Genomic DNA, 56966 nt, shown 5'->3' with positions numbered 1-56966 from the left:
TTGCCGTAAAGTAATCGCCGTTGACGCGGCCAGACTGTCCGGCCGCTCCGTGAGGAGTTTTTACCGTGAGTGAGCGTTCCAGCCATTGGCAATTGCAGACCATCGTCAGCCAACTGCGCACGGCCCGTGATCAGTGGCGTGCACAAAACGGCCGCGTCAGCGGCGAGCAGGGCGGGCGCGAGCTGCCGTCCCGGGCGGCCATGGCGGAGATTCTCGAGGCCCTGTGCGGTGCGCTGTTCCCGATGCGTCTGGGGCCAGTGGATTTGCGCGAAGAGAGTGAAGACTTCTACGTCGGCCACACCCTCGATGTCGCGCTGAATGCGTTGCTGGCGCAGGCACGGCTCGAACTGCGGTATGCGGCGCGCCACAGCGCCCAGGCCGAGGCTGAAGTCGAAGGCAAAACCATTCAGATCATTCAGGATTTCGCCCTGGCACTGCCCGGGCTGCGCAGCCTGCTGGACACCGAAGTGTTGGCGGCCTATCACGGTGATCCGGCGGCGCGCAGTGTCGATGAAGTGCTGCTGTGCTACCCGGGGATTCTGGCGGTGATTCACCATCGTCTGGCCCATCATTTATATCGCGCCGGCCTGCCGTTACTGGCGCGGATCAGCGCAGAAATCGCTCATTCGGCAACCGGTATCGACATTCACCCGGGCGCGCAGATCGGCCGCAGTTTCTTCATCGACCACGGGACCGGCGTGGTGATCGGCGAGACCGCGATCATCGGCGAGCGCGTGCGGATTTATCAGGCTGTGACGCTGGGTGCCAAGCGTTTTCCCGCGGATGAAGACGGTCAATTGCAGAAGGGCCAGGCGCGGCATCCGATCGTCGAGGATGACGTGGTGATTTACGCCGGGGCGACAATCCTCGGGCGGATCACCATCGGCAAGGGCTCGACCATTGGCGGCAACGTCTGGCTGACCCGCAGCGTGCCGGCGGGTAGCAATCTGACTCAAGCGAATTTGCAGTTGGATGATGGAGCGCAAAAGTAAGCGCCACAATGATCGTTCCCACGCTCCGCGTGGGAACGCCTCCAGGGACGCTCCGCGTTCCGGTTCACGCCTCCATCTCAAGCCTGGCACCGCAGTGACGCGGAGCGTCACGGGCTGCATTCCCACGCAGAGCGTAGGAACGATCAAAAACGATCGCCTCCTACCCCCCATTGATCGTTCCCACGCTCCGCGTGGGAATGCCTCCAGGGACGCTCCGCGTTCCGATTCGCGCCTCGATCTCAAGCCTGGCACCGCAATGACGCAGAGCGTCACGGGCTGCATTCCCACGCAGAGCGTAGGAACGATCGCCTTCTACCCCTCATTGAGCTAGCGTAATTACGCGACCGCCCAGCCCTGCGATTAGTCCTTAGCAGCCTATTCATGTTTAACTTGAACGTTCATTCAAGTTAAACCGGTGGTTCGCTGCCCGCTCACAACAGGAGGCTTGCCTTTGCTGAGTCCGATTTCTACAGCCACGATTTCCCCCTTCGAGGTGCACCGTTCATGAGTGCATCGTCCGTTCCTTCAAGCGGCCTGGTCCGCATGAATCCGCCGGTGTTTTACTTTGCGGCGAGCTTCATTCTGTTGTTCGGCGTCGTGGTCATTGCCATGCCCGAACAGGCCGGTGCCTGGTTGCTGGCTGCGCAAAACTGGGCGGCCAATACGGTCGGCTGGTACTACATGTTGGCGATGACCCTGTATCTGGTCTTCGTGGTCGTCACCGCGTTATCGGGCTACGGCAAGATCAAACTCGGTGCCGACCACGACGAGCCCGAATTCAGTTACCTGTCCTGGGCCGGCATGCTGTTCGCCGCCGGGATCAGCATCACGCTGTTCTTCTTCTGCGTGTCCGAACCGTTGACCCATATGCTCCAGCCGCCCCAAGGCGAGGCGGGCACCGCGGACGCGGCGCGCCAGGCCATGCAGATTCTGTTTCTGCATTGGGGCCTGCACGGTTGGGGTGTGTTTGCCTTTGTCGGCATGGCGCTCGCCTATTTCGCCTATCGGCATAACCTGCCCCTGGCGCTGCGTTCGGCGTTGTATCCGCTGATCGGCAAACGCATCAACGGCCCTATCGGTTATGCAGTGGATGGCTTTGGCATCATCGCCACGGTCTTCGGTCTCGGTGCTGATATGGGCTTCGGCGTGCTGCACCTCAATTCCGGCCTGGACTATCTGTTCGGCATCGCCCATACCCAGTGGATTCAGGTCGGGCTGATCACGCTGATGATGGGCGCAGCGATCATCGTCGCCGTGTCTGGCGTCGATAAAGGCGTGCGGGTGATGTCCGACATCAACATGTTGCTGGCCTGCGCGCTGCTGCTGTTCGTATTGTTCGCAGGGCCCACGCAGCATCTGCTCAATACGCTGATCCAGAACGTCGGTGATTATCTCGGCGCCTTGCCGATGAAGAGTTTTGACCTTTACGCCTATGACAAACCCAGCGACTGGCTGGGCGGCTGGACCGTGTTCTATTGGGCCTGGTGGATCGCATGGTCGCCGTTCGTAGGCCTGTTCATCGCGCGGATTTCCCGTGGCCGGACCATCCGCGAGTTCGTCTTCGGCGTGCTGTTGATTCCGCTGGGTTTCACCCTGGCGTGGATGTCGATCTTCGGCAACAGCGCCATCGACCAGGTGCTCAACCACGGCATGAGCGCGCTGGGCATGTCGGCCATCGACAACCCCTCGATGACCCTCTACCTGCTGCTGGAAACCTACCCGTGGAGCAAAACCGTGATCGCGGTCACGGTGTTCATCAGCTTCGTGTTCTTCGTCACTTCCGCCGACTCGGGCACCGTGGTGTTGTCGACCCTGTCCGCCAAGGGTGGCAACCCGGATGAGGATGGGCCGAAATGGCTGCGGGTGTTCTGGGGAGCAATGACGGCGCTGGTGACCAGTGCGCTGCTGTTCTCCGGCAGCATCGACGCATTGAAGTCAGCGGTGGTCCTGACCTCGCTGCCGTTCTCGCTGATTTTGCTGCTGATGATGTGGGGTCTGCACAAGGCGTTTTATCTGGAATCGCAGAAACAGATCGCGCAACTGCATTCCCTGGCACCGGTGTCCGGCTCGCGGCGCGGTGGCTGGCGTCAGCGCTTGAGTCAGGCGGTGCATTTTCCGTCGCGGGACGAGGTGTATCGCTTCCTCGACACGACGGTACGTCCGGCGATTGAAGAGGTCTCGGCGGTATTCGTCGAGAAGGGCCTCAAGGTGATCACCCATCCAGAGCCGGTCAACGACAGCGTCAGCCTGGAAATCGGTCACGGCGATGAACACCCGTTTATCTACCAGGTGCAAATGCGTGGCTACTTCACGCCGTCGTTTGCCCGGGGTGGCATGGGCTCCAAGGAGCTCAATAATCGTCGCTACTATCGGGCCGAAGTGCACTTGAGCGAGGGCAGTCAGAACTACGATCTGGTGGGCTACACCAAGGAGCAGATCATCAATGACATCCTCGATCAGTACGAACGGCACATGCAGTTCCTGCACCTGGTGCGTTGATCGGTCTCTCAGGTCTCGGTGGTCAGCACCATGAACAACACGAGCGCCGCCACCGGGATACCGAACACGGCGCTTCCCACCACCAGCTCGGTGCTTAACGGCTGGCCGGCATGCACGATGCCGACCGCGCCGTTGATCAACGTCAGCGCCAGCCACAGCACGATAAAGCTGTAGGCCAGAATCTGGCGGCTGAAGCCGATTTTCTCGCCGATGTAGAGCATCAGCGCCAGGAGAATCAGGCCAAAGGTGATGATGATCGTCGTGTGCATGGTGGGTTTCGCCATTTAAATGTGTGTTGCCGTAAAGGCCGTCATCGCGGGCAAGCCTTTACTGATTCAACCCCATACAGCGAGCATAGTTAAACCATCCCGCCTGCGTCAGATCACCTGCGCCAGTCCTGCTTACCTGCCAATTTCAGTGCTGTACCCGCACAACCGACACATGTCGCCACGGGTCCGGGTGTTTGTGGATTGGATGGGGGAGGTGTTTGCGAAAGCGCAGTAGCCGCCGGTCCGAGAGGAAAAGTCGACTTCGTCCAGATCGGCTATTATTTTTCCAAGTGTGTATGGTGTGTATTGTTTCCACTTCGACCTGCTTAAAGTACGCAGCGATTGCTGTGGAAAAAGGCGAAGGAAATGCGAAGTCGGGAAATGATCAGGATGATCGAGGACGATGGTTGGTATCTGGTTGCCGTAAGGGGAAGCCATCATCAGTACAAGCATCCCTGCAAGCCCGGGAGGGTGACGGTCAAACACCCGGATTCGGATCTTCCGAAAGGAACGATCAGCAGCATATTGAAACAGGCGGGACTCAAATGATGCCCGCCACCGGATACGAAAGTCCCTGCAGGGACACATCACATGAAGGGCTCATCGAAATGAATTTCCCGGTTGTTCTGCACAAGGATGCCGACTCGGACTACGGAGTGATCGTCCCTGATGTGCCAGGTTGTTTCTCGGCCGGCAGCACCGTGGCGCAGGCACTTGAAAGCGTGAAAGAGGCGCTGTCCCTGCACTACGAAGGGTTGGTAGCCGATGGCGAGCCATTGCCACAGGTACGCGAGATTGATGCCCACCTTGAAAATCCCGATTACGCAGGTGGTGTGTGGGCGGTAGTTGAGTTTGATATCACGCCTTATTTCGGCAAGTCAGTGCGCTTCAATGCGACGTTGCCGGAACAGTTGCTTGAGCGTATCGATCAGACTGTCAGACGGGATCAACGCTACAGTTCGCGCTCCGGTTTTCTGGCGGCGGCAGCTCTGCGCGAATTGTCGGCATAAGGTTAGGCGAAAGAAATATGAAACGTTTCAGCAATTAGTCGAGTCCGGGGTTTTCTGGTGTTTGTCTGAGGGTATGCTGGGCGACTGGCGAAGCAGTCGAGACCAGATTCAAGACAGACAAGAGAGGATTCGATGACTTACACCGCTGCCGAAAACCGCTACGACTCCATTCCTTACCGCCGCGTTGGTCGCAGCGGTCTGGTGCTGCCGGCGCTGTCGCTGGGCCTGTGGCACAACTTCGGCGACAGCACGCCGATCGACACCCAGCGGGCGCTGCTGCGTACGGCGTTCGACCTGGGCATCAACCATTTCGACCTGGCCAATAACTACGGTCCGCCATACGGCAGCGCCGAGATCAATTTCGGTCGATTGCTGCGGGAAGACTTCAAGCAGTACCGGGATGAGTTGATCATCTCCAGCAAGGCCGGTTGGGACATGTGGCCCGGTCCTTACGGTCAGGGCGGCGGTTCGCGCAAGTACGTGCTGGCCAGCCTCGACCAGAGCCTGCAGCGTCTGGGCCTGGACTACGTCGACATTTTCTATTCGCACCGCTTCGACCCGGATACGCCGCTGGAAGAAACCGCCAGCGCATTGGCCACGGCAGTGCAGCAGGGCAAGGCGTTGTACATCGGCATCTCGTCGTACTCAGGGGTGAAAACCCGTGAGATGGCGGCATTGCTCAAGGAGTGGAAGGTGCCGTTGTTGATCCATCAGCCGGCCTACAACCTGCTCAATCGCTGGGTGGAAAAAGACCTGCTCGACACCACTGACGAACTGGGCACCGGCGTGATTGCGTTTACACCGCTGGCTCAGGGTTTGCTGACCGACAAATACCTCAACGGTGTCCCGAGCGACGCGCGGGTCAACCGTCCGGGCGGCGGTTCGTTGCAGGCTTCGCACCTGTCCGAGGCCAACATTGCCCACGTGCGTGCACTCAATGAAATCGCCAAGCGCCGCGGTCAGAGCCTGGCGCAACTGGCACTGGCCTGGACCCTGCGCGACCCGCGGGTGACGTCGGCACTGATCGGTGCGAGCCGGCCAGAGCAGATCATCGAGAACGTCGGGGCGTTGCGGAACTTGAGCTTCAGTGCAGAGGAGCTGGCGGAGATCGATCGTTTTGCCCAAGAGGGCGGGATCAATCTGTGGGAGAAGCCTTCGACGGCTGAGTGACAGCATGATCGTTCCCACGCTCCGCGTGGGAATGCATCAACGGACGCTCCGCGTTCGGCTTTCGGATGGGACGCGGAGCGTCCCGGGCGGCATTCCCACGCAGAGCGTGGGAACGATCAAATCAGCGAAAAAACGGCACATCCCCCAACACTGTCGCCCGCTGCATCACCCGCCGCGCCGGCCGGTAGTCATCCACCGCGTAATGCTGAGTCACGCGGTTGTCCCAGAAGGCGATGTCGTCTTTCTGCCAGCGCCAGCGAATGGTGAATTCCGGCCGTGTTGCGTGGGCGAACAGGAACTTCAGAATCGCCTCGCTCTCGGTTTCCGACAGTTCGTTGATCTTCGAAGTGAAGCCTTCGTTGACGAACAGCGAGCGGCGCCCGCTCACCGGATGGGTGCGGATTACCGGGTGCGACAGCGGCGGATTCTTGCGCCGCGCTTCTTCCCATTGGGCCAGCGCTTCAGGCGTGTTGCCATAGCGCTCCAACGGAAACGAACGGGTGAAATCGTGGGTGGCGGTCAGCCCTTCGAGCAAGGTTTTGAACGGTGCCGACAACGCTTCATACGCTGCGATTCCACTGGCCCACAAGGTATCGCCACCAAACTCCGGCAACAGCTTGGCGCTGAGCACCGCGCCCATGGCCGGGGTCGGCAGGAAGGTCACGTCGGTGTGCCAGATCGCGTTGTCGCGCACGTCGGTGACGGCGGTATCGAGGATCAGCACTTGCGGTTGCTCCGGCACATTCGGGTAGATCGGGTGAATGTGCAGGTCGCCGAAATTCGCCGCGAAGCGCGCCTGCTGCTGTGGGGTGATTGGCTGGTCGCGGAAGAACAGCACTTGATGCTTGAGCAGCGCTTGTTCGATGGCATCACGCTGTTCCAGATTCAGCGGCTGGCTGATGTCGACGCCACTGATCTGTGCGCCGAGGGCAGAGCTGAGGGGGACGATGGTCAGGTGGCTCATGGTGGTTCTCTTCAATCCGGGGCTGTCAGCGTAGTCAGTGCGATCAAAACGTATCAGTGAGCCTGGCCGTGCCACGGCACCAGTTTGCGTTGCAGCTTGCGCAAGCCCATTTCCATGGCGAAGGCGATCAGCGCGATCACTAAAATCCCCAGCACCACCACATCGGTGACCAGGAACTGCGCGGCCGACTGCACCATGAAACCCAGGCCGCTGGTGGCGGCAATCAGCTCGGCGGCGACCAGTGTCGACCAACCCACGCCCAAACCGATGCGCACGCCAGTCAGGATGTCCGGTAATGCACTGGGCAAAATCACATGTCGAATCAACTGTGCGCGAGTGGCGCCCAAAGACTGCGCAGCACGCAGCTTGGCCGGGTCGACCGTGCGCACACCGGTGGCGGTGGCAATGGCGATCGGAGCGAAAATCGCCAGGTAGATCAACAGCACTTTCGACAACTCGCCAATGCCGCACCAGATCACGATCAGCGGCAGATAGGCCAGCGGTGGAATCGGGCGATAGAACTCGATCAGCGGATCGAGAATGCCGCGAGCGATGCGATTGTGGCCGATGGCAATGCCGACCGGGACAGCCGTCAACACCGCGAAGCCCAGGCCCAGACCGATGCGGCTGAGACTCGCGCCCAAGTGCTGCCACAGGGTTGAATCCATGTAGCCGCTGGTCGCCAGCAGCCAGCCTTTTTGCAGCACGGCCGATGGTGACGGCAGGAATAGCGGCTCGATCAAACCGGTCGCCGTCACGGCCCACCAGATGACAATCAGCGCGACCAGCGTCAGCACACTGATCCAGCGCGTACTCAAACTGCGGCGCACAACGATTGCGGTGGTGTTTGTCTTGACCGCCGCCGCGGGAATTTCATAGCTGCTCATGCGTGCTCCTGCCGTGGAACGGCGCTGCGTTGGGAGAACACTTTGGCGAGCACGTGTTCGCGGGTTTCGATAAAGCGCGGGTCGGACTTGATCGAGCGCGCCGACTCACCGGCGGCGTAACGCTGGCCGAAATCGAGGCTCAGGCGTTCGACGATTTGCCCGGGATTGGGCGCCAGCAGAATCAGATCCGTGGCGAGGAACACCGATTCTTCAATGTCATGGGTGATCAGGAATACCGGTTTGGCAGTGCGCCGCCAGACTTGCAGCAGCAGCTCCTGCATCTGCTCGCGGGTGAACGCGTCGAGCGCGCCGAAAGGTTCGTCCATCAGCAAGACGCGAGGGTCGGCAGCGAGGGCGCGGGCCAGGCCGACGCGCTGTTTCTGACCGCCGGAGAGTTGCCAGATCCGGCGGTTTTCGAAGCCTGAAAGATCCACCAGCGCGAGCATTTCCCGGGCACGGATTTCGCGTTTGTCCCGAGGGACGCCCGCCAGCTCAAGGCCAAAGCCGACATTGGCCAGCACGTCTTGCCAAGGCAGCAAGGCGTCGTCCTGGAACACCACGCCACGTTCGGCGCTCGGGCCTTTTACCGGCACGCCATCGAGGGTGATGCGCCCGGCGCTGGGTGCGACGAATCCGGCAATCAGGTTCAACAGCGAAGTCTTGCCACTGCCGGACGGGCCGAGGGCGACCAGCAATTGCTGCGGCCCCAGGCTCAAGGAAATATCCGCCAGCACAGGTGCAGGGCTGCCAGGGTACTGTGCACTGATGCGCTCCAGCTGTAGCAAAGCCATCGCGTCGACTCCCGATCAGTTGGTGATGAATTTGGCGCTGACGTATGGCGCGTAATCCGGCAGCACGGCTTCGACCTTGCCTTGTTCCTTGAGGAACACGGCGGTGTCGGTGATGGCCTTGGTGGTCGGTGCTCCGAGGCTGGTCACCTGATCGGCCGCCAATGGGTAGACGTTGCCTTGCAGCAGCAGTGGAATGTCGCTGGCCTTGGCGCCGGAGAGCTTCACCAGTTTGTCGACGTTGCTCTGATTGGCGAGCCAGGCTTGCGGGTCTTTGCGGTAATCGGCGTAGGCGTCCAGGGTCACCTTGGCGAACGCGGTGACGATTTGCGGGTGCTTCTCGGCGAAGTCCTTGCGCACGATCCAGGCATCGAAAGTCGGCGCACCGAACTTGGCCAGTTCGCCGGAAGTGATCAGCACTTTGCCGTTTTCCTTGGCGACACCCAGGGCCGGGTCCCAAACGTAAGTAGCGTCGATGTCACCGCGTTTCCACGCGGCAATGATGGCCGGCGGGGCGAGGTTGAGGACGGTGACTTTCGACGGGTCGATGTTCCAGTGCTTGAGCGCCGCCAACAGGCTGTAGTGGCCGGTGGAAACGAACGGCACGGCGATTTTCTTGCCGATCAGGTCTTGCGGGGTCTTGATCCCGGAGCCGTCGCGGGCCACCAGGGCTTCGGCAGCGCCGATCTGGGTAGCGATGAGGAATGTTTCCACCGGGACTTTACGGGTGATGGCCGCGGTCAACGGGCTGGAACCGAGATAGCCGATTTGCACGTCGCCGGAGGCGATTGCAGCAATGATGTCGGCACCGTTATCGAATTTGCGCCAGCTGATGTCGGCCTTGGTGGCTTTCTCGTAAGCGCCGTCAGCCTGGGCGACTTTCGCCGGGTCAACGGTGGTCTGGTAAGCAACAGTGACGTCGGCCGCCTGGGCAAACAAACTGACTGCTGCCAATGACGCGGCCGCCAGCAGGCGAAGAGGGAAGTGCAGTTTCATCAGGATGCTCCTTGTCAGGCGGACGAAAGTCGGCGTGAAAGGAGACTAAATGATCTAAGAATCCGAAAATAAATAACTTTTTCGAATGAGCTTATGAGCGGAAAAATCTAAGCAGCTACCCTGATCGTTCCCACACTCTGCGTGGGAACGATCATAGTTCTAAGGCGGATGATCGAGAGAGCCTTTGTGGCGAGGGAGCTTGCTCCCGCTCGAGGACGAAGGACTCCCAATTTCATCCAACGCGTTGTGTCAGGTCAACGCGTTGTCTGGACTGCTGCGCAGCCGAGCGGGAGCAAGCTTCCTCGCCACAGGGATTGCTGTCAGTTACTGATCGCCAGAATGCTCGCCTGATACGACCCGACAAACACATCGAAATCGCCGACTTCGTTCTGCTCCAGCTCAACCTGCTGTGCCAGCGACGCACGAGCCAGTTCTTCGAACTTCGCCTGTTGCTCGGCCGGCAACGGCTCACTGCGGAAAAACTGCGCATGGGCCTGGCTCTGACGCAGGGAGAACTGAGCGAAGCTTTCCTTGTGTTCAGCCATTGCCGCCAGCACCTGGGCGGACGGCGTCAAGGCTGGGTCCTGGACCTTGGCCAGCTGCGCATCCAGCGCCTTGCTGTGAGCATCGCCGCCGTGGCTCTGGTCCAGCAGCGCCGCCAGTGGCGCGATGCTTTCCAGCAATTGGCCTGCCCACTCTTTGAGGTCGACCGGTTGCCCGTCGCGTTGCAATTGCAGGCCCGGACGGCGCCCTTCCTTGACCACGCTGAGGAAGTTCGAAGTCGCGTTGCTGCAACTGGTATTGGTCAGCAACGGGCTGTCGTTCAGCGCGCAGTACAGCAGGAAGGCGTCGAGGAAACGCGATTCAGTGATATCGATACCCATCGGCAGGAACGGGTTGATGTCCAGGCAACGCACCTCGACGTACTGGATACCACGGGCCATCAGCGCCTGGATCGGCCGCTCGCCGGAGTAGGTCACGCGTTTGGGGCGAATGTTGGAGTAGTACTCGTTTTCGATCTGCAGGATGTTGGTGTTGAGCTGAACCCACTCACCGTCCTTGTGCGTGCCGACTTCGACGTAAGGCGCGTAAGGCGTGGCCACCGCTTTGCGCAGGCTGTCTGTGTAACTGACCAGGTCGTTGTAACACGGCGTCAGGCCGGCCTGGGCGTTGCTCTGGTAGCCCAGGTCACTCATGCGCAGGCTGGTGGCGTACGGCAGGTACAGGGTATCCGGATCGAGCTGTTCCAATTGGTGCGAACGACCGCGCAGGAAACCTGCATCCAGCGCCGGCGAGGCACCGAACAGGTACATCAGCAGCCAGCTGTAGCGGCGGAAGTTGCGGATCAGTGCGATGTACGCCGACGACTGATAATCGCGGTCGGTGCCGACAAAGCCTTCAGCCTGTTTGAGCAGCGGCCACAGCTTTTCGGGCAGGGAAAAGTTGTAGTGAATCCCGGCGATGCACTGCATGGTCTTGCCGTAACGCAGGGCCAGGCCCTTGCGGTACACGTACTTGAGCTGCCCGATGTTGGAGGTGCCGTAATAGGCGATTGGGATATCTTCCTCGGCCGGCAGCGGGCACGGCATCGAAGGGCTCCACAGATACTCGTTGCCGAGCTTGCTGTAGGCAAAACGGTGAATGCTGTCCAGGCTCGCCAGCGTATCGGCAGGATCGGGCAGGGCCGGGGTGATGAACTCCAGCAGCGACTCGGAATAGTCGGTGGTGATTTGTTCGTTGGTCAGCGCGGAACCCAATTCTTCCGGGTGCGGCGTTTGCGCCAGGCGACCTTCGCCGGTCACGCGCAGGCATTCACGTTCGATGCCGTGAAGGCACTGTTCGAGCAGAGAGAGGTTAGCGCGCTCGCCGAGCAGGGCCAGGCGGCGGTTGAGAAGTTCGCTCAAGTTGGATTCCTTCACGCGTCAGTCGCCCCAATATGGGGGTGGGCAAGACGGTCTACAAGGGTGAAGTTGAAACTGGCGTTTTCGCCTGGTTTTGGAGCCGCTCAGGCCATATGCCGGTCAGTCAATCACTGCGCAATCCCTGTGGGAGCGAGCCTGCTCGCGATGAGGGCGGATCAGTCAACATTTATGTCGTCTGTCCCACCGTCATCGCGAGCAGGCTCGCTCCCACAGGTTTCTAATCGCGAAATTAACTCAAATCGATGACATCTAGCTACAGGACAGCGAACGTGCCTTGCGCTTTTGCGACCAATTTGTCGCCTTGCATCACATCGGCCTCGACCACCAGCGTGCGGCGGCCCGGGTGTATCACCCGCGCCGTGCACATCACCTCGCCGCCTTCGACGGCGCGGATGTAGTTGATCTTGCACTCGATGGTCGCGCTCTGCTGGTCAAAGCCATGGCTGCTGGAACAGGCCAGCCCCATGGCAATGTCCACCAGACTGAACAAAGCCCCACCGTGCAGCTTGCCGGCGCGATTGCGCAGTTCTGGCGCAAGCCCCAGGGCGACTTGCGCCACCCCGGTTTCCAGGCTGTGCAAGCGACAGCCCAGCAACTTGAAAAAAGCGCTTTCGGTATACCTCGCAGGGATCTCCATCAACGCTTCTTCAACTGCTTGGCGTTGGCGAACAGCGACGCCATGGCGTTATTGGCCGGAGCCGCTGCAGTGGTTTCCTTGCGCGGCGCGCTGTTCTGCGATTGACGCGGGGCCGAGCCCGGACGGGCGCCACGAGCACCGTCGATTTTCTCGCCCGGGGTGTCGCTCATGCGCATCGACAGCCCTACGCGTTTACGCGGGATGTCGACTTCCATGACCTTGACCTTCACCACGTCACCGGCTTTCACCGCTTCGCGTGGATCCTTGATGAACTTCTCGGAAAGAGCCGAGATATGCACCAAACCGTCCTGATGCACACCGATGTCGACGAACGCGCCGAAGTTGGTCACGTTGGTTACCACGCCCTCGAGGATCATCCCCAGTTGCAAGTCCTTGAGGTCTTCGACGCCTTCCTGGAACTCGGCGGTCTTGAACTCTGGGCGTGGGTCGCGGCCAGGTTTTTCAAGCTCTTGCAGGATGTCGGTCACGGTTGGCAAACCGAAGGTTTCGTCGGTGTACTTCTTCGGATCGAGGCGCTTGAGGAACGCAGCGTCGCCGATCAGCGAGCGGATGTCGCGGTCGGTTTCAGCGGCAATGCGCTGTACCAGCGGATAGGCTTCCGGGTGCACTGCCGACGAGTCCAGCGGGTTTTCACCGTTCATGACACGCAGGAAACCGGCGGCCTGTTCAAAGGTTTTCTCGCCCAGGCGTGCGACTTTCTTCAAGGCTGCGCGGGTTTTGAACGCGCCGTGCTCGTCACGATGGCTGACGATGTTCTGCGCCAGGGTCGCGTTGAGGCCGGAGATGCGCGCCAGCAGCGCCACGGAAGCAGTGTTCACGTCCACGCCTACGGCGTTCACGCAATCCTCGACCACGGCGTCCAGGCCACGCGCCAGTTTCAGTTGCGACACGTCGTGCTGGTACTGGCCGACACCGATGGATTTCGGATCGATCTTGACCAGCTCCGCCAACGGGTCTTGCAAGCGACGGGCAATCGACACCGCGCCACGGATCGATACATCCAGATCCGGGAATTCCTTGGACGCCAGTTCCGAAGCCGAGTAAACCGATGCACCGGCCTCCGAGACCATGACTTTGGTCATCTTCATCGCCGGGTATTTTTTGATCAGTTCGGCGGCGAGCTTGTCGGTCTCACGGCTGGCAGTGCCGTTGCCGATGGCGATCAGATCCACCGAATGCTTGGCGCACAGGGCGGCGAGAATCGCGATGGTCTGGTCCCACTTGTTATGCGGCACGTGCGGGTAAACCGTGGCGTGATCGAGCAGCTTGCCGGTGGAATCGACGACGGCCACCTTGCAACCGGTACGCAGGCCCGGGTCGAGGCCCAGGGTCGCGCGCGGGCCGGCCGGCGCCGACAGCAGCAGGTCGTGCAGGTTGTGTGCGAACACATTGATCGCTTCGGTTTCCGCGCCGTCGCGCAGCTCACCCAGCAAGTCGGTTTCCAGATGGGTGTAGAGCTTGACCTTCCAGGTCCAGCGCACCACTTCGCCCAGCCATTTGTCGGCGGCACGGTTCTGGTTCTGGATGCCGAATTGCTGGCCGATCATGCCTTCGCACGGGTGCATGGTGCCCGGCAGTTCGTCGCCGACTTTCAGTGCGGAGCTGAGGATGCCTTCGTTGCGGCCTCGGAAAATCGCCAGGGCGCGGTGCGACGGCATGCTTTTCAGCGGTTCGTCGTGTTCGAAGTAATCACGGAACTTGGCGCCTTCCTCTTCCTTGCCGGCGATCACGCGGGCACTGAGGGTCGCTTCCTGCTTGAGGTAGTTGCGCAGCTTGTCGAGCAGGCCGGCGTCTTCGGCGAAGCGCTCCATCAGGATGTATTTGGCGCCTTCGAGGGCCGCCTTCACATCGGCCACGCCTTTTTCCGCGTCGATGAAGCGTGCGGCTTCGGTTTCCGGGCTCAGGGTCGGGTCGTTGAACAAGCCATCGGCCAATTCGCCGAGGCCGGCTTCCAGGGCGATCTGGCCCTTGGTGCGGCGCTTCTGCTTGTACGGCAGGTACAAGTCTTCGAGGCGGGTCTTGGTGTCGGCGAGTTTGATGTCGCGTTCCAGTTGCGGCGTCAGCTTGCCTTGCTCCTGGATGCTGGCGAGGATGCTGATGCGCCGTTCGTCGAGTTCTCGCAGGTAGCGCAGACGCTCTTCCAGATGACGCAACTGGGTGTCATCGAGGCTGCCGGTCACTTCTTTCCGGTAACGGGCGATGAAGGGAACGGTAGAGCCTTCATCGAGTAGCGCGACGGCCGCTTCGACCTGTTGTGGGCGTACACCGAGTTCCTCGGCGATGCGGCTGTTGATGCTGTCCATAAAACCACCTGACAAATTGTGAAAGCAGGCTCGCAGGCACGCAGTTAGGGCCTCGGCGAGTCTGGTTGAGCGGCCTGGCCTGCGCCGCTACCTGGATCAAAAGGTATCCCGTTGACCCGTGAAATCGAACAATTACTGCCGACGCCCTGAAAAAAACGACGCCTGACTGTAGTACCTGTCTGATGTTGCCTGACACAAAAGGCCGCGCATTATAACCAGCGTTCCGGCATTCGGGGGCATTGCGGGCCGAGGCTTCAATGGCCGGTTTTCTGGCGGTAAAGGAAAAATCTGCTAACAATGCACACGGTGCGTATAACGGCAGCTACGCCATAATGCGCGCCGAGCTAAAAGGAGCATCCAATGAGCAGCACTGCAAACATTGCTGAAGGCGAAAAAATTCTTATTGTTGACGACGACCCGGGCCTCAGCAGCCTGCTGGAGCGTTTTTTCGTCAGCAAGGGCTATCGCGCCCGCGCCGTACCGAACACCGAGCAAATGGACCGCCTGCTGGCACGCGAAGTGTTCAACCTGGTCGTCCTCGACCTGATGCTGCCCGGTGAAGACGGCCTGACCGCCTGCCGCCGCCTGCGTGGCGCGAACAACCAGATTCCGATCATCATGCTGACCGCCAAGGGCGATGAGCTGAGCCGTATCAAGGGCCTGGAACTGGGTGCCGACGATTACCTGGCCAAGCCGTTCAACCCCGATGAGCTGATGGCCCGTGTCAAAGCCGTCCTGCGTCGCCAGTCGGCTCCGGTGCCGGGCGCTCCTGGCAGCGAAGACGAAAGCGTGACCTTCGGTGACTACGAGCTGTCCCTGGCCACCCGCGAACTCAAGCGCGGTGACGAAGTGCACATGCTCACCACCGGTGAGTTCGCCGTGCTCAAGGCCCTGGTGATGAACGCCCGTCAACCGCTGACCCGCGACAAACTGATGAACCTGGCCCGTGGTCGCGAGTGGGATGCCCTGGAGCGTTCCATCGACGTGCAGATTTCCCGTCTGCGCCGGATGATCGAACCCGATCCGTCGAAACCGCGCTACATCCAGACCGTCTGGGGCGTGGGTTATGTGTTCGTTCCGGATGGCGCCGCCACCAAGTGATCGGCGATTTGTAGGAGCGGGTCTTGCGGGCAACGGGTCAGATGACTTTGCTCGCAGACTCGCGATCCGCAATATGCGAGCATCGCTCGCTCCTGCAAGTGTGTAGCGGTTATCCATGAAAACCCCCGTTTGGTTCCCCCAGAGTTTCTTCTCCCGCACCCTTTGGCTGGTGCTCATCGTCGTTCTGTTCTCCAAGGCGCTGACCCTGGTTTATCTGTTGATGAACGAAGACGTGCTGGTGGATCGTCAGTACAGCCACGGCGTTGCCCTGACGCTACGCGCCTATTGGGCGGCCGATGAAAACAATCGTGACAAGATTGCCGAAGCCGCGACCCTGATCAGGGTGGTGGGCGCTGGCGTGCCGGAAGGCGAACAGCATTGGCCCTACAGCGAGATCTATCAGCGGCAGATGCAGGCTGAATTGGGGGCCGACACCGAAGTCCGGTTGCGCATGCATTCGCCTCCGGCGCTGTGGGTTCGCGCGCCAAGCCTGGGGGATGGCTGGCTGAAAGTGCCGCTGTATCCGCACCCATTGCGTGGCCAGAAAATCTGGAACGTACTGGGCTGGTTCCTGGCCATCGGTTTGCTGTCTACCGCTTCGGCGTGGATCTTCGTCAGCCAGCTCAATCAACCTCTGAAGCGCCTGGTCTACGCCGCGCGACAACTCGGTCAGGGTCGCAGTGTGCGCCTGCCGATCAGCGATACACCGAGCGAAATGACCGAGGTTTATCGCGCCTTCAACCAAATGGCCGAAGACGTCGAACAGGCCGGTCGCGAGCGCGAACTGATGCTGGCCGGAGTTTCACATGACTTGCGCACGCCATTGACCCGTCTGCGCTTGTCCCTGGAATTGATGGGCGACCGCACAGACCTGACCGATGACATGGTTCGGGATATCGAGGACATGGATGCGATTCTCGATCAGTTCCTGGCGTTCATTCGCGACGGCCGGGATGAGTCGGTGGAAGAGGTGGACCTGAGCGATCTGGTCCGCGAGGTTGCCGCGCCGTATAACCAGAACGAAGAAAAAGTACGCTTGCGCCTGGAGCCGATTCAGCCGTTTCCATTGCGTCGGGTATCGATGAAGCGCTTGCTCAACAACCTTATCGGTAATGCGCTGCACCACGCAGGCAGTGGTGTGGAGGTGGCGGCGTACGTGTCTGGGGATGTGAGCGCACCGTACGTGGTGTTGAGCGTCATGGACCGTGGTGCCGGGATCGATCCGTCCGAGCTGGAGGCGATCTTCAACCCGTTCACCCGCGGTGATCGTGCCAGAGGCGGCAAAGGCACGGGGTTGGGGCTGGCGATCGTCAAACGCATTGCCTCGATGCACGGCGGCAATGTTGAACTGCGTAACCGTACCGGTGGTGGATTGGAAGCGCGGGTGCGCTTGCCGTTGGGGTTGATGCTACCGCGGGATGCCGTCTAACCCGATCGTTCCCACGCTCTGCGTGGGAATGCCTCTTCGGACGCTCCGCGTTCGGCTCTGGAGGGGGCGCGGAGCGCCCCGGGCTGCATTCCCACGCAGAGCGTGGGAACGATCACCGATCTTGCGACTGCTACGCAGCCGAGCGGGAGCAAGCTCCCTCGCCACAGTGGTTGTGTCTCAGCCCTTGCCTTTGGTCCGGGTCATGTTCGGGCCGCCATTCTTCTCCAGATGCTCAATGATGATCCCCGCCACGTTCTTGCCAGTGGTGGTCTCGATCCCTTCCAGCCCCGGCGATGAGTTCACTTCCATCACCAGCGGCCCGTGATTGGAGCGCAGGATATCGACCCCCGCCACCGCCAGCCCCATGACCTTTGCCGCACGCAAAGCAGTCATGCGTTCTTCCGGGGTGATCTTGATCAGGCTGGCACTGCCACCGCGGTGCAGGTTGGAGCGAAATTCGCCGGGTTTGGCCTGGCGCTTCATGGCCGCAATCACCTTGTCGCCGACTACAAAGCAGCGAATGTCGGCGCCACCGGCTTCTTTGATGTACTCCTGGACCATGATGTTCTGCTTGAGGCCCATGAACGCCTCGATCACCGACTCAGCCGCGGTGGCGGTTTCGCACAGCACCACACCGATGCCTTGGGTGCCTTCCAGCACCTTGATCACCAGTGGCGCACCGTTGACCATTTCGATCAGATCGGGAATGTCATCCGGTGAGTGGGCAAAACCGGTGACCGGCAGACCAATGCCCCGGCGCGACAGCAATTGCAGCGACCGCAGCTTGTCCCTTGAACGGGCAATAGCCACCGATTCGTTGAGCGGAAAAACCCCCATCATTTCGAACTGGCGCAACACTGCGCAGCCATAAAAAGTAACGGATGCACCGATCCGCGGAATCACCGCGTCGAAGCCCTCCAGCGGCTTGCCGCGGTAGTGGATCTGCGGTTTATGACTGGCAATGTTCATGTAGGCGCGCAGGGTATCGACCACCACCATTTCATGGCCGCGTTCGGTACCGGCTTCGACCAGGCGACGGGTGGAATACAGACGCGGGTTCCGCGACAGCACAGCGATCTTCATGCAACACCTGTGGAGGAGGTAGATACCGGGAACACCGGCTTGTCTTGTACATACTTGATACCCGGATTGACCACCAACTGGCCGTCGATCAGGGCTTTGGAACCGAGTAGCAGGCGATAACGCATGGACTTGCGGCAGGCGAGGGTGAACTCGACCCGCCAGACCCGATCACCGAGGGCCAGGGTGGTGCTGATCACGTATCGCACCTGCGCGTGACCGTTGGAGCTTTTGATGGTTTTTCTTGTCACCAGCGGTGCTTCGCAGCGCCGGTGACGCAACTGCACCACCGTGCCCAGGTGCGCCGTGAAGCGTACCCATTGCCCACCATCACGCTCGAACGTCTCGATGTCGGTGGCATGCAGGCTGGAGGTGCTGGCGCCGGTGTCGATTTTTGCGCGAAGGCCGGCGACTCCCAGATCCGGGAGCGCCACCCACTCGCGCAGACCGACAACGGTCAAATGGTCAAATGTCTTCAAAATGGCTCAACCGGTAGAAACCACGGTGGCCGCAGGCGGCCGAATCCGCGGTATTCACGCAGAATAATGGTTAAAAGGCGACAGATATCTACGGCCCGGATTGCCAGCCCCACAAGGAGGTTATGGAATGTCAGCATTGTAGTCCGGGCCGGAGTAATTCTTGGTACGACAGAACGGTAGTACAGTTCACCAATATTTCAGAACGAGGAAATCCCATGGCACAAAAAAACGAAGAGGACGACAAAGTCCGCCTCGATAAATGGTTGTGGGCTGCACGGTTTTACAAAACTCGCGCCTTGGCCAAGGCAGCGATTGAAAGTGGCAAGGTGCATTGCCGCGGTGAGCGTTGCAAGCCTGGCAAGGAGCCACGTATTGGCGACGAATTTGTGATCCGCACCGGTTTCGAGGAACGCACGGTGGTGGTCAAGGCGCTGTCGATCGTGCGCCGAGGCGCGCCGGAAGCGCAGACGCTGTACGCGGAAACTGACGCCAGTATCGCCAAGCGAGAAAACGCCGCCGCCGAGCGCAAGGCGGGCGCCCTGGGCTTGAGCACCGATGGCAAGCCGAGCAAGAAGCAGCGCCGGGATCTGTTCAAGTTTCGGGGCAGCAGCAACGAATGATTGACCTCGCCGCCGATCGCACCAACCCGGCCAAGACTTGTAATTGCACCTGCGCGTAGCCATATGAGGTAATTCGCCTGCCGTGTATGTGCCGTTCGTCGTAAAACGCGCGCAGTCGCCGGCCTGTAAGCCATAACCAGACAGCCAGGGGCTGTGGCCAAGGCGTAACCTCGAATTCTGTAATCACTTTTGTCTCCACTTCAGATACCCAGACTTATGACCGACCTACCGGATAACGACTTCACTCAACGCTTCATCTTCGATGACAGCGACACCCGTGGCGAGATGGTTTCGCTGGAGCTCAGCTACGCTGAAGTCCTGGCCAAACACGCCTATCCGGAGCCGGTTGCGCAACTGCTCGGCGAACTGATGGCGGCGGCGGCGTTGCTGGTCGGCACCTTGAAGTTTGATGGCTTGCTGATCCTTCAGGCCCGCTCCGAAGGCCCGATCCCGTTGCTGATGATCGAATGTTCCAGCGAGCGCGACATCCGAGGCCTGGCCCGTTATGAGGCCGAGCGGATTGCGCCCGACGCCACCCTGGCCGATCTGATGCCCGACGGCTCGCTGACACTGACCATCGACCCGACACAAGGCCAGCGCTACCAGGGCGTGGTCGATCTGGACGGTGAAACGCTGTCTGACTGCTTCACCAACTACTTCGTGATGTCCCAACAGATCGGCACGCGCATCAAGCTTTGCGCCGATGGCCGTCGCGCCCGTGGCCTGTTGCTGCAGCAACTGCCTGCCGATCGCCTGAAAGACGAAGAAGAACGCGCCGCCAGCTGGCAGCACCTCACCGCGTTGAGCGGGACGTTGACTGCCGATGAGCTGTTGGGCCTGGACAACGAAACCGTCCTGCATCGTCTCTACCACGAAGAGCAAGTGCGTTTGTTCGACGTGCAAAAACTGCGCTTCCGTTGCAGCTGCTCGCGCGAACGTTCAGCCAACGCACTGGTCAGTCTGGGTATGGAAGACGCGCAGAATCTGGTGGTTGAACACGGTGGAAAGATCGAAATTGACTGTCAGTTCTGCAACCAGCAATACCTGTTCGACGCCGCCGATGTCGCTCAATTGTTCGCCGGCGCGGGTGTCGAGACCCCGTCAGATACCCGTCACTAAAACGGTTCAGCGCAGGTAAATTCACTGCTCGGTGCCGGATTTACGCCGTTACGACAGGAGGGGCCTACTTTTTTTGGGCTTTTCTGGCATAATCCGGGCCACTTTTTTCGCGGTAGTAGTGCACGACTTTCTACTACAAAAACGTTTGGAGCACTCGGCCACTGGCCGACGGGGAACCTCATGACGCAAGCCAATAACGCCGTGTACACCGATCTGAGTGTTGATGATCTGGTTAAAGAAGCCCTCAACCGCGGTGAAGGCGAGCTTGCCGATACCGGCGCACTGGTTGTTCGTACCGGTCACCGTACCGGCCGTTCGCCAGTCGATCGTTTCATCGTTGATGAGCCGAGCACCACGGGCGCCATCGCCTGGGGCCCGATCAACCGCAAGTTCCCGGCCGACAAATTCGACGCCCTGTGGAACCGTGTCGAGGCGTTCAACAACGCGCAAGAGCATTTCGTTTCCCACGTCCACGTAGGTGCCGCTTCCGAGCACTACCTGGCCGTTAAAATGACCACCCAGACTGCCTGGCAGAACCTGTTCGGTCGTTGCCTGTTCATCAACCCGGCCCAGTACAACCCGGCTGGCCGTGAAGAATGGCAAGTGCTCAACGTTGCCAACTTCGAGTGCGTGCCTGAGCGTGACGGCACCAACTCCGACGGTTGCGTGATCATCAACTTCGCACAGAAAAAAGTGCTGATCGCCGGCATGCGTTACGCCGGTGAAATGAAGAAAGCCATGTTCTCGGTGCAGAACTTCCTGCTGCCGGCCGCTGACGTGCTGCCAATGCACTGCGCCGCCAACATCGGCGAAGAAGGCGACGTGACCCTGTTCTTCGGTCTGTCCGGCACTGGTAAAACCACCCTGTCCGCCGACGAAAGCCGTTACCTGATCGGTGACGACGAACACGGTTGGGGCGAGGGCGTAGTGTTCAACATCGAAGGCGGTTGCTATGCCAAGTGCATCGACTTGTCCGAGAAGAACGAGCCGGTTATCTGGAAAGCCATCAAGCACGGCGCGGTCCTGGAAAACGTCGTCATCGACGATGCCAAGCACGCCGACTATGCCGATGTCAGCCTGACCCAGAACAGCCGTGCCGCGTACCCGCTGGAGCACGTTGCCAAGCGTTCCGAGAAGAACCTCGGTGGCGAGCCGAACGCTGTGATCTTCCTGACCTGCGACCTGACCGGCGTGCTGCCGCCAGTGTCGATCCTCAACGAAGAACAAGCGGCCTACCACTTCCTGTCCGGCTACACCGCACTGGTGGGCTCGACTGAAATGGGTTCGGGCAGCGGCATCAAGTCGACCTTCTCGACCTGCTTCGGCGCACCGTTCTTCCCGCGTCCAGCCGGCGAATACGCCGAACTGCTGATCAAGCGCATCCGCGGCTTCGGCTCCAAGGTTTACCTGGTCAACACCGGCTGGACCGGCGGTGGCTACGGCGTCGGCAAGCGCTTCAACATCCCGACCACCCGTGCGGTGATCGCAGCGATCCAGAGCGGCGCGCTTATCGGTACCGAAACCGAGCACCTGGACACCATCAACCTCGACGTGCCACTGGCCGTACCGGGCGTTGAGACTGGCCTGCTGAACCCACGCAACACCTGGGCCGACAAAGCCGCCTACGACGAAGCCGCCAAAGCATTGGCCGGCCTGTTCATCGAGAACTTCAAGAAGTTCGAAGTGAGCGATGCAATCAAGGCAGCTGGGCCTAAGTTGTAAGTGTTGGTTTGATGCAATGAAAAAGCCGCCCCTCGGGGCGGCTTTTTTTTAGGTCTAATAAAGTACGTTGATGTGTCGTATGCTTTTTAACGTTCAAGGGAAAGCCTTGACGAATGTGATAAGCGCTTTAGGGTCATTTGTTAGTAGCAGTTTTAGTGCCGCGTTAACAAACTCTCGATCCGTAGAAGATAGACACGTTAGATATTCAAGTACATATCTATCTAAATTGCAGTCATATACCGTTCGTTTCCCTTTTTTATCGATGCCCGAAAATATAATATCCCCAGTGATGTCAATATGTTTGCTATAGGTGTCGATGTGAGCATGAATTATGCTGTAGTTGCTGGGGCTGAGTGAATATTTTAATTTGGTTTGTTTTGTTAGTACGGGCTTGTTGTTTTTTCTTTTGTTGCATTTTTTGCATGTTAGAACAAGATTTTTTTCTTCAAAAATGAATCTTGGGTCTTCATCAATAGGTACGATATGGTCAATGTGTAAGTCGTCATTGTCTATGTGTGGATTTTTCTTTTGACAATAAAAACATCTTCTGTCTTGATGCTGTATGAGTATGGCTTTTGCCGATGTATATATTGCTGAGAAGTCATCATGCGCCCATTTCTTTCTTCCTGTTATGGGAAGGTTGTTTATTCTCGAAATGACCAATTTATCATTGGAGGTGAAGAGGGTTGGTGGGTTGATTTTCTCAAGTGCAATCATTTTTTTGTTTTTTCCAAGATACTCGAGATTAACTTTTTATCTATTTCCCTAGTTGTTAGTGCATGTAGTTGTTTGAGTGCGGACTCGTATTCGTTGTTTTTGCTATTTGTTATGATTGAGTGCGCGGCTTTAATTATTAAATCCTTCACGATAAAGTTGTTTTTTGTGATTGTGTCGAAGTGATCGATGAAAATTCTTTCGATCCCTTCACTGTCATAGCTTTCCGGGAAATCAAATTTATTAGTTAGGTTTACAGTGTTTGAGTATTTTTTTACTGCGCCGCTTATGACAAGTGGCGAATGGGTGGCGATTATAAAAAAGCAGTTTTTAAAATGCTTGCCGATCTCAAAAATTAACTTTGTGAAGAGTGTTTGCCATGCTGGGTGTAAGCTTATTTCCGGCTCATCTATAAGTATAAGTGAGTTATTTTTCATTGAGCTTGATAAAATGGTTAGTCCGACAAATAAAGCAATTTGTCCTGAGCTAAGATCTGCTACATCAATGTCGCGATTATTCTGAATGCCATTGATTTTTACAATTCGCATTCGACCAGAGCTTCGCAGTAATAGGATTCCTCTTATCATTTCTTCAATAGGTAGTCCTGTAATTGGTTTTTCACCTATTATTAAGTTGAAGTGTCCAGGGCTTATTTCAATTTCTAATGAACCAGGTGTTTCTAGGATGAGATTGTAAAAATCTTGGAGATTTTGTTTTTGAAATCTGGAGAGTAATATATCATTGCTGCTCCTGGATACTTGTGCTCGAATAATAAAGTTTGGCGATAGCTTTGTTTCTTTTTTTATGTGCTCAATTATTCTTGAGTTTTCTTCTCCTCTTTTTTTTGCGAACTCGCATGCGGCTTGGAATATCAGAGAATATTTTCCGTTGTTTGTGGTGCCGATTTGTTCAAGTTCAATATCTTCATTGGGAAAATACCTACGATTTATATCTAATTTATTAAATGGGGTTAATGAGTATGTGATTATCTTGGATGGGGTGCCGGTTGATGTTAACTTGAACTTTGGATCTGTCTTTTTTGGGTGAATGTTAACGAAATTGGTTAGCACGTTTTTGAGTATTGTGCTTTTTCCACAGCCATTGTCTCCGGTAACAAAAAGGTACGATGAGTCGCTACCTGTATCTTTAAACTTTATGTGGGTTCCATCGGCTGTAGTAATGTCGATTAGATTTAGCAATGTTAACTCCTGTAATTCACTCTGATTTTTGTAGATGTCTATCGAGGCTTTTTTATATTCATATCGGGGGTATGGCTTGTTGAGTGGTTTAAAAGTTAAAGCTCCGGTTGTGCTTGTTTTTATCCAAAAAATTTGCAACAGAAGCTAAATGACGTGAACTCATCACGCCTATATTAGATTCTGGCATCATCGTCTCCTTTTTGAGCATCATCATGGTTTGCTGCGCTAGGTAAATTGGAAAGTGAATCTCAGATTAAATCGGAATGGAGTCATTCTGCCAGTAATTTGTAGAGTAGGGTGACAAAGTACGGCACAGACAATAGGAGTTGTTTACTTGATGAGTGGAATTTTTGGAGCAAAGTGAGTGCTGAGGATGGATAACCCTAACAATTTAAGGCTGTGTACACCTTTGATGTTGACCGAGCAGGTGTTCAGTCCCACCAGAAAATACGCGCCGCTTCAAAGCAAGGCGGCGAGTAACAAAACCATCAGTATCTCCACACTGTATCCGGATAGGTGTGCACTGCGGACGGTAGAGCCCTTCTAGCACCCGAGTATCCTCGCGTTGCGCTAATGGCTTGTGTAGAACATGCCGGTGGTCTGACGGAGTTTGTCCTGCGGCCCTCGACCCTACGTTTGAGGAACACGTTGTAGTCTTCGGGCTGGAAGGGAGATGGCATGGCCTCCGACACTCCAACTCTTTAGATATTAATTGCCAGAAAGCCGAAACGCCGACGCCATATTGTCTTGCTCACGCTTAGATAACCCCAATGCTCCGGCCAGCGTCGTCCACTGGCTGACCACCTCTCGGAAGCTCTCAATAATTTCTTCTGCATCCGCGCGACTGACCCGAAAGTATTCGGCCACTTCGCGAGCGAGTTCAAGATCCAGCGCGTTGTCGGCGTCTGTGATGTTGAGCTTTAGCCCATCGGCGTGCGCCACCGGATTCATGTCGTAGGCATCAGACAGGCGCCATCCCCGACCGGGGTCAAGGATAAAGCCATGATTGCGCAGGTGGTCGTCGGTATTGGAGACCAGGATGTTGAACACGATACGAGACCATAACTCGCGAAGATCTGCGTTGGTTTCCGAGCCGTGTTCCATGAGCACTTCTGCTAACTCAAGGTAGCTGGCACCTACTGATGCGTCGTCACCGTCAACACGGTCGGTCATGGTCATTGCTGAAGCAAAATGCAGTCGGGCACCCTGTTCGGTGCGGTCGAAGCGCTTGACCATGAAACAGTGATGATCGCTCGCGAAGCGGCGTGCAGTGCCGGTCGCGACCCGCAAGCCACAATGATTCGCCAAGGCATTCACCACCATTTCCCAGCCACCGACGTCATAGTCATCGCGAGTGCTCGGGAATTTGGCGATCCATAAATGACCATGCTCGTCAGCAACGCTGGCTTTTGGTCTGGCGCCACCTAGTGAGCCACCAGGCGCTATCAGCATCCTCAGCCACTCGCGCCCATCGAGTGACGTATTGTCTGGATCGTTTTCCAAGGCTCGGCTTGCCTGCTCCAACGCGCGTAACTCGACAAAGGGTGGGGCGGCCAGCCCATCGCGATCATCCAGAAAATTGCCTTCGTCATTGAGCTTGTAGCGGATAGCTCCAACCCGATAGAGGTCATGAACGCCTAGAAGGAAATCTGACTCGTACAGCTTCGTGCCCTTAGGGGCCAACCCGTCACGGATGTCTCGTTCCAGCCGCCGCTTCATCAGCAATTGGCCCCATCGATCCGGGCTTGAATCGGCAAAAACGCCAAACCGGGTCTGATGTTGGCCAGGGAACTGCCGACCCTCAAAAAGGCCGATTCGGGGGTCCAGGGATGTGAAGCTCAACTCGGGATCGGCCAGCGCCGCCGCGTCGTACTCAAACTCGAACACGTTGGTGGCACGAGCCTTTCTGGCATGGAGGAACCCAAGACGCCTTGGTCCGTTCAAGGATTCCCAATCCGCATACACCGAGATCAATGTCATTTTTTACCCGTCGTAGGTTTGGGGTTTTTCTTGGTTAACAAATTGGATAAAGAGTGAGTGTTCAAAGGGAAATCGGCACCAAGGTCCGATGCAGAGGGGCTGTCAAATGCTCCCGTCTCTCTGTCGCGAATAGGTGGCGATACCTTCGCTGGCGCTACGCTGCGTACTCGTTGGCGTTTACTGGCTGCGAGGCTTGCTCTCGGGGTTAATTGAGCGTCTTGCAGCTGGCGCCCCAGCTCATCCACTGCGGCGAGTTTGCTCAGGTCTTTCTCCAGGCCCAGCACCTGCATCACTGACAAATAGGCCCCCATTGTCACGCCTGATCCGCCTGACTCTAGAGAGCGCAGTGTTGTCAGTGACATGCCTGCCCTCTCGGCAACCTGCCTAGCTGTCAGCTTGCGGCGCAACCGAGCGAGTTTGAGCCGCTCGCCAAATTCAGAGAGCAGCTTGGCTGCTGCTGGCAGGAGCGGCGCTGTTTTTTTAGCCATGTGCCATTATTCCTTCGTTTTTAGGCTTTAACTACCAGAATAATAGCACTTATGTGATGATTTGCTGGGCTGCCCCAACGTGTAGCAAGTCTCTCTCTGCCAGTACGGCCGCTCCAGATGGACGTCGGAGGCGGGATTATTGAAACTGCCATTATTCCAACTTAAATTGCGAAAAACAGACAGAATATTGCCACTTAAGTGATCTGCGAGATCCCTTCCAGAGCTTTTGTATCCCACCGTTGCAACTTGACCGCTTGGTAAAGCATGCCGATGGTCAGTGGGGCTTTGTCGCCACGACCTTTGGCTCGGCGTTTGAGGAACACATCGAACCCTTCCGGCTGGAAGTAGCGATAGGCGTCGTAGTCCACGAAGTCGATCCCAAACTGTTCTTCCAGCGCTTCCATCAAATGCTGCGCATCTGCGCCGTCGCAGCCCAGGTCGAAATTGATCGAGGTGGTGAGGCTGATGGTTTTGCGTTCGGGGAGACCGAGTTCTTCGTGCAGCAACTGCATGAGCAGGTGCATGGCGTGGTCGTCGGGGAAGTTGGGGGCGAGGATCATTCGGGTGCGACCGGTTGGGCTTGAACGGACCTTATCTGTCGTCAGGTTTTGGGGGAAGGGCGGGAGCAAATTTTGACGGCTCGTCTTGTCGATATTTGGCGAGCGCTTCTTCTCGTGTCGGAAGTGGTTGGTCGAGATCTGCTGCTGAAGTGTCGAATCCTGCGAGACGCAGGCTCGCCAAGTAGTTTGAGCGGCGGGTTTTTTCATAGTGTGCTTGTTTTTGTTTGAAGGTTATTTCGCTCATCACGATTTTCCGTGCTGCTAGCTGGCCTGTTCTGGGCTGGAATTATGCGTCGTGTTCATCGCAGGCAAGCCAGCTCCCACAAGGGCGCGGCTTGCCTGTTGATGCTCAACTTCAGGTTGGCGCTTTCCAGCCCATCATGCGTTGTTGGGCGACTTTAAGCAGGTCGCAGCCGTCCTGGGTCAACAGGTAGACGGCGTGGGTGATGTGCGGGATGTCTTCCACGTCACCGTTTTTGAAGCATTGGCAATGTAGGGTTTTGAGCAGGTCGCCGGAGGCTCGGATTCGCTGGAGGGCGGCTTCGAGGATGTCTTGCGGGTTGGCTTCTGTGTCGATGATCAGGGGTGGGGAATCGGTGAGGTTGGTTTGGAGGGGGCGGTAGCGATCGGGGAAAGGGTTCAATTTATTCATTTTATGTATTCTCAAATGCATCAGATGAAACCACCACCATCGTGACCAAGCGATGGAGGCGGACTGTGTTCGGGTTGGTCAGCCGGAAGAATACATAAGACCGGCACGCCATAAGGCGTCCCAAACACAGCCACCATATAGCGTGCAGACACTTGAGGTGCCGGCAGCATACAACGGACGCGTTTATGTATTCCATCGAGTGACCAAGCCCGAGCCGCTGAATTAGCAGCGACAGCCCGACTATAGGTGTGGGCCGCCGGGCAGCGATAGACGATAAAGAGTCCCCGCTTGTAGGATCGGGCCGAACCTCGATTAGGCCCTTTCCATAGGAATTTTCGCGAAGAGTGTTCTCGCGCTTTCCACCATCCCGCGCCCGCCATCTCAACGAATATGCTGGTACGAAGCCACATCCAGAAGGTCATTGCTCAGCCCGGCTGCCGGCACATAGATCGTGCCTTTCACTGCCGAGAACCTGACCCCATTGCTGCCCAGTGAAACGTAACGCTCGCCCTGGTCCAATTCGGTGAAGTAGGTGTACGAGCACTTCTCCATCGCTTTGTATTTCGCGGCGGCGCTGACCATGGCGTTGTGGTGGTTCTGCAGGTCGGCCGCGCTCAGGTTGAGGGTTTTGTCCAGCGGCACGCCCCAGCGCTTCAGGCACACTTCGGCAAAGTGACGGACGATCAGGCCGGGTTCGGCCAGCACTTTAGGGCCGCTGACCCCGTCTGCTGCGGCGTTGCCAACCAGCGTGCCATGGCGGCCGGGCATCGGGTAGATGTGGGTTCGGGTGCCGGTGGCCGTTTGCGGGATGACACAGCTGAAGCCTTTGGAGCGCTCGTCTCGGGCGTAGAAGCCGACATATTCTTTTACGTTGGCACTCAGTTTTACTTTGCTTTCCTGAAAGTTACCGATGCCCGGTACCGGATCAATCGCAAAAATATTGACCGGGATGTTCTTCAATTCGCTGTCGTTAAACATGGCATTGGCCAGCATGTGGCAACTAATGCCGCCGCGACTCCAGCCTACCAAGTTGACCTTGGTCGGAATAACACCGTCCTTGCGAAACGTTTTGATGATTTGTTCTTGCAACTTCTGCTGGGTCACACTGCGGTCGCCGTAGTTATATTTACGCCACAGCCAGGAACCTTCGACGATCACGTCTTCGATTGGAATGCCGGCTGCCTTCAGGCGGTTGTATTCGGTCTCGGTCAGCTTTTCACGTTGCCAGTCACATTGGCCTTTGATGATGTTGATGGCGTGCTTGACGTTCTCCTCCCAGCCCTTGCCGAACAGGGTGCCGCTCAAGCCATAGTCCTTGGATTGAGTGAACAGCTCATCAGCTTGCAGGTTGCTGGTACCGGGGCCGTCGACCACGATCCATTCGGCAAATTCTCTACCAGCATGATGGGAGGCGAGTGCCGAAACCAGTTCGCCATTCCAGTAAGTTGGGTTTTGGTTGTCGAATTTGGTCGAACCGGTACCGCAAAAGAAAATAGTTAATGTAGTCATTGTGCTGCTCTTGTTTTGTTTTAAGAGCCTGCAGACTAGTTTGAGTAAATTGGATTATGAAGTGGTTAGTTGTTACCGGGGTTGTAGTATTTGTTTTTGGCTTTAATGTCTTATTCTTTGTTTTGCAACTTCCAGTAGTTGGCAGCCATCCTGCGTTAATAGATAAAGCGCATTCACGATGTGAGGGATGTCTTTAACGTCGGCCTGTTTGAAGCACAAGCAATAAAGCGTTTCGAGCAAATCGCTGGCTGCCCGCAGGCGTTGATGCGCGGCGTCGAGGATGTCGCCGGTGCTGGCCGTGGTGTCGATGACGAGGACGGGCGATTCGCTGTAACTGGTTTTGAGGGGACGATAGCGGTCGGTCGGAGGATCGGGGAGCGTCATTGAGTTGCGTCCTGTGCGAAAGCGGCAAGTGTTCCCGGCAGGCCGAGTCACTGGTTTCAGCCGCGCCGGTGACTATAGAAGGGCGTGGTGTGGTGCGACAAGACGGCTGAGGTCGACAGGTTTTGTAGGGTTTTTATTGGCTAATAAGGAAATGGACTACGTCTTGGTTGATGGTGCCTCAGACGCTGTAGGTTGTTTCGGCTTCTGTGGTGATTGGGCTGACCTCTTCCCGCAAGCCGTGCAATCCATGCAAGCCATCCGCTGTATCATCCCGTATCGTTTTTTGCCCCGACCTTTTCTCGACTCGCTGCGATCGCCGGCTAGGCTTTGCTCATCGCAGCGGTCAACGGAGTGACAGCTTATGCACAACACCCTGGAACAGGTTTTCGGTTATCCACAGTTTCGACCCGGTCAGGAAAAAACGCTCAACGCCATCATGGCGGGGCGCTCGGCGGCGGCGATTTTTCCCACCGGTTCCGGCAAATCCCTGTGCTATCAATTATCGGCCGTACTGCTGCCGCACCTGACGTTGGTGGTTTCGCCGTTGCTGGCGTTGATGCAGGATCAATTAGCGTTTCTGCAACGCCACGGCATTGCGGCGGGCAGTATCGATTCGGCGCAGAGTCGCGATGACGCCAGCGAGGTGATGGCCCGCGCCAGGTCCGGCGAATTGAAGATCCTGATGGTGTCGGTGGAACGCCTGAAGAACGAGCGTTTCCGCAATTTCCTGCAGCAAGTGCCGATTTCGTTGCTGGTGGTGGATGAGGCGCACTGCATCTCGGAGTGGGGCCACAACTTCCGCCCGGATTACCTCAAGCTTCCCGACTACCAGCGGCAATTCAACATCCCGCAAGTGCTGCTGCTGACGGCGACCGCGACGCCCAAGGTTATCGTCGACATGCAGGCGAAATTCGCCATCGCTGCCGAAGACGTGGTGACCACCGGTTTCTATCGCCCGAACCTCAATCTCTGGGTAGAACCGGTGCGCGGTCCGGACAAGCGACGGCGCCTCGTTGAATGGATGAGCGAACGCCCCGGACAGCCGAGTATCGTCTACGTCACCTTGCAAAAAACCGCCGAGCATATTGCCGAACACCTGCAACGCCATGGCATTCAGGCCGAGGCTTATCACGCCGGTTTGCCCCACGAGCAGCGCGATGGCATCCAGAAGCGTTTCATGGGCGGGCAGTCCAATTGCATCGTCGCCACCATCGCTTTCGGCATGGGCATCGACAAGAGCGATATCCGCAACGTCGTGCATTTCGATCTGCCCAAATCCATCGAAAACTACAGCCAGGAAATTGGCCGCGCCGGGCGTGACGGTCAGCCGTCCGATTGTTTGGTGCTGGCCAACCGCGACAGCCTCAACGTGCTGGAAAACTTCGTTTACGGCGATACCCCTGAGCTCGACGGTATCCGCCATGTGCTAGACGAGTTGCAAGCGTGCGCGCCGCAAGGGGAGTGGGAGTTTATGTGGGGTCCCTTGGCGGACAACAGCAATATTCGCCAGCTCCCGCTCAAGACCTTGCTGGTGCAACTGGAGCTTCGTGGAATCATCGCCCCGCGTTACGCCTATTATGCTGAGTACCGTTTCAAATACCTGGAGGAACCCGAAGCGTTGCTGGCTCGTTTCGAAGGCGAGCGCAGGGATTTCGTCGCGGCGATCCTCCAGACCTCAAAGCGAGCGCGGAGCTGGGCCACGGTGAATTTCGACGCGCTGTACGAGCAACATCAGGCCGAGCGCAACCGGGTGGTCAAGGCGCTGGATTACTTCCAGGAGAAGGGCTGGGTCGAGCTTGAAAGCAAGTTGATGACCGAGGTCTATACCCTGCTGAAAACAGATTTCGACCCCCAGGCACTCAGCGCTGAACTTCACGCCGGTTTCACTCAGCATGAACACACCGAAATCACGCGGATACACGCGATGCTGGATCTGTTCGCCACCGACCGTTGCCTGGGATTTCGATTGGCTGAGTATTTCGGCGACAGCAATGCCCCGCAACAGTGCGGGCATTGTTCGGTGTGTCACGGTCAGGTCGCCCGGCTACCGGCACCTCCGGAGCTGCCGGCACTTGTGGATAAACACTTCGAGGCGCTGTGTGGCGAGTTTATCCACAGGCATGAGCAGCACACGGGCAGCATGCCGTCGGCTGAGCGAGTGACGCGGTTCTTGTGCGGGATCAGTGTGCCGCTGTTTACCAAGCTCAAGGCCCGCACGATTCCGGGGTTTGCGGTGCTGGAGGAGTATCCGTATGCCGAGGTGCGCAACTGGTCCCAGTCACATCTTTAACCTGCAGGGATTGGCGAATGTCTTGGGGCGCATCCATCCGCTGAATGTCGCTCATCACAGGAATAAATTTCAAAAAAGGGTGGTGGCTGACTATGGTGAGGGCTGTCTTTGGATCGCCAACAAGAGAACAAGATATGAGCCAGACACCGTTCGACATTCAGCGCGCAGCCGTGATCGGCGCGGGCACCATGGGCCGTGGCATTGTCATGTGCCTGGCCAACGCCGGCGTAGCGGTGCAGTGGGTCGACAACAATCCGCAGATGCTTGAGCAGGCACTGGTTGCCGTCGCCGACACCTACGCCCACAGCGTGCGGCAGGAGCGAATCAATCAGGCCGAGGCCGATGCCCGCATTGCCCGGGTCACCAGCGCGGCTGATTATGCGGCCATCCGTGACGTCGACCTGGTGATCGAAGCCGTTTACGAAAACCTGGAACTCAAGCAGTCGATTTTCCGTAAACTCGATAGCCTGCTCAAACCTGAAGCCATTCTGGCGAGCAACACCTCGGCGCTGGACATCGACGCAATCGCTGCTGTCACCGGTCGCCCTCAGCAAGTCCTGGGCCTGCATTTTTTCAGCCCCGCGCACATCATGAAACTGCTCGAAATCGTCCGCGGTGCCCAGACCGCTCCCGCGGTAATTGAGGTAGCGCTGGCGCTGGGCAAGCGCATGGGCAAGGTCAGTGTGGTGGCGGGCAATTGCGACGGCTTCATCGGCAACCGCATGCTCAATACCTATGTGCTTGAAGCGCGCAAAATGCTGCTGGAGGGGGCTTATCCCTATCAGGTGGATGCGGCGCTGCAAGGTTTCGGTTTCGCCATGGGTCCGTTCCGCATGTTCGACGTCGTCGGTGTCGACCTGCAATGGCGCGCCCGGAAACTGTCCGGTGTGGGGCAGGATGCGCTAGAGGTTCAGGTGGATAACCGCCTGTGTGAACTGGGCCGTTTCGGTCAGAAGAGCGGCAACGGTTTTTATCACTATGAGCCGGGCAGCCGTCAGGCCGAGCACGATCCGCAGGTCGACGCGCTGGTGCTGGAAGTCAGCGAAGGCTTGGGCTTTCATCGTCGCGAAATAAGCCAGGAAGAAATCCTCGAACGCTGCCTGCTGGCCCTGGTCAATGAAGGCGCGAAGATTCTTCAGGAAGGCATCGCAGAGTCCGCCCACGATATCGATCTGGTGTACCTCAACGGCTACGGCTTCCCGGCCGACAAGGGTGGGCCAATGGCTTGGGCGGACCAGCAGGGGTTGGCGGATATTCATCAGCGTTTGCTGGCGCTTGAGACCCGCCAGGGTGATCACTGGAGCCCGGCGCGGTTGATAGGCGAACTGGCGGCGGTGGGTAAAGGGTTTGCCGACAGGTGATCGATGGGACACTTGGGAGGGCGCCTTCGCTGGCAAGCCAGCGCCCACAAGGTTAGTGGTGGTCTGTGGGAGCTGGCTTGCCAGCGATGATCACGACGCGGTTTCACTTTAAAATCGAAGTTCAAGCCCCAGGAAGCAACGCAGATGCCGCAACGCACCGAATACCGACACTTCCAGCCCATCACCACCCGCTGGCATGACAACGATGCCTACGGTCACGTCAATAACGTCACCTACTACAGCTTCTTCGATACGGCGGTGAACACTTACCTGATCGAAGTCGGTGGTCTGGATATCCATGACGGCGAAGTGGTGGGGTTCGTGGTGAGCTCAGCCTGCGATTACTTTGCTTCCATTGCTTTTCCGGAGCGGATCGAGATCGGGTTGCGGGTTGCAAAACTGGGCAACAGCTCGGTCCAGTACGAGTTGGCGGTGTTCAAGCAAGGAGAGGACGAAGCCTGCGCAGCGGGTCGCTTCGTGCATGTGTTTGTCGACCGCGCTTCGAATCAGCCGGTGGCGATTCCGGCCGGTTTGCGCGAGGCACTGGAGCGTCTGGTGGTGTAACGCCGGCAAAAAAAATCGCAGCCCTCGGGCTGCGATTTCGTTACCAGCGAGACCTCTTCGGTCAGTCGCGATGGCGATAGTGTTTGTGGTGCTTGCGATGACCATAGGCATGGCCACGGCCCGGGTGACCGTCACGGTAGTAACGACGATCATCATGGCCACGATAACGGCGATCATCATCGTCATCGTCATCGCTCTTGTTGCCCATGTAGTTACCCAGCGCGCCGCCGGCGCCGCCGCCTGCTGCGGAGCCGATCAGGCTGCCGGTGGTGCCGCCCACACTGCGGCCGACCACGTTACCGCCAGCCGCGCCCAACGCACCACCAATGGCGGCTTCGCCACGGCTGCGTTTGTCTGCGCCAACTGCGCTACCACCCGCGCCACCCAGGGCCGCGCCGATAGTGGAACCTGTATTGCCGCCAATCGATTGGCCGACGACTGAGCCTAGAACCCCGCCCAATGCGCCGCCCACACCTGCTTCGGTGGTGCCGCCGGCAGAGGCAATGCCACTGACCAGGCCAAGGGACAACAAGAGAATCGAGGAGAACTTCATGGAGGAACCTCAAGGGGATGACGACGCGATCCTGAGGCTGTGTCAGAGGTGTGACAATCGAAATCCGACGAGTAACACGACTTCAGCACATTTCTATAAGTTGCTGTTTTTTGGGCGGAACTTAACTGTTTTTCGCCGGTCTTTTACTACTTCGCAAAGGCTGTTTTCGTTAGAAAACGGCCTTTTTTGTGGGCGTTTGGAAATTTTTCGACAGTATTGAAACATGGATTGAACGGTCCGGCGCCATCGCGAGCAGGCTCGCTCCTACAGTGGATTTCCGTCGAACACCAATGATGTGTTCACTGAAGATCGAATGTGGGAGCGAGCCTGCTGGCGATGGGGGCAGATCAGACGTCGCGTTACGCCGACCTGGCCATGATCAACCCGCTCTCACTCGCCGCTTCCAGGCGGATCGCCACAAATTTCGACGTCGGCGTATGACTACCGTCCCCGGTGCTTTCCAGCGGCACCAACGGATTCACTTCCGGGTAGTACGCCGCCGCCTGCCCGGCCGGGATGTCGAATGCCAGCAGCGTGAAGCCTTTCACCCGGCGTTCAACGCCGTCATCCCAGAGCGAAACGATGTCAGCCTTTTGCCCCGGTTTGAAGCCCAGGCGAATGATGTCGGCTTCGTTGACGAACAACACATCGCGCTGACCCTTCACTCCGCGATAACGATCGTTGAGGCCATAGATCGTGGTGTTGTACTGATCGTGCGATCGCATCGATTGCATGATCAGGTCCGGCAGCTTGCCGGTGGCGCGAGTGCGTTCGTGTACCAGGTCCTTGGGCAACAGGTTCGGTTTGAAATTGGCCCGGCCCGATACGGTGTTCCACTTGCGCGCACCGGCACTGTTGCCGAGGTAGAAGCCGCCCGGGTTCTTGATCTTTTCGTTGAAGTCTTTGAAGTTGGGGATGGTCTCGGCGATCAGGTCGCGGATGCGGCGGTAGTCGCCGACCAGCCAGTTCCAGTCCACCGGATGATTGCCCAGGGTTGCGGCGGCGATGCCGGCGAGGATCGCCGGCTCAGAGCGCATCTGGTTCGACAGCGGCTCCAGTTGACCATTGGAGGCATGGACCATGCTGAACGAGTCTTCGACGGTCACCGCTTGCGGGCCTTCGGTTTGCCGGTCGATGTCGGTACGGCCCAGGCACGGCAGAATCAACGCGTCTTTACCGTGAGCCAAATGGCTGCGGTTGAGCTTGGTGCTGATCTGAACGGTCAGGTCGCAATTGCTCAGGGCCTGGAAGGTTCGAGTGCTGTCGGGGGTGGCTTGGGCGAAGTTGCCGCCCAGGGCAATGAACACTTTCGCCCGGCCTTCGGCCATGGCGTGGATGGCCTCGACCACGTTGTGGCCATTTTCACGGGGCACCTTGAACTGGAAGCGCCGTTCCAGCGCATCGAGAAACGCCACCGGCGGACGTTCGTTGATGCCCATGGTCCGGTCGCCCTGCACGTTACTGTGGCCGCGCACCGGGCACAGGCCTGCGCCCGGCCGACCGATGTTGCCGCGCAGCAGCATCAGGTTGGCGATTTCCTGGATAGTTGCCACCGAGTGGCGATGCTGGGTGATGCCCATCGCCCAGCACATGATGACGTTCTTGCCCTTGGCGTACATGCGCGCGGCTTGCTCGATTTCCACCAGCGGCAGGCCGGATTGCGCGACGATCTGCTCCCACGGGGTGTCGTCGATGACAGCCAGGTAGTCCAGCACGTTGACGCTGTGCTCGTTGAGGAAGTCGTGGTCGAACACCGCCGGCGCGCCAGTCTTTTGCGCATCGCGTTCCCACTGCAGCAGAAACTTGGCCATGCCGCGCATGATCGCCATGTCTCCGCCCAGTGCCGGGCGGAAGTACGCGGTGTTGGTTGGCTTGTCACTATTGGTGAGCATTTCGATCGGGTGTTGCGGATGCTGGAAACGTTCCAGGCCGCGCTCCTTGAGCGGGTTGATGCACACCACTTGTGCGCCACGCTTCACCGCCTCACGCAGCGGTTCGAGCATCCGCGGGTGGTTGGTGCCAGGGTTCTGTCCCCAGACGAAAATCGCATCGGCGTGTTCGAAGTCATCGAAGGTTACGGTGCCTTTGCCGACACCGACACTTTGCGACAACGCAACACCACTGGCCTCGTGGCACATGTTCGAGCAGTCGGGAAAATTGTTGGTGCCGTAGGCGCGCACAAACAATTGATAAAGAAAAGCCGCCTCGTTGCTGGCCCGCCCCGAGGTGTAGAACTCGGCCTGATCCGGGCTCGACAGGCCCTTCAAGTGTTTGGCGATCAGTGCAAAGGCTTCGTCCCAGCTGATGGGCTGGTAGCGATCGGTTTGTGCGTTGTAACGCAGCGGCTCGGTCAGACGGCCTTGATATTCGAGCCAGTAGTCGCTCTGCTCCAGCAATGAAGTGACGCTGTGTCTGGCGAAGAACTTGCCATCGACCCGGCGTTTGGTCGCTTCCCAGTTCACCGCTTTGGCGCCGTTTTCACAGAACGCCACCATACCGGCTTCATTGGAATCGCCCCAGGCACAACCGGGGCAGTCGAAGCCGCCGTTCTTGTTGGTCTTGAGCATCATGCGCAGGTTTTTCAGCGCGTTGTCGCTGGTCAACCAGGCCTGGGCGACGCTGATCAGTGCGCCCCAACCACCGGCCGGACCTTTGTAGGGTTTGTAGCGAGGAACGGGTGTCTGGTCGGCTTGACGGTGTTGACTCACGCTTGATTCTCCAAAGCAGGGCTGTAAACCCGTGGCGCATTTTTCTGTGGCAAATGGATGAGGTTGAGGTTGTGTCGTCGGGCCCACTGCACGGCAAGGCCCGTGGGCGACGACAGGCTGACCAGGGTCTGGATGCCGGCGCGCAAGACTTTCTGAATCAATTCGAGACTGCAACGGCTGGTGACAATCGCCAGCCCGCCTTCAATCGAAATGTTCTGGCGAACCAGTCCGCCGATCAGCTTGTCGAGGGCGTTGTGCCGGCCAATGTCTTCCCGACCGAGCAACAATTCGCCGCGGTCATTCATGAACACTGCGGCATGCACTGCACCGCAATGCTGGCCCAAAGGCTGGAACGCGCCGATGCGCTGGCGCAGGCCGTCGAGCCATTCGGCGGGCGGTAGCGGGGCGCCGGGCAACACTTTGAGATCCGGCAGGGCCTGCTCCACCGCTTCTACGCCGCACAGGCCGCAACCGCTGGTACCGGCCAGTTGCCGACGCTGCTGCTTGAGGTTCCAGAACGCACGGTTGGCGATGGTCACTTGCGCGTATTGAGCTGACCCTGAACCGCTGAGCTGCAAATCATAAATATCATTGGCGTCCTCGATGATGCCGCTGCCCAGGCTGAAGCCGACAATAAAGTCTTCGAGGTCAGTCGGCGTCACCAGCATCACGGCCTGGCTGATGCCGTTATAGGCAATCGCCAACGCGACTTCTTCGGCCAGCGCTGTGCTGTCCGATTCCGAATATTCAAGATTGCTGTAGCTATAGGTCTGGCTGGCGGCGGGCGCGGGCGTTTCGAGGGCAGGCGCCGCGCAGGCAGGGCGCTTGGCTTTCATGGCATCACCGACGGTTTGGTCAGCTTTAAGACTAGGCGCGGCAAACTGTCGCGTCTAATCGCTATTACTGATGTGCCGATAGATGCCGTCGATCAAGCTTGGGTCAACGATTGTTGATAGATCGCAAAGCAAGCTTCTGCCAAAGCCGAGCGTGGAGCACTGCGACGCATGATCAACCCCAACCGGCCGAGCGTCTGGGCATTTGCAATCGGTTGCAGGCGCAAGTGCTCGGTCAGGCCTTCGAGACCCCCCTCCAGCGGCATCACCGCACAACACAGGCCGCCATGCACAGCTTGTAACAGTTGATGCACGGCGTCGGTCTGTAACAGGGGCTGCGGGGTGAGGCCACGGCTGTGGAAGTTGTGATCGATGGACTGGCGAAAGTGCATGCCGCTGGTGAGCATGCCCAGCGGCAATTCGATCAGCGACTCCCAACTCAGCGGCGCCTCGCCAAAGCTGAAGAATCGCTGATCGTAGAGCAGACCCATGCGGGTTTCGCTGAAGGCCAGCGAGTCGAAGTGTTCGCCGTCCAGGCGTTCCAGATAGGAAACTCCCAGATCCAGACGATTGTTCGCCAATTGTTCGAGGATCTGTTCGGAGCTGAGCGCCGACAGTTCAAAGCGCAGGTTCGGGTGTTCGGCGTGCAGGCGTTGCATCAACGGCAGCGGATCGAAGCTCGACAGCGGCACCACTCCCAAACGCAAAGTCCCCACCAGATTGCCGCGACAGGCCGCTGCCTCGGCATACAAGCCGTCATAGGCGGCCAACACGGTCCGCGCCCAGGCCAGCACGCGTTCGCCCGGCGCGGTGAAGCCCTCGAAGCGTTGCCCGCGATTGACCAGTGGCAGCTCAAGCTCTTCTTCAAGGCTGCGCAGGCGCATGGACAGCGTCGGCTGGGTGATGTGACAACGCGCGGCGGCCTGGCCGAAGTGCCGGGTTTCGTCGAGAGCGATCAGGAATTTCAGCTGCTTGATGTCCATCTTCGCTCCAGGGGTCGGGAAGCTACGGATTCTATCGCAAGCGGGGTCATTGGTCGGGTTGGATTCGCAAGTGACGGCGGTGGTCTAGGCTTTTGTGTCTGGAACAATCAATTCCCAAGGAGAGCACACGATGAGCCTGTTCAGTTTTCTGAAAGAAGCTGGTGAAAAAATCCTCGATGCACTGACGCCCGACAAGGCTGAAGCCAACAGTGAAGCGTTGACCAAACACGTGCAGAGCGCGCTGACAGGGATCGACACTTCAAAGATCCAGGTCAAGGTCGAAGGCGATAAAGTCATCGCCACTGGCGAAGCAAACAGCCAGGAAGAGAAAGAAAAGATCCTCCTGGCGTTGGGCAACGTTGCCGGTGTCAGCGCTGTTGACGACCAGATCACTGTTACTGGACCTGTGGTCGTGGCCGCCAAGTTCGTCGTGGTCGAGAAGGGCGACACCTTGAGCGCCATTTCCCTGCGTGTGTATGGCAATGCCAACCTGTACAACAAAATCTTCGAGGCGAACAAACCGATGCTCAAGGATGTGAACAAGATCTATCCGGGGCAGTCGTTGCGGATTCCCGAGTAAAAACAAAACCCGTGGCAAGGGAGCTTGCTCCCGCTGGCGTGCGAAGCACTCCCAATCCGGCTGATGTGTTCTTTCTGATAGATCATGTCAGCTGAAGTGCGCCTGCTGCGCAGCCGAGCGGGAGCAAGCTCCCTCGCCACAAGGTCTCAAAGCCCGGCAATCAAATCCCGATAATCCTCAACTGCCGCAAACTCCGCCGTATCCCTCGGCCCTTGTCGGCTGTCCGGTTCTTTTACGGCCAGCAAATGCGCCACGCCAAAGTTTCGCGCACTGCGCAGGATCGACAGGGTGTCATCGATGAACAGACTGCGCGCCGGGTCGAAGTCGATGTCGGCCTGCAACGCCTCCCAGAACTGCGGGTTTTCCTTGGGGAAACCGTAATCGTGTGAGCTGATCAACCGCTCGAAGTAGGGCGCCAGTTCGATTTTTTCCAGTTTCAAGGACAGCGAATCGCGGTGTGCGTTGGTGATCAGCACCACGCGTTTGCCGGCCTGTTTGATCGCCGCCAGGAACGTGTCCGCGTCCGGGCGCAGGGCGATCAGATGAGCGGTTTCCAGTTTCAGGTCGCGCACCGACAGTTTCAGTTCGGCGCTCCAGAAATCCAGGCAGTACCACTGCAACTGACCGGCGTGGCGCTCGAACAACGGTTGCAACTCCATCTCGGCCATGGCCCGGCTCACGCCGTGCAGGTCTGCATAACGCTGGGGCAAATGCTCCAGCCAGAAATGGTTATCGAAATGCAGGTCCAGCAGCGTGCCATCCATATCCAGCAGAACGGTGTCGATGTCGCGCCAGGGCAGCAGGGACATAAAAAACTTCTCCAGCGGTAAAAAGATATCCGAGGTAAACAATCAGGATAGGCCGGGTATAGTAACCCGTTCACGCCAAGGAGCCGCTCATGCGCCAGAAACCCACCATCCTCGCCCGCGAGATTGTCGCCACCAGCCGTTTGTTCTGCGTTGAGGAGCTGAAACTGCGCTTTTCCAATGGCGTTGAGCGCACCTATGAGCGATTGGTTGGTAAGGGCGCAGGGTATGGCGCGGTGATGATCGTGGCGATGCTCGATGCCGATCACGCGGTGCTGGTCGAGGAGTATTGCGGTGGCACGGATGCGTACGAATTATCGCTGCCCAAAGGCCTGATCGAGCCGGGCGAAGACGTACTCGCAGCAGCTGAACGCGAGCTCAAGGAAGAGGCAGGTTTTGGCGCGCGGCAATTGGAGCATCTGACCGAGTTGTCGCTGTCGCCCGGCTACATGAGCCAGAAAATCCAGGTGGTGCTGGCCACCGATCTCTACGAAGAGCGTCTGGAAGGTGACGAACCGGAGCCGATGGGCCTGGGCAAAGTCAACCTGCGCGAGTTGTCGGCGCTGGCGCAAAACCCGCAATTTACCGAAGGCCGTGCCTTGGCGGCGCTGTATCTGGCCCGTGATCTTTTGACTCAGCGTGGAGTGTTTTTGCCATGACGTTCCCTCACCCATTGATGGCCCCCGTGATTGAACTGGCCCTGAAGGCCGGTGAAGCGATCCTGCCGTTTTGGCGAACTGGCACAGCGGTGACGGCCAAATCCGATGACTCGCCTGTCACGGCGGCAGACCTGGCGGCTCATCATCTGATTCTGGCTGGGCTGACGGCGTTGGACCCGAGCATTGCGGTGCTGTCAGAGGAGGATGCCAATATCCCGCAAAGCGTGCGTGCGGGATGGCAGCGTTGGTGGCTGGTCGATCCGCTGGACGGCACCAAGGAGTTCATTGCCGGCAGCGAAGAGTTCACCGTGAACATTGCCCTGATTGAAAACGGCCAAGTGGTGTTCGGCGTGGTGTCGATGCCGACCAATGGACGCTTCTATGTCGGCGGTGCCGGGCTCGGCGCGTGGCGGGGTGATAAAGGCGCTACGCCGGTGGCGATCCAGGTGCGCGATGCCTTGGCTCCCGGTCAGCCGTTCACCGTGGTTGCCAGTCGCCGCCATACTAGCCCGGAACAGGAGCGTTTGTTGGCGGGGTTGAGCGCCAGCCTTGGCGAATTGCAATTGGCCAACATCGGCAGCTCGCTGAAGTTTTGTCTGTTGGCTGAAGGCGCAGCGGATTTTTACCCGCGTCTGGCACCGACTTCGCAATGGGATACCGCGGCGGCGCAAGGTGTGCTTGAAGGCGCGGGCGGTGAGGTGCTGGATTTGAGCGGCGCGCGGTTCTGTTATCCGGCGCGGGAATCGCTGTTGAATGAGTTCTTCCTGGCGTTGCCGGCGAAGGCAGCATGGCGCGAGCGGTTGCTGGAACTCGCGCGCTCCTGAGTTTCAAGTTTACTTGTGGCGAGGGAGCTTGCTCCCGCTGGGTCGCGAAGCGGCCCCATTTCCGTTGTTTACGGCTGCTGCGCAGCCGAGCGCGAGCAAGCTCCCTCGCCACAGGGTTGTTCATTGCCCGAAAGTTTAACGGTGCAATACATATTGTCCGGTAAACCTCACAGCATCCTCATCACGGCCTTCATTGAAGACCCGCGTATGCAGCGTCAATCGCGCTCGGCTGTATCGCTGGAACGTGGTCAGGAATTTCTTCCAGATCACCGGATCCGGCGCCTGGCAAATGACATTGGCATCCCCCGTCACCGGCAGCGGATAACTGATCTGCCCTTCCTGAATCACGATGTGCCCGTCGGTGATGCCTTCTTCCTTGAGGCGCAAATGCAGCCAGCCCCAACCGGCCAGCACGGCGCCGCAATACAAGCTGCCGCCGAACATGGTGCTCTTGTGGTTGACGTTGGCGTCCAGTGGCAAGTGCAGGCGCAGTTGCTGATCGTGCCAGTCGAGCACCTTGAGGCCCATGTCCCGGGTGAGGGGGATGTCGTGGTGGAGGACGGATTCCAGTTGACGACTTTCGCGGCTCATTCAGGGCCTCTTATTGGCAGTTGATTATTTGACGAGGCTCAATCGAGGTCGTCGGTGTGGCTGGCGGCACCGCTGTCGGCGAAGCTCAGACCGTGTTTGCGCAGTTTGTCGTGCAAGGTCTTGCGCGGAATGCCAAGGGCTTCGGCAACGCTGCGCACCGAGCTGTGCGAGCGCGCCAGTTCCGCGGCAATCAGGGTTTTCTCGAAGTTTTCCACTTGCTCGCTCAAGCCTCCGCTGACCATTTCAACCACGGTCCCGACGGCGCCCTGCGGTTCATTGTTGTCCAGTGCCAGTTCCAGGCCGAGGGCGAAGCGTTCGGCAGCGTTTTGCAGTTCGCGCACATTGCCGGGCCAGGTGTGGCGCAACAGCAGTGCACGTTGCCCCGGCTGCAGTTCATGGGGCGGCAAGCCATGGCGAGCGCTGGCTTCATCGGCAAAATGCTGGAACAGCACCAGCGCATCTTCACCGCGCTCGCGCAGCGGTGGAATGCGCAGCGGCGCGACGTTCAGGCGGTAATACAGGTCGGCGCGGAAACGGCCCTGATCGGCTGATTGCCGCAGGTCTTCCTTGGTGGCGGCGATGATGCGGATGTCCAGCGGGATCAGTTGATTGCCGCCCAGGCGTTCGACCACCCGCTCTTGCAGCAGACGCAGCAGTTTTACCTGCACATCCAGGCTCATGCTTTCGATTTCATCGAGGAACAGCGTGCCGCCGTTGGCGAATTCGAACTTGCCGATGCGACGCTTTTGCGCGCCGGTGAAAGCGCCCGGTTCATGGCCGAACAGTTCACTTTCGACCACCGATTCGGCCAGCGCCCCGGCATTGATCGCCACGAACGGACCGTTACGCCGGCTCGACAGGTCGTGCAGCGCCCGCGCGACGACTTCCTTGCCGGCACCGGTTTCGCCGAGGATCAGCACGTCAGCCTTGGTCGCCGCCAATGCGCCGATCTGCTCGCGCAGGCGCAGCATCGACGGCGAATGCCCGACCAGGCGAGTGCTCAGCTCATTGCGATCGCTCAGTGCCAGACGCAGGCTGCGGTTATCCAGCACCAACCGGCGCAGGGCCAGGGCGCGGCGCACGCTGTCGAGCAGGGCGTCGCTGGCGAAGGGTTTTTCCAGGAAGTCATAAGCCCCGGCGCGCATGGCTTGCACCGCCAGCGGCACGTCGCCGTGACCGGTAATCAACAGTACCGGCAGCTCCGGGTCCTGGGCGTGCAGTTCGGTCAGCAGTTCGAGACCGTCCATGCCCGGCATGCGAATGTCGCTGACCACCACACCCGGCCAGTCACGTTCCAGTTGCCCGGACAGGCCCTTGGCTTCGGCCAGCGGCAGGATTTTCAGGCCGGCCAGATCGAGGGTCTGGCTCAAGGCCTGGCGCAGGTGGGGATCGTCGTCGATCAACACGACCTGAATGCGATTGTCGATGGTCATGCACTTCGGTCCTCGGACGGTTGCAGGCTCACACCGGGTGCGCCTGCGCGTAGCTTCAGGGTAATCAACGCGCCGCCCTCCTTGTGGTTGGCGAACGACAGTTCACCACCGAAGGCGCGCATCAGCGTCTCGCAAATGGCCAGGCCCAGGCCAAGCCCCTGAGTACGGGTCTTGGTGGTGTAGAAGGGCTCGCTGGCGCGACCAAGGGCTTCCATGCAAAAGCCGGGGCCGTTGTCGCGAATGTACAGGTGGACGCCATCGGCAGTGGTCTGGGCACTCAGCCAGAGTTTGCGTGGCGGACCTTTTTCCGTGAGGGCGTCGAGTGCATTGGCCAGCAGGTTGCCGAGCACTTGGCGCAGACGGGTTTCACCGGCTTCGACCCACAATGTCGCGGCAGGCAAGTCGCGGATCAACTCGACTTCCATGCTGCGTCGACGCTTGGCCAGCAAGGCCAGGGCATCGTCCAGCGCCGGTTGCAAGGCCACGCTTTCCGGCGCGTGGCGGTCGCGACGGGCGAAGGCCCGCAAGTGAGCGATGATCGACGCCATGCGCCCGGTCAGTTCGGCGATCAACTTGAGGTTGCCGCGGGCATCTTCGGTGCGTTGATGGTCGAGCAACACTTCGGCGTTTTCCGCGTAGCTGCGGATGGCCGCCAGCGGTTGATTGAGTTCGTGGCTGATACTCGCTGACATGGTGCCCAGCGCCGAGAGTTTGCCGGCCTGCACCAGGTCATCCTGGGCGCGCACCAGGTCCTGCTGAGCCTGCTCGCGTTCCAGCACTTCCTGTTTCAGGCGACGGTTGAGGCCTTCCAGATCGCTGGTTCGCTCGGCCACCCGACCTTCCAGTTCGCGCCGGGCCTTGGCTTCGAACGCGATACGTTCCAGGTAGTGACGGCGACGCTGCATCATCAGGCCGAGCAGCAGCATCAACACCAACAGCGTGGCGCCGCCGATGGCCACGACGGTGCGCACCGGGCGGTCGATCAGGGTGCGAGGGGCGAGGATGCTGACGTTCCAGCCGGTTTCTGCAATCGCTTGGGACTGGGTCAGCCAGGCATTTGGATTGAGTTTCAACGGTCGCGGATCACGGGTTGGATAGGGCTGGATCGCGCTGATTGCCTTGCGCTCTTCTTCGCTCAGCGGTCGGGTCGCGCGAAAACGCCATTCCGGCCGCGAGGTGAGGATGACCACGCCGTTGTGATCGGTCAGCAGCAGTTGTTCCGGGGTTTTGCCCCACAGGCTTTCGGTGTGGTCGAGGTCGACCTTGACCACCAGCACTCCGGTGATTTTCTCGCCATTGCGCACCGCTGCGGCGAAGAAATAGCCGCGTTTGGCCGAGGTGGTGCCCAGCCCGAAGAAACGTCCCAGGCGCCCTGCCATCGCTTCGCTGAAGTACGGGCGGAAGGAGAAATTGCGCCCGACGAAACTGTCGTGCTTGTCCCAATTGGAGGCGGCCAGCGTCTTGCCCGTGGTGTCCATCAGGTACATGACTTCGGCGCCGGTCTGCGTGCTGATGTTTTTCAGCAGACGATTGGCATTGCCCTGGGTGACGCTATCGTCGGGAGCGCCGAGTACGGCGCGCAGGGCCGGCAGATCGCCGAGAATCTGTGGCAATACTTCGTAGCGGTGCAAAGTGCCCAGCAGGTTGGCGACGTACAGGTCGAGGGTCTGGCGATTCTGCCCGGCCAGTTCGCTGCGGTAGTAGCGCTCGGCCAGATGCTCGAGCGGCCACAGCAACGGCGCCAGGCACAATGCCAGCAGCGCCAGGCTGCGCCAGCGGGGTCTGCGGGGGAGGGTCGGAGTCATGAGCATCGAGCGCCTGTGGATATCGACGCATTATGCCTAGGCAAAGACGTCGGCGTCCTTGAAGAGTGTTGCATTCTGATCCCTGGGCGACAGTTGTGGTGCGCAGTCCAGTTGCCAATCGATGGCCAGGTCCGGGTCGTTCCAGCGGATGCTGTGTTCGGCGGCCGGGTTGTAATAGTCAGTGGTTTTGTAGAGGCACTCGGCAACCTCGCTCAACGCCACCAGGCCGTGAGCAAAACCTTCGGGAATCCACAGTTGGCGACGGTTTTCGGCGGACAGGCGCACCGCAATCCACTTGCCGAAGTGGGGCGAGCTGCGGCGGATGTCCACAGCCACGTCGAGCATTTCGCCAATGACCACGCGCACCAATTTGCCCTGAGTGTTTTGCAACTGGTAATGCAGGCCTCGAAGTACGCCTTTCTTCGAGCGGGAATGATTGTCCTGGACGAACGTGGGGGCCAGCCCCGTTGCTTGCTGAAAAGCGCGGGTGTTGAAGCTCTCGAAAAAAAAGCCGCGCTCATCGCCCATGACGGTGGGTTCAAGGATCAGCACACCGGGCAGGTCGGTGGTGACGGCTTTCATGGCTTTCTCCAGAAATGGGCTAATGCCCGACATTCTTGCGCAAGGGGCCGATCGAAGCGAGGGGTGGGGGTTGCGTATCGTCTTCGGCAGTGGCGATATAGGCGCCTAAAAACATTTCAGGGGTCGTTGTATGCCGCTCGCCACGTTGATTCATCGCGCCAGTTTGCCCAGCCCGCAAGTGTCTGCGGAGCAAGCGCTAGAGCTGTTGCAGGAGCATTACGGACTGAGCGGCAGATTGCAGGCCCTTGGCAGCCAGCAGGACCTCAACTACCGCGTCGATAGCGAGCAGGGCCGGTTTGTTCTGAAAATCTGTCGCGGAGACTACTCGGCACTGGAGTTACAGGCCCAGCATGCCGGGCTCAAACATTTGGCGCAGCACCCCGACGTGCATGTGCCACGAGTGATCGCGGCCAAAAACGGTGCGGATCTACTCTCGCTCAATGTCGCGGGCCAGGCGGTACATGTGCGCCTGCTGGACTACATCGAAGGCCAGTCGCTGACCCACCTCGAATACTTCAACTCCACGGTGGTGGCCGGTTTCGGTCGCTTGTGCGGCGAGATGGACCTGGCACTGGCGGATTTCGACCATCCGGGGCTGGTGCGCACGCTGCAATGGGATGCGCGCCACGCGCAGGCCCTGATCGCGCATTTGTTGCCGGTCATCCAGGACGACAACCAGCGCCGGCTGATCGCCGAAGCCGCGGAACAGGCAGAACGCCGTCTGCAACCCCTGGAAGACAAGCTGCCTGTGCAAGCCATTCACATGGACATCACCGATGACAACGTGGTGTGGCAGCGTGATGCCCAGCGTCATTGGCAGTTGCAAGGCGTGATCGATTTCGGCGATCTGGTGCGCACCTGGCGCATCACTGACTTGTCGGTAACTTGCGCGGCGCTGTTGCATCACGGCGAAGGCGATCCGTTCTGCATACTGCCGGCGGTGCAGGCCTATCATGCGGTGAATCCGCTGACCCACGAGGAGTTGCTGGCGTTGTGGCCGCTGATCGTCGCCCGTGCCGCGGTATTGGTACTCAGCGGTGAACAGCAGGTCAGCATCGATCCGGGCAACACCTACAGCCGCGATAATTTGAGCCACGAGTGGGAGATTTTCCGCGTGGCGACTTCGGTGCCGCTGGCGCTGATGGAAGCGGCCATCCTGACGGCGGTTGGCCAGAACCTGCCGGACATTGGCAGTGAAGGTTTTGCGCCGTTGCTGCCAAGCCTGGTCGGGCGTGAATTTGCCTTGATTGACCTGGGCGTTCTCAGCCCGCACTTCGAAGCGGGGAACTGGGAACAAGCAGGCACCGATCAGCGATTGCTCGACGAAGCTGCCGCCGTCCACGGTCTGGCGGCCAGTCGGTACGGGCAATACCGGTTGTCCCGCACCCGTCCGGATTGCGCCGCCGAACCGGACACTTGTCCGTTGCACGTCGAGTTGCGGGTGCCTGCGGGCACGACGATCGAGGCACCCTTTGCCGGCGTGGTTCACCAGCCGTTGCCGGATGTGCTGCAACTCGACGGTCCACAACTGAGCGTGCGGCTCTGGGGTGTCACGCCGTCATTGCATGCAGGTGCGGCGTTGGTCAAAGGCCAGGTGTTGGGCTCGGTCAGCGGACCGCTGATCGTGCAGTTGTGCCGAGGGTCTTCGTTCAGTGCGCCGTTGTTTTGCACGCCGTCGCGTGCGGCAGCGTGGCAGGCATTGTGTCCGTCACCGGCAGCATTGCTGGGCCTGGCCTGTGATGCGCAAATAGAGCTCGACTCGCAAACCCTGCTGGCCCGCCGCGACGCCAGTTTCGCCCGCACACAAAAACACTATTACGTCGACCCGCCGCGTATCGAGCGCGGCTGGCGCAATCACCTGATCGACATGCAGGGCCGTTCCTACCTCGACATGCTCAACAACGTCGCGGTGCTCGGCCACGGTCATCCACGCATGGCCGCGGTCGCCAGCCGTCAGTGGTCGCTGCTCAACACCAACTCGCGGTTCAACTATGCCGCGGTCGCGGAGTTTTCCGAGCGATTGCTGAAGCTGGCGCCGGATTCCATGGACCGCGTGTTCCTGGTGAACAGCGGCAGCGAGGCCAATGATCTGGCGATCCGTCTGGCATGGGCTTACAGCGGCGGTCGCGACATGCTCAGCGTGCTTGAGGCCTATCACGGCTGGACGGTGGGTGCTGACGCGGTGTCGACGTCGATTGCCGACAATCCCAAGGCCTTGAGCAGCCGTCCGGACTGGGTGCATCCGGTGACCGCCCCGAATACCTACCGCGGCGAATTCCGTGGGCCGGACAGCGCGCCGGACTACGTGCGCAGCGTCGAACACAACCTGGCGAAAATCGCCGAACAGAAGCGCCAACTGGCCGGTTTCATTTGCGAGCCGGTGTATGGCAATGCCGGCGGTATCTCGCTACCGCCGGGTTACTTGAAGCAGGTTTACGCAATGGTTCGCGCCCAGGGCGGCGTGTGCATCGCCGACGAAGTGCAGGTCGGCTATGGACGCATGGGCCATTTCTTCTGGGGGTTCGAAGAGCAGGGCGTGGTGCCGGACATCATCACCATGGCCAAGGGCATGGGCAACGGCCAGCCCTTGGGCGCGGTGATCACTCGCCGGGAAATCGCCGAAGCGCTGGAGGCCGAGGGCTATTTCTTCTCATCGGCGGGCGGCAGTCCGGTCAGTTGCCAGGTCGGCATGGCGGTGCTGGATGTCATGGAGGAAGAAAAACTCTGGGAAAACGCCCAGGTCGTTGGCGGGTACTTCAAGGAACGCCTTGAAGCGCTGATCGATATTCACCCGTTGGTGGGTGCCGTGCATGGGTCCGGGTTTTATCTGGGGGTCGAGTTGATCCGCAATCGCGAGACCCTGGAGCCGGCCACCGAAGAAACCACGGCGCTGTGCGATCGCTTGCGTGAACTGGGGATTTTCATGCAGCCGACCGGTGATTTCCTCAACGTCCTGAAGATCAAGCCGCCGATGGTGACTTCCCGCCAGAGCGTGGATTTCTTTGTCGACATGCTCTCGAAGGTGTTGTCGGAAGACCTGTAAACACCGGCCCCCTGTAGGAGCGAGCCTGCTCGCGATGAGGTTGTGACAGTCACAGAATTCGTGGCTGAAAAACCGCTATCGCGAGCAGGCTAGCTCCTACAGTTTTTGGGGTTTTAGTTCGATTGTTATCGGGTTTAAGTGGGTATTTTTAGACGCAAGGCATATTTATCGCTTTAAAAGCCGATTTTTATCGGATATAAAGTCGCCATTGCCAGGGCGTGGATCAACCATGCCCAAACGTCACGCACTTGCCCGGAGATGATCCATGAGCCGTATCGTTACCGTCGCCGCCACTCAGATGGCCTGTTCCTGGGACCTTGAAGGCAACATCGAAGTGGCTGAACGGCTGGTCCGTGAAGCCGCCGCCAAAGGTGCACAGATCATCCTGATCCAGGAACTGTTCGAGGCGCCGTACTTCTGCCAGAAGCCCAATCCGGATTACCTGCAACTGGCCACGACGGTGGAAGACAACATCGCGATCAAGCATTTCCAGAAAGTCGCCAGGGAACTGCAAGTGGTGCTGCCGATCAGCTTCTACGAATTGGCCGGTCGCGCGCGTTTCAACAGCATTGCAATCATCGATGCCGACGGCAGCAACCTCGGGATTTATCGTAAAAGCCACATTCCGGACGGTCCCGGGTATCACGAGAAGTATTACTTCAACCCGGGTGATACCGGCTTCAAGGTGTGGAACACCCGCTACGCGAAAATCGGCGTGGGCATCTGCTGGGATCAGTGGTTCCCTGAAGCTGCGCGCAGCATGGCCTTGCAAGGTGCGGAAATCCTGTTCTACCCGACCGCCATCGGTAGCGAACCGCACGACAAGACTATTTCGTCCCGTGATCACTGGCAGCGTGTGCAACAGGGCCACGCCGGCGCCAACCTGATGCCGCTGATTGCCAGTAACCGCATTGGCAACGAGGAGCAGGACGGCTACGACATCACGTTCTACGGCTCGTCGTTTATCGCCAACCAATTCGGCGAGAAGGTGCAAGAACTCAACGAGACCGAGGAGGGCGTACTGGTCCACAGTTTCGACCTCGACAAACTCGAACACACTCGCAGCGCCTGGGGTTCCTTCCGCGACCGCCGTCCGAACCTGTATGGTGCTATCAAAACCCTCGACGGATCCCTGGAGTCCTGACTGCCATGACCACTTTGAACAGCACCCCTCGCGCAGACGGCTTCTACATGCCGGCCGAGTGGGCACCGCAAACCCAGACCTGGATGGTCTGGCCCGAGCGCCCGGACAACTGGCGCCTGGGCGGCAAACCGGCGCAAGCCGCGCACGTCGCGGTAGCCAAGGCCATTGCCCGTTTCGAACCCGTGACCGTGGCGGTTTCCGCCGGCCAGTATGAAAACGCCCGCGCCCGCCTGGACGTGCCGAATATCCGCGTTGTCGAGATGTCCAGCGACGACGCCTGGGTCCGCGATACCGGCCCGACATTCGTCATCAACAACAACGGCGAAGTCCGTGGCGTGAACTGGGATTTCAACGCCTGGGGCGGTTTTGACGGTGGCCTGTATTCGCCATGGAATCGCGACTCGCAGGTGGGCGGCAAGATCCTCGAGATCGAGCGCAGCCCGCGCTATCGCACCGAAGGCTTTGTGCTCGAAGGTGGTTCGATCCACGTTGACGGCGAAGGCACGTTGATCACCACCGAAGAATGCCTGCTCAACCGCAATCGCAATCCGCACATGAACCGCGCGGAAATCGAAGCGGTGCTCAGTGCCAACCTGGCTGTGGATAAAATCATCTGGCTGCCTGACGGTCTGTTCAACGATGAAACCGACGGCCATGTGGATAACTTCTGCTGCTACGTGCGTCCCGGCGAAGTGCTGTTGGCCTGGACTGACGACCCGCAGGACCCTAACTACCCGCGCTGCCAGGCGGCGATGAAAGTGCTGCAAAGCAGCACCGACGCAAAAGGGCGCCCATTCACAGTGCACAAAATGCCGATTCCGGGTCCGCTGTACGCGACCGAGGAAGAATGTGCCGGTGTCGATCCGGTGGATGGCACCCAGGAGCGCAATCCGTCGGTACGTCTGGCCGGTTCTTACGTGAATTTTTTGATCGTCAACGGCGGCATCATCGCACCGAGTTTCGACGACCCGCTTGATGGTCCGGCAAAAGAGATTTTGCAGAACCTGTTCCCCCAGCACGAAGTGGTGATGGTGCCTGGCCGCGAACTGTTACTGGGAGGCGGCAATATCCACTGCCTTACCCAACAACAGCCAGCGCCGCACAAAGAGTGAGTGCAGTTGTAACAGCTTGAGTTCATTGCTAAATCGGCTCAGGCAAACGTTTTCGTACTTTGCATCGCCCAAAGCCCGCAGCCACCAAGGACTGCGGGCTTTTTTGTATCCGCTGGTCGACCATCCAGCCACATTGGCATAGCTCTTGTATTGCACATGGGGCAAAACAGGGAGGGGAGAACTCAGTTGTTCTGTCATAAACCTTGGATAAGTTAGCCGCTCACAAACCGGGAGAGAGCGCTGAAATGAACGCCGAAGTGAATGTAGTGAGCGAGCGGGCAATGCATCCCCTGGCGGTAAACAGCGAATCGCTCCAGATTCTGGCGCATTGGTTCAAGTCCAATGGAACGCGTCCGATCAGTGAAACTGATCCGCGCCGGACGATGATCGAGCGCTACCCCGCTGGTTTGTTCAGCGAGGCGGAACTGGATGCGTTGTGGGATGTGATGGAAGGATAAAAAGAAAAACAACGGATTGATCAAAAAAAAAGCGCTGCCAGGATGGCAGCGTTTTTTTTTGCGCGAAGTTTAGCGATCACCATTGCTCTTGTCGTTTTAGAGATTTTAGTTACCGGTTATCACCCTATATCCCGCTGTGGCGCCCACTGAATCGTCGATTGTGGAGCGTCAAGTTTGACTGGGGAAATACAGTGCAATTGAATGTTTCTGCCGCGTAAAGGGCTTTCTTAGATGTTTTTCGCCTAATTCCAGACGATTCATGAAATTGACACATTGTGGAGACCGCAGCTACGATTCTGCCCAACGCCTGTGGCCAACCGCCATGCCTAAAAAAAATAAGAAAAAGGCCCGCCGCGAGAATTCGTGTGCGGGCCTTTTTGTTTGCGGAACGAAAAAAGAGCGCGATAGTGCCGTTTCAGCCGTTCGACACAGCGCGTTTCAACCCGTAATAAGGAAAACAAAATGTTGAACAAGCGAATCAGTTTGATCGCTCTGGGGATTTTGAGCGCTACACAGGCCATGGCTAACGACCAGGCCGAATCCAAGGGATTTGTCGAAGACAGCAGCCTCAAGGTGCTGCTGCGCAACGCCTACATGAACCGTGATTACAAGGATGGGCGAGCCGACAAAGCCGAGTGGGGCCAAGCGGCCATCGGTACCTTCTCTTCCGGCTTCACTCAGGGCACTGTCGGTGTGGGCGTGGATGCCTTTGGTCTGTACGCGCTGCGCCTGGACGGTGGCAAGGGCAAAAGCGGCGCTCAGGGCATCGATTTCTTTAAACAAGGTGACAGCGGCAACGCAGCGGACGATCTGTCCAAGGGCGGCGCGGCCGTCAAATTCCGTCTGTCCAGCACCACACTGACCTATGGCGACCAGATGCCGGCCCTGCCGGTATTGAGCTACGACAACGTGCGTCTGCTGCCGGAAAGCTACACCGGTACTTTGATCACCTCCAAGGAGATCAAGGGCCTGGAGCTGAATGCCGGTCGCTTCACCGCTGAATCGCGCAAGAGCGCTGAAGGTCGTGACAGCGGCGGCTTGAAGTCGATCAACGTGTTGGGCGGCAGCTATCAGTTCACCGAACAATTCAAGGCGTCCCTGTACGCATCGGACGTCGAAGACGTGCTGAAGAAGCAGTACGTGAACGCCAACTACGTGTTCCCGCTCGCCAAGGATCAGTCCCTGACCCTGGACTTCAACGGCTACCGTACCAAGCTGGACGATTCCTACGTTCGCGACAACGGCGTCACCGGCGATGACAACAAGATCTGGAGCCTGGCAGCCACCTTCGCCACCGGTCCACACTCGTTCACGCTCGCGCACCAGCGCAGCACCGGAGACAGCAACCTGGGCTATGCCTACGGCGGCTACCAAAAAGAACAGAACCGCATCGGCGACGGTGGCAATACCATCTACCTGGCGAACTCCTACTGGTCCGACTTCAACGCCGAAGACGAACGCAGCTGGCAACTGGGCTACGGTCTGGACTTCACGACCTTCGGTGTTCCAGGCCTGAGCTACAACTTCGCCTACGTGCGCGGTGACAACATCACCACGTCCACCAGCGAAGGCGGCACCGAGCGTGAAATCTTCAACCAGTTCAAATACGTCGTACAAAGCGGCCCGGCGAAAGACCTCAGCGTGAAACTGCGCAGTTCGATCCTGCGCGTGTCGCAGAAGTCGAGCGAGTACAACGTCAGCGGTAACGAAGTGCGTGTGTTTGTGGATTACCCGATCAATATTTTCTGATGATGGGTTGCGGTATCGAGGCCTGATTCAAGGCTGAGTGTCAAAGCAAAGCCCCGACGGGTTCGTAATGCAGTTCACTTAACGACGAACACGATACCCGTGGCGAGGGAGCTTGCTCCCGCTGGGCTGCGCAGCAGTCCCTTTTTGGGCCGCTTCGCGCCCCAGCGGGAGCAAGCTCCCTCGCCACAGAATGCTGATGTTCTCTTAAGTGAACTGCATTGCGACTGGTTCGGGGCTTTTTGCTGGCTTTCAAATTCGATCATCCTCAGATCTACTCATTACACTGCGTTACTAATGATGTTCCCATCCCCATCTTTATCCCCTCCAGCTAACGCCATACATTGAGCTCCAACGCCTCTCCCATCATCCCGACGGGAAGGTCACTGGAGTTTCCCTCATGCCTTTCGTAAGCGTACGCATCACCCGCGATGGCGTTACCACTGAGCAGAAAGCTCAGGTGATTGCCGAGATCACTGAAACACTGGAGCGCGTGCTCAACAAACGCCCTGACCTGACCCATATCGTGATCGAGGAAGTCGATACCGATAACTGGGGCTACGCCGGGATCACCACCACTCAGTACCGCAAGCAGCTGGCGGAAGAGGGGCAGTCATGACGCCGTCGGTCACCATCGATTTCGTCTCCGATGTGGTGTGCCCATGGTGCGCTCTGGGCGCGACGGCGCTGGAGCAGGCGATCGAGAACGTAGCGGGTGAGGTGTCGGTCGAGCTGACTTACAAGCCTTTCGAGCTCAACCCGAGCATGCCACCCGAAGGCGAAAAAGCCGTCGAGCACTTGATGCGCAAGTACGGACGTACCGCTCAGGACGTCGCCAATGGCAAAGCGATGCAGATCGAGCGCGGCAATGCCATCGGCTTCAAGTTCGACCTGGAAAAACGTACGCACTTCTACAACACCTTCGACGCTCACCGCCTGCTGCTCTGGGCGCTGGAAGAAGGACGCCAGGTGGCACTGAAGAAGATCCTGTTGCGTGCCTACTTCAGCGAAGGCGCGAACCCGAGTGACCAGTCGACGCTGGTGCGCCTGGCAGGTGAAGCCGGGTTGGACGAGGAGCGCGCACGCCAGGTGTTGGCATCCGGCGAATTTGCTGCCCAGGTGCGTGAACTGGAGACGTTTTACCAACAGCACGGCATCAATTCGGTTCCTGCCATGGTGTTGAACGGTCGGCACCTGGTGTCCGGTTCGCAATCGGTCGAGTACTACGAACAGATGTTGAGACAAATGGCCAAGGCATCTGCCGAAGCCTGATTCATCAAATTTCAAACCCCACTTTAGTTAGAGGTATTTATCATGAGCAATTCGAAAAAAGTTGTCGTAATCACTGGCGCATCCCAAGGTCTGGGCGATGGCATGGTCAAGGCTTTCCGTGAACTCGGTTATCAAGTCGTCGCCACCTCGCGTTCGATCAAACCTTCGACCGATCCTGACATTCTCACCGTGGCCGGCGACATCGGCGAACCGCAAACCGCCCAGCGCGTAATCAGTGAAGCAGTCGCCCGTTTCGGCCGCGTCGACACCCTGGTCAACAACGCGGGCATCTTCGTCGCCAAGCCATTCACCGCGTACACCGCTGAAGACTACGCCAACGTGCTGTCGGTGAACCTCAACGGTTTCTTCTACATCACCCAGCTGGCCATCAACGAGATGGAGAAACAGGGTAGCGGCCACATCGTCAACATCACCACCAGCCTGGTGGACCACGCCATCGACGGCGTGCCATCGGTACTGGCATCGTTGACCAAAGGTGGCTTGAACGCGGCGACCAAATCCCTGGCCATCGAGTACGCAAAACGCGGTATCCGGGTAAACGCGGTCAGCCCTGGCATCATCAAGACCCCAATGCACGGCGAAGAAACCCACGCCGCCCTGGGCGCGCTGCACCCGGTCGGGCACATGGGCGAAATCGATGACATTTCCCAAGCCGTCGTGTACCTGGACAACGCCAAGTTCGTCACTGGCGAAATCCTCCACGTCGATGGCGGGCAGAGCGCGGGTCACTAAGCTCTGACTGGTAAATGCCAGAAACAACAAAGCCCTCGTATTTCTACGAGGGCTTTGTTTTGTATGGTGCCGGCACCAGGAATCGAACCCGGGACCTACTGATTACAAGTCAGTTGCTCTACCATCTGAGCTATACCGGCGTGTCAGGGCGACGATTATAGCGATTGGGCAGGTTCTGTAAACCCCTGAATTCTGACTATTTTTGCGCAAGCCTCTGTTGCTGATTTCTGACACGCCCGAGTCGTCATCGGGCCTTGAGAAACGCCCTATCTGGCGGAGTTGGTAGACAGCCGCTGGTGCCGTTCAAATTCCCCTGTCCATGCCGGCTGATTCGCATTTCTCGAAGGCGAGTCAGCTTCTGCATATTCTGCCCATGCCGACCCAATTCTGGCAGTTATGTCCTTTTGATTGAATGCTTATGCACAACGGATTTTCAGATGCACGGGATTTGATGAGGATTTGTGGATTCGTTCTCATCTGTTCGCAAATGCCTGTTTTTCGGGTTTTTTATTGGGCTGTACGAAAACTGAACAGATTGGTTTCACCCCTGAAACAGCTGTAAATATTGGATCCACGATAATTTCATCAACAGAGTTATCCACAGGCTGTCGCGTTTTATGGGAGTTCTGCCAGTAACAGTAGATTTCGGGGTGTGAGCGGGCTTTCGCAGAAGGTTCCGAGGCGAACCGAGTATCCCTGTTCAACAAGGAACAGCGCTCGATCCAGAACCAGCCACATTTCCAATGGGCGTCGGAACAGCCCGCGCAGTAGCTCCAGATTGCGCACGTGCGCCAGTCGTTGCCAGCCAGCGGCTTCACGTGCCGACCAGTCTTGCGGGGCGATTGTGGATAACTCTTTGAGTTCGGCCAAATGATGGCAGTAATCGGCGAAGGATTTGTCCAGCCAGGCGGTGGGCAGGGAGGGGGTTGGCAGATACTCGTCGATGCCCCGCAGTTCCCGTTGCAGCAGATCGAACCCCAGGCGTCGGGCCATGGACAGGTCGCGTTGACGACGAACGCGAGCGCCAGCGGTGACGGTTTCGCTCATGGGCAGCGCGAGATCGTCGAGCGACAGTTGCAGGCCGCAGCGTTGGGCGGCAGAGGACATGGGGGCGTAATCAACCAGGCTTGTCCGGTTGTAACAGCAAGGAGCGATTGCGAGCTGCCTGCAGCCAGAGGCACTGGCCAGCCGAATCAATCGTACATGCAGATCACCGCAAGCGTGCAGGGCAACGGGTGTGTGCTCAGAGCCCAGTAACGAGGCCGCGGTGGTGTCGAGCACGTCTTGTTCAACATGCAACGCATGCAATTGATGCCGTTGACTGAGGGCCTGGCCGCTGGCAACCAGCGCAGGGTCAAATTCCAGGCAGGTC

Annotated in this window: 52 protein-coding genes, 1 tRNA gene and 2 pseudogenes (1 of these 55 cut by a window edge); 25 read left to right on the top strand and 30 right to left on the bottom strand. The window is 58.5% G+C overall.

Annotation, left to right across the window (positions count from 1 at the left end; all coding sequences use genetic code 11):
- The first annotated feature begins 65 nt into the window (after positions 1-65).
- Both epsC and betT read left to right on the top strand, forming a co-directional pair.
- Complete coding sequence (gene epsC, locus D8U69_RS09710) at positions 66-992, top strand: serine O-acetyltransferase EpsC (RefSeq protein ID WP_130907203.1); 927 nt, start codon at positions 66-68, stop codon at positions 990-992.
- Positions 993-1535: 543 nt separating this feature from the next.
- Positions 1536-3491 carry a choline transporter BetT gene (gene betT, locus D8U69_RS09705; RefSeq protein ID WP_177336547.1) on the top strand — a complete coding sequence of 652 codons (1956 nt, stop codon included), beginning with the start codon at positions 1536-1538 and terminating at the stop codon, positions 3489-3491.
- 8 nt (positions 3492-3499) lie between these two features.
- Here betT and D8U69_RS09700 read toward each other — a convergent pair whose 3' ends face one another.
- Entirely contained in the window at positions 3500-3760 is a 261-nt protein-coding gene (locus tag D8U69_RS09700; RefSeq protein WP_056852094.1) for a hypothetical protein, read from the bottom strand.
- 136 nt (positions 3761-3896) lie between these two features.
- On the opposite strand from D8U69_RS09700, the pseudogene D8U69_RS09695 reads away from it, so the two are divergent.
- The 4 genes and pseudogenes from D8U69_RS09695 to mgrA form a co-directional block, all read left to right on the top strand.
- Positions 3897-3995, top strand: a pseudogene (locus D8U69_RS09695) (LysR family transcriptional regulator); the annotation flags it as partial.
- A 131-nt stretch (positions 3996-4126) separates the two neighbouring features.
- Positions 4127-4309 carry a type II toxin-antitoxin system HicA family toxin gene (locus D8U69_RS09690; protein WP_130904538.1) on the top strand — a complete coding sequence of 61 codons (183 nt, stop codon included), beginning with the start codon at positions 4127-4129 and terminating at the stop codon, positions 4307-4309.
- 59 nt (positions 4310-4368) lie between these two features.
- A complete protein-coding gene (locus tag D8U69_RS09685; protein WP_056852096.1) occupies positions 4369-4770 on the top strand; it encodes a type II toxin-antitoxin system HicB family antitoxin in 402 nt (133 codons plus the stop codon).
- A gap of 132 nt (positions 4771-4902) precedes the next feature.
- Positions 4903-5940 carry an L-glyceraldehyde 3-phosphate reductase gene (gene mgrA / locus D8U69_RS09680; protein WP_130904501.1) on the top strand — a complete coding sequence of 346 codons (1038 nt, stop codon included), beginning with the start codon at positions 4903-4905 and terminating at the stop codon, positions 5938-5940.
- Between the two features lie 121 nt (positions 5941-6061).
- Here mgrA and tauD read toward each other — a convergent pair whose 3' ends face one another.
- From tauD to D8U69_RS09640, 7 genes are all read right to left on the bottom strand, one after another.
- Positions 6062-6904 carry a taurine dioxygenase gene (tauD, locus tag D8U69_RS09675; RefSeq protein ID WP_130907202.1) on the bottom strand — a complete coding sequence of 281 codons (843 nt, stop codon included), beginning with the start codon at positions 6902-6904 and terminating at the stop codon, positions 6062-6064.
- Positions 6905-6957: 53 nt separating this feature from the next.
- Complete coding sequence (tauC, locus tag D8U69_RS09670) at positions 6958-7791, bottom strand: taurine ABC transporter permease TauC (protein WP_056852099.1); 834 nt, start codon at positions 7789-7791, stop codon at positions 6958-6960.
- On the bottom strand, positions 7788-8582 hold the full coding sequence (tauB, locus tag D8U69_RS09665; RefSeq protein ID WP_130907201.1) for a taurine ABC transporter ATP-binding subunit: 795 nt from the start codon (positions 8580-8582) through the stop codon (positions 7788-7790). The genes tauC and tauB overlap by 4 nt, the downstream gene beginning before the upstream one ends.
- A 15-nt stretch (positions 8583-8597) precedes the next feature.
- Positions 8598-9575, bottom strand: a complete 978-nt coding sequence (gene tauA / locus D8U69_RS09660) for a taurine ABC transporter substrate-binding protein (protein WP_056852101.1) — start codon at positions 9573-9575, stop codon at positions 8598-8600.
- A gap of 320 nt (positions 9576-9895) precedes the next feature.
- Positions 9896-11479 carry a glutamate--cysteine ligase gene (gene gshA, locus D8U69_RS09655; protein ID WP_056852102.1) on the bottom strand — a complete coding sequence of 528 codons (1584 nt, stop codon included), beginning with the start codon at positions 11477-11479 and terminating at the stop codon, positions 9896-9898.
- A gap of 271 nt (positions 11480-11750) precedes the next feature.
- Complete coding sequence (locus D8U69_RS09645) at positions 11751-12134, bottom strand: PaaI family thioesterase (RefSeq protein ID WP_130907199.1); 384 nt, start codon at positions 12132-12134, stop codon at positions 11751-11753.
- On the bottom strand, positions 12134-14458 hold the full coding sequence (locus D8U69_RS09640) for a Tex family protein (protein WP_130907198.1): 2325 nt from the start codon (positions 14456-14458) through the stop codon (positions 12134-12136). The genes D8U69_RS09645 and D8U69_RS09640 overlap by 1 nt, the downstream gene beginning before the upstream one ends.
- Before the next feature lie 360 nt (positions 14459-14818).
- On the opposite strand from D8U69_RS09640, the gene ompR reads away from it, so the two are divergent.
- Positions 14819-15559 (top strand): two-component system response regulator OmpR, encoded by a 741-nt coding sequence (gene ompR, locus D8U69_RS09635; RefSeq protein WP_008032260.1) that lies wholly within the window; start codon positions 14819-14821, stop codon positions 15557-15559.
- A gap of 115 nt (positions 15560-15674) precedes the next feature.
- Positions 15675-16988 (top strand): ATP-binding protein, encoded by a 1314-nt coding sequence (locus tag D8U69_RS09630; RefSeq protein WP_056852106.1) that lies wholly within the window; start codon positions 15675-15677, stop codon positions 16986-16988.
- A gap of 177 nt (positions 16989-17165) precedes the next feature.
- On the opposite strand, the gene rimK is transcribed toward D8U69_RS09630, so the two are convergent.
- Together rimK and D8U69_RS09620 are read right to left on the bottom strand one after the other, a co-directional pair.
- The gene (gene rimK, locus D8U69_RS09625; protein ID WP_007972871.1) at positions 17166-18071 is read right to left on the bottom strand and encodes a 30S ribosomal protein S6--L-glutamate ligase; all 906 of its coding nucleotides are present in this window, start codon (positions 18069-18071) and stop codon (positions 17166-17168) included.
- Positions 18068-18487 carry an ATP-dependent zinc protease gene (locus D8U69_RS09620; RefSeq protein WP_236708394.1) on the bottom strand — a complete coding sequence of 140 codons (420 nt, stop codon included), beginning with the start codon at positions 18485-18487 and terminating at the stop codon, positions 18068-18070. The genes rimK and D8U69_RS09620 overlap by 4 nt, the downstream gene beginning before the upstream one ends.
- A gap of 275 nt (positions 18488-18762) precedes the next feature.
- Between D8U69_RS09620 and D8U69_RS09615 the strand changes: the two genes are divergently transcribed.
- The 3 genes from D8U69_RS09615 to D8U69_RS09605 all read left to right on the top strand — a co-directional run bounded on the left by D8U69_RS09615 (position 18763) and on the right by D8U69_RS09605 (position 22008).
- On the top strand, positions 18763-19167 hold the full coding sequence (locus D8U69_RS09615; RefSeq protein ID WP_130907197.1) for a S4 domain-containing protein: 405 nt from the start codon (positions 18763-18765) through the stop codon (positions 19165-19167).
- Between the two features lie 216 nt (positions 19168-19383).
- Positions 19384-20286: an Hsp33 family molecular chaperone HslO gene (gene hslO, locus D8U69_RS09610; protein ID WP_056852109.1), complete on the top strand. Its 903-nt coding sequence runs from the start codon at positions 19384-19386 to the stop codon at positions 20284-20286.
- Positions 20287-20466: 180 nt separating this feature from the next.
- Complete coding sequence (locus D8U69_RS09605) at positions 20467-22008, top strand: phosphoenolpyruvate carboxykinase (protein WP_056852110.1); 1542 nt, start codon at positions 20467-20469, stop codon at positions 22006-22008.
- A gap of 93 nt (positions 22009-22101) precedes the next feature.
- On the opposite strand, the gene D8U69_RS09600 is transcribed toward D8U69_RS09605, so the two are convergent.
- The 9 genes and pseudogenes from D8U69_RS09600 to D8U69_RS09560 all read right to left on the bottom strand — a co-directional run bounded on the left by D8U69_RS09600 (position 22102) and on the right by D8U69_RS09560 (position 29494).
- Positions 22102-22725 (bottom strand): HNH endonuclease, encoded by a 624-nt coding sequence (locus tag D8U69_RS09600; RefSeq protein ID WP_111449476.1) that lies wholly within the window; start codon positions 22723-22725, stop codon positions 22102-22104.
- Positions 22722-23921, bottom strand: coding sequence for an AAA family ATPase (locus D8U69_RS09595; protein ID WP_177434559.1), 1200 nt, complete (start codon positions 23919-23921; stop codon positions 22722-22724). The genes D8U69_RS09600 and D8U69_RS09595 overlap by 4 nt, the downstream gene beginning before the upstream one ends.
- A gap of 708 nt (positions 23922-24629) precedes the next feature.
- Entirely contained in the window at positions 24630-25901 is a 1272-nt protein-coding gene (locus tag D8U69_RS09590) for a HipA domain-containing protein (RefSeq protein ID WP_130907195.1), read from the bottom strand.
- Positions 25898-26389 carry a helix-turn-helix transcriptional regulator gene (locus D8U69_RS09585; RefSeq protein ID WP_130907194.1) on the bottom strand — a complete coding sequence of 164 codons (492 nt, stop codon included), beginning with the start codon at positions 26387-26389 and terminating at the stop codon, positions 25898-25900. The genes D8U69_RS09590 and D8U69_RS09585 overlap by 4 nt, the downstream gene beginning before the upstream one ends.
- A gap of 194 nt (positions 26390-26583) precedes the next feature.
- Positions 26584-26949, bottom strand: a complete 366-nt coding sequence (locus tag D8U69_RS09580) for a DUF1493 family protein (RefSeq protein WP_130907193.1) — start codon at positions 26947-26949, stop codon at positions 26584-26586.
- 88 nt (positions 26950-27037) lie between these two features.
- A pseudogene (locus tag D8U69_RS09575) lies at positions 27038-27193 on the bottom strand (YhfG family protein); the annotation flags it as partial.
- A gap of 111 nt (positions 27194-27304) precedes the next feature.
- Positions 27305-27601 (bottom strand): hypothetical protein, encoded by a 297-nt coding sequence (locus D8U69_RS09570; protein ID WP_130907191.1) that lies wholly within the window; start codon positions 27599-27601, stop codon positions 27305-27307.
- 381 nt (positions 27602-27982) lie between these two features.
- Positions 27983-29110, bottom strand: a complete 1128-nt coding sequence (locus D8U69_RS09565) for a hypothetical protein (RefSeq protein WP_056852112.1) — start codon at positions 29108-29110, stop codon at positions 27983-27985.
- 102 nt (positions 29111-29212) lie between these two features.
- On the bottom strand, positions 29213-29494 hold the full coding sequence (locus D8U69_RS09560; RefSeq protein ID WP_056852113.1) for a hypothetical protein: 282 nt from the start codon (positions 29492-29494) through the stop codon (positions 29213-29215).
- Positions 29495-29855: 361 nt separating this feature from the next.
- Here D8U69_RS09560 and D8U69_RS09555 point away from each other — a divergent pair, with 361 nt between their 5' ends.
- The 3 genes from D8U69_RS09555 (at position 29856) to D8U69_RS09545 (ending at position 33709) form a co-directional block, all read left to right on the top strand.
- The gene (locus D8U69_RS09555) at positions 29856-31784 is read left to right on the top strand and encodes a RecQ family ATP-dependent DNA helicase (protein ID WP_130907190.1); all 1929 of its coding nucleotides are present in this window, start codon (positions 29856-29858) and stop codon (positions 31782-31784) included.
- A 134-nt stretch (positions 31785-31918) separates the two neighbouring features.
- Positions 31919-33145, top strand: a complete 1227-nt coding sequence (locus tag D8U69_RS09550; protein ID WP_130907189.1) for a 3-hydroxyacyl-CoA dehydrogenase — start codon at positions 31919-31921, stop codon at positions 33143-33145.
- A gap of 144 nt (positions 33146-33289) precedes the next feature.
- On the top strand, positions 33290-33709 hold the full coding sequence (locus tag D8U69_RS09545; RefSeq protein WP_056852116.1) for a thioesterase family protein: 420 nt from the start codon (positions 33290-33292) through the stop codon (positions 33707-33709).
- A 61-nt stretch (positions 33710-33770) separates the two neighbouring features.
- Here the strand turns inward: D8U69_RS09545 and D8U69_RS09540 are convergent, their stop codons facing one another.
- From D8U69_RS09540 to D8U69_RS09525, 4 genes are all read right to left on the bottom strand, one after another.
- Positions 33771-34262: a glycine zipper domain-containing protein gene (locus tag D8U69_RS09540; protein WP_056852117.1), complete on the bottom strand. Its 492-nt coding sequence runs from the start codon at positions 34260-34262 to the stop codon at positions 33771-33773.
- 359 nt (positions 34263-34621) lie between these two features.
- The gene (locus D8U69_RS09535) at positions 34622-36970 is read right to left on the bottom strand and encodes an FdhF/YdeP family oxidoreductase (RefSeq protein WP_130907188.1); all 2349 of its coding nucleotides are present in this window, start codon (positions 36968-36970) and stop codon (positions 34622-34624) included.
- The gene (gene fdhD / locus D8U69_RS09530) at positions 36967-37806 is read right to left on the bottom strand and encodes a formate dehydrogenase accessory sulfurtransferase FdhD (RefSeq protein ID WP_056852119.1); all 840 of its coding nucleotides are present in this window, start codon (positions 37804-37806) and stop codon (positions 36967-36969) included. The genes D8U69_RS09535 and fdhD overlap by 4 nt, the downstream gene beginning before the upstream one ends.
- Positions 37807-37898: 92 nt before the next feature.
- Positions 37899-38786, bottom strand: a complete 888-nt coding sequence (locus D8U69_RS09525) for a LysR family transcriptional regulator (RefSeq protein WP_056852120.1) — start codon at positions 38784-38786, stop codon at positions 37899-37901.
- Between the two features lie 130 nt (positions 38787-38916).
- On the opposite strand from D8U69_RS09525, the gene lysM reads away from it, so the two are divergent.
- Positions 38917-39366 (top strand): peptidoglycan-binding protein LysM, encoded by a 450-nt coding sequence (gene lysM / locus D8U69_RS09520; protein ID WP_056852121.1) that lies wholly within the window; start codon positions 38917-38919, stop codon positions 39364-39366.
- Between the two features lie 146 nt (positions 39367-39512).
- Here the strand turns inward: lysM and yrfG are convergent, their stop codons facing one another.
- Positions 39513-40175 carry a GMP/IMP nucleotidase gene (yrfG, locus tag D8U69_RS09515; protein ID WP_056852122.1) on the bottom strand — a complete coding sequence of 221 codons (663 nt, stop codon included), beginning with the start codon at positions 40173-40175 and terminating at the stop codon, positions 39513-39515.
- Between the two features lie 89 nt (positions 40176-40264).
- Here yrfG and nudE point away from each other — a divergent pair, with 89 nt between their 5' ends.
- Together nudE and cysQ are read left to right on the top strand one after the other, a co-directional pair.
- Positions 40265-40831, top strand: a complete 567-nt coding sequence (gene nudE, locus D8U69_RS09510) for an ADP compounds hydrolase NudE (protein WP_034148495.1) — start codon at positions 40265-40267, stop codon at positions 40829-40831.
- A complete protein-coding gene (gene cysQ, locus D8U69_RS09505; protein ID WP_130904490.1) occupies positions 40828-41655 on the top strand; it encodes a 3'(2'),5'-bisphosphate nucleotidase CysQ in 828 nt (275 codons plus the stop codon). The genes nudE and cysQ overlap by 4 nt, the downstream gene beginning before the upstream one ends.
- A gap of 135 nt (positions 41656-41790) precedes the next feature.
- On the opposite strand, the gene D8U69_RS09500 is transcribed toward cysQ, so the two are convergent.
- From D8U69_RS09500 to rfbC, 4 genes are read right to left on the bottom strand one after another with little or no spacing between them, the layout of a single operon-like run.
- Positions 41791-42246, bottom strand: coding sequence for a YiiD C-terminal domain-containing protein (locus tag D8U69_RS09500; protein WP_130904489.1), 456 nt, complete (start codon positions 42244-42246; stop codon positions 41791-41793).
- A 38-nt stretch (positions 42247-42284) separates the two neighbouring features.
- Positions 42285-43679, bottom strand: a complete 1395-nt coding sequence (locus D8U69_RS09495) for a sigma-54 dependent transcriptional regulator (RefSeq protein ID WP_130907187.1) — start codon at positions 43677-43679, stop codon at positions 42285-42287.
- Positions 43676-45484, bottom strand: a complete 1809-nt coding sequence (locus D8U69_RS09490; protein WP_130907186.1) for an ATP-binding protein — start codon at positions 45482-45484, stop codon at positions 43676-43678. The genes D8U69_RS09495 and D8U69_RS09490 overlap by 4 nt, the downstream gene beginning before the upstream one ends.
- A gap of 36 nt (positions 45485-45520) precedes the next feature.
- The gene (rfbC, locus tag D8U69_RS09485) at positions 45521-46066 is read right to left on the bottom strand and encodes a dTDP-4-dehydrorhamnose 3,5-epimerase (RefSeq protein ID WP_130904487.1); all 546 of its coding nucleotides are present in this window, start codon (positions 46064-46066) and stop codon (positions 45521-45523) included.
- 130 nt (positions 46067-46196) lie between these two features.
- Between rfbC and D8U69_RS09480 the strand changes: the two genes are divergently transcribed.
- From D8U69_RS09480 to D8U69_RS09445, 8 genes are all read left to right on the top strand, one after another.
- Entirely contained in the window at positions 46197-49109 is a 2913-nt protein-coding gene (locus tag D8U69_RS09480; RefSeq protein WP_130907185.1) for an aminotransferase, read from the top strand.
- A 265-nt stretch (positions 49110-49374) separates the two neighbouring features.
- The gene (gene aguB / locus D8U69_RS09475; protein ID WP_130907184.1) at positions 49375-50253 is read left to right on the top strand and encodes an N-carbamoylputrescine amidase; all 879 of its coding nucleotides are present in this window, start codon (positions 49375-49377) and stop codon (positions 50251-50253) included.
- 5 nt (positions 50254-50258) lie between these two features.
- Positions 50259-51365: an agmatine deiminase gene (gene aguA, locus D8U69_RS09470; RefSeq protein WP_056852131.1), complete on the top strand. Its 1107-nt coding sequence runs from the start codon at positions 50259-50261 to the stop codon at positions 51363-51365.
- 245 nt (positions 51366-51610) lie between these two features.
- Positions 51611-51823 carry a hypothetical protein gene (locus D8U69_RS09465; RefSeq protein ID WP_056852132.1) on the top strand — a complete coding sequence of 71 codons (213 nt, stop codon included), beginning with the start codon at positions 51611-51613 and terminating at the stop codon, positions 51821-51823.
- 462 nt (positions 51824-52285) lie between these two features.
- On the top strand, positions 52286-53572 hold the full coding sequence (locus tag D8U69_RS09460; RefSeq protein WP_056852133.1) for an OprD family porin: 1287 nt from the start codon (positions 52286-52288) through the stop codon (positions 53570-53572).
- Positions 53573-53969: 397 nt separating this feature from the next.
- On the top strand, positions 53970-54188 hold the full coding sequence (locus D8U69_RS09455; RefSeq protein ID WP_056852134.1) for a 4-oxalocrotonate tautomerase family protein: 219 nt from the start codon (positions 53970-53972) through the stop codon (positions 54186-54188).
- On the top strand, positions 54185-54841 hold the full coding sequence (locus D8U69_RS09450) for a DsbA family oxidoreductase (protein ID WP_130904482.1): 657 nt from the start codon (positions 54185-54187) through the stop codon (positions 54839-54841). Before D8U69_RS09455 ends, D8U69_RS09450 begins: the two co-directional genes overlap by 4 nt.
- 42 nt (positions 54842-54883) lie before the next feature.
- Positions 54884-55594 carry an SDR family oxidoreductase gene (locus tag D8U69_RS09445; protein WP_130904481.1) on the top strand — a complete coding sequence of 237 codons (711 nt, stop codon included), beginning with the start codon at positions 54884-54886 and terminating at the stop codon, positions 55592-55594.
- Positions 55595-55658: 64 nt separating this feature from the next.
- Here D8U69_RS09445 and D8U69_RS09440 read toward each other — a convergent pair.
- Positions 55659-55734 (bottom strand) — tRNA-Thr (locus D8U69_RS09440).
- Positions 55735-56209: 475 nt separating this feature from the next.
- Positions 56210-56966, bottom strand: partial view of a methyltransferase gene (locus D8U69_RS09435; RefSeq protein ID WP_130907183.1) — the 3' portion only. 473 nt of this gene lie beyond the right edge of the window; the window shows 757 of its 1230 coding nt (coding positions 474-1230); its start codon lies beyond the right edge, outside the window; it ends in the stop codon at positions 56210-56212.

The sequence above is a fragment of the Pseudomonas sp. Sample_16 genome, assembly GCF_004307665.1.
Taxonomy (GTDB): Bacteria; Pseudomonadota; Gammaproteobacteria; order Pseudomonadales; family Pseudomonadaceae; genus Aquipseudomonas.
Note: the sequence above shows the minus strand (reverse complement) of the source record. Positions and strands in the feature narration are given on the sequence as shown.

Coding starts and splice junctions, on each gene's coding strand:
- D8U69_RS09560 (WP_056852113.1), bottom strand. CDS start 29,494: ATGACGCTCCCCGATCCTCCGACCGACCGCTATCGTCCCCTCAAAACC.
- D8U69_RS09460 (WP_056852133.1), top strand. CDS start 52,286: ATGTTGAACAAGCGAATCAGTTTGATCGCTCTGGGGATTTTGAGCGCT.
- D8U69_RS09450 (WP_130904482.1), top strand. CDS start 54,185: ATGACGCCGTCGGTCACCATCGATTTCGTCTCCGATGTGGTGTGCCCA.
- D8U69_RS09465 (WP_056852132.1), top strand. CDS start 51,611: ATGAACGCCGAAGTGAATGTAGTGAGCGAGCGGGCAATGCATCCCCTG.
- D8U69_RS09600 (WP_111449476.1), bottom strand. CDS start 22,725: ATGATTGCACTTGAGAAAATCAACCCACCAACCCTCTTCACCTCCAAT.
- rimK (WP_007972871.1), bottom strand. CDS start 18,071: ATGAAGATCGCTGTGCTGTCGCGGAACCCGCGTCTGTATTCCACCCGT.
- yrfG (WP_056852122.1), bottom strand. CDS start 40,175: ATGTCCCTGCTGCCCTGGCGCGACATCGACACCGTTCTGCTGGATATG.
- D8U69_RS09545 (WP_056852116.1), top strand. CDS start 33,290: ATGCCGCAACGCACCGAATACCGACACTTCCAGCCCATCACCACCCGC.
- D8U69_RS09550 (WP_130907189.1), top strand. CDS start 31,919: ATGAGCCAGACACCGTTCGACATTCAGCGCGCAGCCGTGATCGGCGCG.
- D8U69_RS09690 (WP_130904538.1), top strand. CDS start 4,127: ATGCGAAGTCGGGAAATGATCAGGATGATCGAGGACGATGGTTGGTAT.
- lysM (WP_056852121.1), top strand. CDS start 38,917: ATGAGCCTGTTCAGTTTTCTGAAAGAAGCTGGTGAAAAAATCCTCGAT.
- D8U69_RS09495 (WP_130907187.1), bottom strand. CDS start 43,679: ATGACCATCGACAATCGCATTCAGGTCGTGTTGATCGACGACGATCCC.
- aguA (WP_056852131.1), top strand. CDS start 50,259: ATGACCACTTTGAACAGCACCCCTCGCGCAGACGGCTTCTACATGCCG.
- D8U69_RS09585 (WP_130907194.1), bottom strand. CDS start 26,389: ATGGCTAAAAAAACAGCGCCGCTCCTGCCAGCAGCAGCCAAGCTGCTC.
- D8U69_RS09605 (WP_056852110.1), top strand. CDS start 20,467: ATGACGCAAGCCAATAACGCCGTGTACACCGATCTGAGTGTTGATGAT.
- D8U69_RS09565 (WP_056852112.1), bottom strand. CDS start 29,110: ATGACTACATTAACTATTTTCTTTTGCGGTACCGGTTCGACCAAATTC.
- tauB (WP_130907201.1), bottom strand. CDS start 8,582: ATGGCTTTGCTACAGCTGGAGCGCATCAGTGCACAGTACCCTGGCAGC.
- D8U69_RS09455 (WP_056852134.1), top strand. CDS start 53,970: ATGCCTTTCGTAAGCGTACGCATCACCCGCGATGGCGTTACCACTGAG.
- ompR (WP_008032260.1), top strand. CDS start 14,819: ATGAGCAGCACTGCAAACATTGCTGAAGGCGAAAAAATTCTTATTGTT.
- D8U69_RS09580 (WP_130907193.1), bottom strand. CDS start 26,949: ATGATCCTCGCCCCCAACTTCCCCGACGACCACGCCATGCACCTGCTC.
- D8U69_RS09445 (WP_130904481.1), top strand. CDS start 54,884: ATGAGCAATTCGAAAAAAGTTGTCGTAATCACTGGCGCATCCCAAGGT.
- rfbC (WP_130904487.1), bottom strand. CDS start 46,066: ATGAAAGCCGTCACCACCGACCTGCCCGGTGTGCTGATCCTTGAACCC.
- D8U69_RS09700 (WP_056852094.1), bottom strand. CDS start 3,760: ATGCACACGACGATCATCATCACCTTTGGCCTGATTCTCCTGGCGCTG.
- D8U69_RS09630 (WP_056852106.1), top strand. CDS start 15,675: ATGAAAACCCCCGTTTGGTTCCCCCAGAGTTTCTTCTCCCGCACCCTT.
- D8U69_RS09615 (WP_130907197.1), top strand. CDS start 18,763: ATGGCACAAAAAAACGAAGAGGACGACAAAGTCCGCCTCGATAAATGG.
- D8U69_RS09640 (WP_130907198.1), bottom strand. CDS start 14,458: ATGGACAGCATCAACAGCCGCATCGCCGAGGAACTCGGTGTACGCCCA.
- tauA (WP_056852101.1), bottom strand. CDS start 9,575: ATGAAACTGCACTTCCCTCTTCGCCTGCTGGCGGCCGCGTCATTGGCA.
- D8U69_RS09590 (WP_130907195.1), bottom strand. CDS start 25,901: ATGACATTGATCTCGGTGTATGCGGATTGGGAATCCTTGAACGGACCA.
- fdhD (WP_056852119.1), bottom strand. CDS start 37,806: ATGAAAGCCAAGCGCCCTGCCTGCGCGGCGCCTGCCCTCGAAACGCCC.
- D8U69_RS09570 (WP_130907191.1), bottom strand. CDS start 27,601: ATGAATAAATTGAACCCTTTCCCCGATCGCTACCGCCCCCTCCAAACC.
- tauC (WP_056852099.1), bottom strand. CDS start 7,791: ATGAGCAGCTATGAAATTCCCGCGGCGGCGGTCAAGACAAACACCACC.
- D8U69_RS09645 (WP_130907199.1), bottom strand. CDS start 12,134: ATGGAGATCCCTGCGAGGTATACCGAAAGCGCTTTTTTCAAGTTGCTG.
- hslO (WP_056852109.1), top strand. CDS start 19,384: ATGACCGACCTACCGGATAACGACTTCACTCAACGCTTCATCTTCGAT.
- D8U69_RS09555 (WP_130907190.1), top strand. CDS start 29,856: ATGCACAACACCCTGGAACAGGTTTTCGGTTATCCACAGTTTCGACCC.
- nudE (WP_034148495.1), top strand. CDS start 40,265: ATGCGCCAGAAACCCACCATCCTCGCCCGCGAGATTGTCGCCACCAGC.
- cysQ (WP_130904490.1), top strand. CDS start 40,828: ATGACGTTCCCTCACCCATTGATGGCCCCCGTGATTGAACTGGCCCTG.
- D8U69_RS09525 (WP_056852120.1), bottom strand. CDS start 38,786: ATGGACATCAAGCAGCTGAAATTCCTGATCGCTCTCGACGAAACCCGG.
- D8U69_RS09480 (WP_130907185.1), top strand. CDS start 46,197: ATGCCGCTCGCCACGTTGATTCATCGCGCCAGTTTGCCCAGCCCGCAA.
- D8U69_RS09500 (WP_130904489.1), bottom strand. CDS start 42,246: ATGAGCCGCGAAAGTCGTCAACTGGAATCCGTCCTCCACCACGACATC.
- D8U69_RS09540 (WP_056852117.1), bottom strand. CDS start 34,262: ATGAAGTTCTCCTCGATTCTCTTGTTGTCCCTTGGCCTGGTCAGTGGC.
- D8U69_RS09685 (WP_056852096.1), top strand. CDS start 4,369: ATGAATTTCCCGGTTGTTCTGCACAAGGATGCCGACTCGGACTACGGA.
- tauD (WP_130907202.1), bottom strand. CDS start 6,904: ATGAGCCACCTGACCATCGTCCCCCTCAGCTCTGCCCTCGGCGCACAG.
- mgrA (WP_130904501.1), top strand. CDS start 4,903: ATGACTTACACCGCTGCCGAAAACCGCTACGACTCCATTCCTTACCGC.
- D8U69_RS09490 (WP_130907186.1), bottom strand. CDS start 45,484: ATGACTCCGACCCTCCCCCGCAGACCCCGCTGGCGCAGCCTGGCGCTG.
- aguB (WP_130907184.1), top strand. CDS start 49,375: ATGAGCCGTATCGTTACCGTCGCCGCCACTCAGATGGCCTGTTCCTGG.
- betT (WP_177336547.1), top strand. CDS start 1,536: ATGAATCCGCCGGTGTTTTACTTTGCGGCGAGCTTCATTCTGTTGTTC.